The organism is Nocardia sp. CA-135398 (assembly GCF_050955845.1).
Classification (GTDB): Bacteria; Actinomycetota; Actinomycetes; order Mycobacteriales; family Mycobacteriaceae; genus Nocardia.
In genome coordinates this window covers 1,954,275-2,010,418 of sequence record NZ_CP192084.1, presented here as the reverse complement: position 1 = coordinate 2,010,418, position 56,144 = coordinate 1,954,275, and the positions used below count along the sequence as shown (strand labels likewise).

At 65.6% G+C, this 56,144-nt stretch carries 59 protein-coding genes and 1 other RNA gene (1 of these 60 only partly in view); 23 read left to right on the top strand and 37 right to left on the bottom strand.

Annotated features, from left to right (window positions below):
• The first annotated feature begins 188 nt into the window (after positions 1-188).
• A complete protein-coding gene (locus ACQP1T_RS09030) occupies positions 189-2,147 on the top strand; it encodes an MFS transporter (protein ID WP_433759485.1) in 1,959 nt (652 codons plus the stop codon).
• Between the two features lie 36 nt (positions 2,148-2,183).
• Here ACQP1T_RS09030 and ACQP1T_RS09025 read toward each other — a convergent pair whose 3' ends face one another.
• From ACQP1T_RS09025 to crcB (ACQP1T_RS09000), 6 genes are all read right to left on the bottom strand, one after another.
• Entirely contained in the window at positions 2,184-2,921 is a 738-nt protein-coding gene (locus ACQP1T_RS09025; protein ID WP_433759484.1) for a DsbA family protein, read from the bottom strand.
• Between the two features lie 129 nt (positions 2,922-3,050).
• Entirely contained in the window at positions 3,051-4,355 is a 1,305-nt protein-coding gene (locus ACQP1T_RS09020; RefSeq protein ID WP_433762107.1) for an MFS transporter, read from the bottom strand.
• Between the two features lie 229 nt (positions 4,356-4,584).
• Positions 4,585-6,225, bottom strand: coding sequence for a phosphoglucomutase (alpha-D-glucose-1,6-bisphosphate-dependent) (pgm, locus tag ACQP1T_RS09015; protein WP_433759483.1), 1,641 nt, complete (start codon positions 6,223-6,225; stop codon positions 4,585-4,587).
• Between the two features lie 47 nt (positions 6,226-6,272).
• Entirely contained in the window at positions 6,273-6,635 is a 363-nt protein-coding gene (gene crcB, locus ACQP1T_RS09010; RefSeq protein WP_433759482.1) for a fluoride efflux transporter CrcB, read from the bottom strand.
• Positions 6,632-7,006 (bottom strand): DUF190 domain-containing protein, encoded by a 375-nt coding sequence (locus ACQP1T_RS09005; RefSeq protein WP_433759481.1) that lies wholly within the window; start codon positions 7,004-7,006, stop codon positions 6,632-6,634. The genes crcB (ACQP1T_RS09010) and ACQP1T_RS09005 overlap by 4 nt, the downstream gene beginning before the upstream one ends.
• Positions 7,007-7,039: 33 nt before the next feature.
• Positions 7,040-7,498, bottom strand: a complete 459-nt coding sequence (crcB, locus tag ACQP1T_RS09000; RefSeq protein WP_433759480.1) for a fluoride efflux transporter CrcB — start codon at positions 7,496-7,498, stop codon at positions 7,040-7,042.
• Between the two features lie 227 nt (positions 7,499-7,725).
• On the opposite strand from crcB (ACQP1T_RS09000), the gene ACQP1T_RS08995 reads away from it, so the two are divergent.
• Complete coding sequence (locus ACQP1T_RS08995) at positions 7,726-8,943, top strand: lipase family protein (protein WP_433762105.1); 1,218 nt, start codon at positions 7,726-7,728, stop codon at positions 8,941-8,943.
• 398 nt (positions 8,944-9,341) lie between these two features.
• Here ACQP1T_RS08995 and ACQP1T_RS08990 read toward each other — a convergent pair whose 3' ends face one another.
• Entirely contained in the window at positions 9,342-10,841 is a 1,500-nt protein-coding gene (locus ACQP1T_RS08990) for an MFS transporter (RefSeq protein ID WP_433759479.1), read from the bottom strand.
• Positions 10,842-10,957: 116 nt separating this feature from the next.
• Here ACQP1T_RS08990 and ACQP1T_RS08985 point away from each other — a divergent pair, with 116 nt between their 5' ends.
• Positions 10,958-11,632 (top strand): TetR/AcrR family transcriptional regulator, encoded by a 675-nt coding sequence (locus tag ACQP1T_RS08985; RefSeq protein ID WP_433759478.1) that lies wholly within the window; start codon positions 10,958-10,960, stop codon positions 11,630-11,632.
• 56 nt (positions 11,633-11,688) lie between these two features.
• On the top strand, positions 11,689-12,984 hold the full coding sequence (locus tag ACQP1T_RS08980) for a D-arabinono-1,4-lactone oxidase (protein WP_433759477.1): 1,296 nt from the start codon (positions 11,689-11,691) through the stop codon (positions 12,982-12,984).
• Between the two features lie 426 nt (positions 12,985-13,410).
• Here the strand turns inward: ACQP1T_RS08980 and ACQP1T_RS08975 are convergent, their stop codons facing one another.
• Complete coding sequence (locus tag ACQP1T_RS08975) at positions 13,411-14,157, bottom strand: SIR2 family NAD-dependent protein deacylase (protein WP_433759476.1); 747 nt, start codon at positions 14,155-14,157, stop codon at positions 13,411-13,413.
• A gap of 139 nt (positions 14,158-14,296) precedes the next feature.
• On the opposite strand from ACQP1T_RS08975, the gene ACQP1T_RS08970 reads away from it, so the two are divergent.
• From ACQP1T_RS08970 to ACQP1T_RS08960, 3 genes are all read left to right on the top strand, one after another.
• A complete protein-coding gene (locus ACQP1T_RS08970; protein WP_433759475.1) occupies positions 14,297-15,202 on the top strand; it encodes an oxygenase MpaB family protein in 906 nt (301 codons plus the stop codon).
• Between the two features lie 308 nt (positions 15,203-15,510).
• Positions 15,511-15,924 (top strand): arsenate reductase ArsC, encoded by a 414-nt coding sequence (locus ACQP1T_RS08965; protein WP_433759474.1) that lies wholly within the window; start codon positions 15,511-15,513, stop codon positions 15,922-15,924.
• 48 nt (positions 15,925-15,972) lie between these two features.
• Positions 15,973-16,362 (top strand): VOC family protein, encoded by a 390-nt coding sequence (locus ACQP1T_RS08960; protein WP_433759473.1) that lies wholly within the window; start codon positions 15,973-15,975, stop codon positions 16,360-16,362.
• Between the two features lie 2 nt (positions 16,363-16,364).
• On the opposite strand, the gene ACQP1T_RS08955 is transcribed toward ACQP1T_RS08960, so the two are convergent.
• Positions 16,365-17,075 (bottom strand): helix-turn-helix domain-containing protein, encoded by a 711-nt coding sequence (locus ACQP1T_RS08955; protein WP_433759472.1) that lies wholly within the window; start codon positions 17,073-17,075, stop codon positions 16,365-16,367.
• 31 nt (positions 17,076-17,106) lie between these two features.
• Positions 17,107-17,991: an alpha/beta fold hydrolase gene (locus ACQP1T_RS08950; protein ID WP_433759471.1), complete on the bottom strand. Its 885-nt coding sequence runs from the start codon at positions 17,989-17,991 to the stop codon at positions 17,107-17,109.
• 90 nt (positions 17,992-18,081) lie between these two features.
• On the opposite strand from ACQP1T_RS08950, the gene ACQP1T_RS08945 reads away from it, so the two are divergent.
• Positions 18,082-18,726: a winged helix-turn-helix transcriptional regulator gene (locus tag ACQP1T_RS08945; RefSeq protein WP_433759470.1), complete on the top strand. Its 645-nt coding sequence runs from the start codon at positions 18,082-18,084 to the stop codon at positions 18,724-18,726.
• Between the two features lie 36 nt (positions 18,727-18,762).
• Here the strand turns inward: ACQP1T_RS08945 and ACQP1T_RS08940 are convergent, their stop codons facing one another.
• A complete protein-coding gene (locus tag ACQP1T_RS08940; RefSeq protein ID WP_433759469.1) occupies positions 18,763-19,245 on the bottom strand; it encodes a hypothetical protein in 483 nt (160 codons plus the stop codon).
• Between the two features lie 267 nt (positions 19,246-19,512).
• On the opposite strand from ACQP1T_RS08940, the gene ACQP1T_RS08935 reads away from it, so the two are divergent.
• Positions 19,513-20,445: a threonine/serine dehydratase gene (locus ACQP1T_RS08935; protein WP_433759468.1), complete on the top strand. Its 933-nt coding sequence runs from the start codon at positions 19,513-19,515 to the stop codon at positions 20,443-20,445.
• 39 nt (positions 20,446-20,484) lie between these two features.
• Positions 20,485-21,027: a thioredoxin family protein gene (locus ACQP1T_RS08930; RefSeq protein ID WP_433759467.1), complete on the top strand. Its 543-nt coding sequence runs from the start codon at positions 20,485-20,487 to the stop codon at positions 21,025-21,027.
• Here the strand turns inward: ACQP1T_RS08930 and ACQP1T_RS08925 are convergent.
• Together ACQP1T_RS08925 and ACQP1T_RS08920 are read right to left on the bottom strand one after the other, a co-directional pair.
• A complete protein-coding gene (locus ACQP1T_RS08925; RefSeq protein WP_174415132.1) occupies positions 21,024-21,314 on the bottom strand; it encodes a hypothetical protein in 291 nt (96 codons plus the stop codon). The genes ACQP1T_RS08930 and ACQP1T_RS08925 overlap by 4 nt on opposite strands.
• 113 nt (positions 21,315-21,427) lie before the next feature.
• Positions 21,428-22,588: an MFS transporter gene (locus ACQP1T_RS08920; RefSeq protein ID WP_433759466.1), complete on the bottom strand. Its 1,161-nt coding sequence runs from the start codon at positions 22,586-22,588 to the stop codon at positions 21,428-21,430.
• 81 nt (positions 22,589-22,669) lie between these two features.
• Here ACQP1T_RS08920 and ACQP1T_RS08915 point away from each other — a divergent pair, with 81 nt between their 5' ends.
• Together ACQP1T_RS08915 and ACQP1T_RS08910 are read left to right on the top strand one after the other, a co-directional pair.
• Entirely contained in the window at positions 22,670-23,113 is a 444-nt protein-coding gene (locus ACQP1T_RS08915; protein ID WP_433759465.1) for a MarR family winged helix-turn-helix transcriptional regulator, read from the top strand.
• A gap of 27 nt (positions 23,114-23,140) precedes the next feature.
• Positions 23,141-23,755 (top strand): TetR/AcrR family transcriptional regulator, encoded by a 615-nt coding sequence (locus tag ACQP1T_RS08910; protein WP_433759464.1) that lies wholly within the window; start codon positions 23,141-23,143, stop codon positions 23,753-23,755.
• A 3-nt stretch (positions 23,756-23,758) separates the two neighbouring features.
• On the opposite strand, the gene ACQP1T_RS08905 is transcribed toward ACQP1T_RS08910, so the two are convergent.
• From ACQP1T_RS08905 to ACQP1T_RS08895, 3 genes are all read right to left on the bottom strand, one after another.
• Positions 23,759-24,124 (bottom strand): META domain-containing protein, encoded by a 366-nt coding sequence (locus ACQP1T_RS08905; RefSeq protein ID WP_433759463.1) that lies wholly within the window; start codon positions 24,122-24,124, stop codon positions 23,759-23,761.
• Between the two features lie 95 nt (positions 24,125-24,219).
• Positions 24,220-24,933: a helix-turn-helix domain-containing protein gene (locus ACQP1T_RS08900; protein WP_433759462.1), complete on the bottom strand. Its 714-nt coding sequence runs from the start codon at positions 24,931-24,933 to the stop codon at positions 24,220-24,222.
• A gap of 95 nt (positions 24,934-25,028) precedes the next feature.
• The gene (locus ACQP1T_RS08895) at positions 25,029-25,937 is read right to left on the bottom strand and encodes an NADP-dependent oxidoreductase (protein ID WP_433759461.1); all 909 of its coding nucleotides are present in this window, start codon (positions 25,935-25,937) and stop codon (positions 25,029-25,031) included.
• A 451-nt stretch (positions 25,938-26,388) separates the two neighbouring features.
• Here ACQP1T_RS08895 and ACQP1T_RS08890 point away from each other — a divergent pair, with 451 nt between their 5' ends.
• The gene (locus tag ACQP1T_RS08890; protein WP_433759460.1) at positions 26,389-27,105 is read left to right on the top strand and encodes a ubiquinol-cytochrome c reductase iron-sulfur subunit; all 717 of its coding nucleotides are present in this window, start codon (positions 26,389-26,391) and stop codon (positions 27,103-27,105) included.
• On the opposite strand, the gene ACQP1T_RS08885 is transcribed toward ACQP1T_RS08890, so the two are convergent.
• The 3 genes from ACQP1T_RS08885 to ACQP1T_RS08875 all read right to left on the bottom strand — a co-directional run bounded on the left by ACQP1T_RS08885 (position 27,106) and on the right by ACQP1T_RS08875 (position 29,815).
• Complete coding sequence (locus ACQP1T_RS08885) at positions 27,106-28,014, bottom strand: EamA family transporter (protein ID WP_433759459.1); 909 nt, start codon at positions 28,012-28,014, stop codon at positions 27,106-27,108.
• A gap of 39 nt (positions 28,015-28,053) precedes the next feature.
• Positions 28,054-29,358, bottom strand: a complete 1,305-nt coding sequence (locus ACQP1T_RS08880; RefSeq protein WP_433759458.1) for a glycosyltransferase 87 family protein — start codon at positions 29,356-29,358, stop codon at positions 28,054-28,056.
• Between the two features lie 64 nt (positions 29,359-29,422).
• A complete protein-coding gene (locus tag ACQP1T_RS08875) occupies positions 29,423-29,815 on the bottom strand; it encodes an ankyrin repeat domain-containing protein (RefSeq protein ID WP_433759457.1) in 393 nt (130 codons plus the stop codon).
• Between the two features lie 111 nt (positions 29,816-29,926).
• Here ACQP1T_RS08875 and ACQP1T_RS08870 point away from each other — a divergent pair, with 111 nt between their 5' ends.
• Positions 29,927-30,124 carry a hypothetical protein gene (locus tag ACQP1T_RS08870; RefSeq protein ID WP_433759456.1) on the top strand — a complete coding sequence of 66 codons (198 nt, stop codon included), beginning with the start codon at positions 29,927-29,929 and terminating at the stop codon, positions 30,122-30,124.
• Positions 30,125-30,175: 51 nt separating this feature from the next.
• Positions 30,176-30,949 (top strand): AfsR/SARP family transcriptional regulator, encoded by a 774-nt coding sequence (locus tag ACQP1T_RS08865; RefSeq protein ID WP_433759455.1) that lies wholly within the window; start codon positions 30,176-30,178, stop codon positions 30,947-30,949.
• Between the two features lie 49 nt (positions 30,950-30,998).
• Here ACQP1T_RS08865 and ACQP1T_RS08860 read toward each other — a convergent pair whose 3' ends face one another.
• On the bottom strand, positions 30,999-31,862 hold the full coding sequence (locus tag ACQP1T_RS08860) for a helix-turn-helix transcriptional regulator (RefSeq protein WP_433759454.1): 864 nt from the start codon (positions 31,860-31,862) through the stop codon (positions 30,999-31,001).
• Between the two features lie 102 nt (positions 31,863-31,964).
• Between ACQP1T_RS08860 and ACQP1T_RS08855 the strand changes: the two genes are divergently transcribed.
• Positions 31,965-32,717, top strand: a complete 753-nt coding sequence (locus ACQP1T_RS08855) for an SDR family oxidoreductase (RefSeq protein ID WP_433759453.1) — start codon at positions 31,965-31,967, stop codon at positions 32,715-32,717.
• Positions 32,718-32,771: 54 nt separating this feature from the next.
• On the opposite strand, the gene ACQP1T_RS08850 is transcribed toward ACQP1T_RS08855, so the two are convergent.
• Both ACQP1T_RS08850 and ACQP1T_RS08845 read right to left on the bottom strand, forming a co-directional pair.
• Positions 32,772-33,671 carry a phosphotransferase family protein gene (locus ACQP1T_RS08850; protein WP_433759452.1) on the bottom strand — a complete coding sequence of 300 codons (900 nt, stop codon included), beginning with the start codon at positions 33,669-33,671 and terminating at the stop codon, positions 32,772-32,774.
• A gap of 551 nt (positions 33,672-34,222) precedes the next feature.
• Positions 34,223-34,579: a hypothetical protein gene (locus ACQP1T_RS08845; protein WP_433759451.1), complete on the bottom strand. Its 357-nt coding sequence runs from the start codon at positions 34,577-34,579 to the stop codon at positions 34,223-34,225.
• Between the two features lie 173 nt (positions 34,580-34,752).
• On the opposite strand from ACQP1T_RS08845, the gene ACQP1T_RS08840 reads away from it, so the two are divergent.
• Positions 34,753-35,868, top strand: coding sequence for a serine hydrolase domain-containing protein (locus ACQP1T_RS08840; RefSeq protein ID WP_433762103.1), 1,116 nt, complete (start codon positions 34,753-34,755; stop codon positions 35,866-35,868).
• A 3-nt stretch (positions 35,869-35,871) separates the two neighbouring features.
• On the opposite strand, the gene ACQP1T_RS08835 is transcribed toward ACQP1T_RS08840, so the two are convergent.
• Entirely contained in the window at positions 35,872-37,488 is a 1,617-nt protein-coding gene (locus ACQP1T_RS08835; RefSeq protein ID WP_433759450.1) for an FAD-dependent monooxygenase, read from the bottom strand.
• 19 nt (positions 37,489-37,507) lie between these two features.
• Positions 37,508-38,797 (bottom strand): serine hydrolase domain-containing protein, encoded by a 1,290-nt coding sequence (locus tag ACQP1T_RS08830; protein WP_433759449.1) that lies wholly within the window; start codon positions 38,795-38,797, stop codon positions 37,508-37,510.
• Between the two features lie 275 nt (positions 38,798-39,072).
• Here ACQP1T_RS08830 and ACQP1T_RS08825 point away from each other — a divergent pair, with 275 nt between their 5' ends.
• Complete coding sequence (locus ACQP1T_RS08825) at positions 39,073-39,510, top strand: hypothetical protein (protein WP_433759448.1); 438 nt, start codon at positions 39,073-39,075, stop codon at positions 39,508-39,510.
• Between the two features lie 43 nt (positions 39,511-39,553).
• Here ACQP1T_RS08825 and ssrA read toward each other — a convergent pair.
• From ssrA to ACQP1T_RS08770, 11 genes are all read right to left on the bottom strand, one after another.
• Positions 39,554-39,925, bottom strand: a transfer-messenger RNA (tmRNA) gene (gene ssrA, locus ACQP1T_RS08820).
• A gap of 223 nt (positions 39,926-40,148) precedes the next feature.
• On the bottom strand, positions 40,149-41,012 hold the full coding sequence (locus tag ACQP1T_RS08815; protein WP_433759447.1) for an EamA family transporter: 864 nt from the start codon (positions 41,010-41,012) through the stop codon (positions 40,149-40,151).
• Positions 41,009-41,482, bottom strand: coding sequence for an SsrA-binding protein SmpB (smpB, locus tag ACQP1T_RS08810; RefSeq protein ID WP_330249827.1), 474 nt, complete (start codon positions 41,480-41,482; stop codon positions 41,009-41,011). Before smpB ends, ACQP1T_RS08815 begins: the two co-directional genes overlap by 4 nt.
• Before the next feature lie 51 nt (positions 41,483-41,533).
• Positions 41,534-41,779 carry a hypothetical protein gene (locus ACQP1T_RS08805; protein WP_433759446.1) on the bottom strand — a complete coding sequence of 82 codons (246 nt, stop codon included), beginning with the start codon at positions 41,777-41,779 and terminating at the stop codon, positions 41,534-41,536.
• Between the two features lie 53 nt (positions 41,780-41,832).
• A complete protein-coding gene (locus tag ACQP1T_RS08800; RefSeq protein ID WP_433759445.1) occupies positions 41,833-42,900 on the bottom strand; it encodes a metallophosphoesterase in 1,068 nt (355 codons plus the stop codon).
• The gene (recQ, locus tag ACQP1T_RS08795; protein WP_433759444.1) at positions 42,897-44,783 is read right to left on the bottom strand and encodes a DNA helicase RecQ; all 1,887 of its coding nucleotides are present in this window, start codon (positions 44,781-44,783) and stop codon (positions 42,897-42,899) included. The genes ACQP1T_RS08800 and recQ overlap by 4 nt, the downstream gene beginning before the upstream one ends.
• 186 nt (positions 44,784-44,969) lie before the next feature.
• Positions 44,970-45,875 (bottom strand): permease-like cell division protein FtsX, encoded by a 906-nt coding sequence (gene ftsX, locus ACQP1T_RS08790; RefSeq protein ID WP_433759443.1) that lies wholly within the window; start codon positions 45,873-45,875, stop codon positions 44,970-44,972.
• Entirely contained in the window at positions 45,875-46,555 is a 681-nt protein-coding gene (gene ftsE, locus ACQP1T_RS08785; protein ID WP_433759442.1) for a cell division ATP-binding protein FtsE, read from the bottom strand. Before ftsE ends, ftsX begins: the two co-directional genes overlap by 1 nt.
• Before the next feature lie 202 nt (positions 46,556-46,757).
• On the bottom strand, positions 46,758-47,615 hold the full coding sequence (locus ACQP1T_RS08780; RefSeq protein WP_433759441.1) for a mechanosensitive ion channel family protein: 858 nt from the start codon (positions 47,613-47,615) through the stop codon (positions 46,758-46,760).
• Complete coding sequence (gene prfB, locus ACQP1T_RS08775; RefSeq protein ID WP_433759440.1) at positions 47,616-48,731, bottom strand: peptide chain release factor 2; 1,116 nt, start codon at positions 48,729-48,731, stop codon at positions 47,616-47,618.
• A 64-nt stretch (positions 48,732-48,795) separates the two neighbouring features.
• The gene (locus ACQP1T_RS08770; protein ID WP_433759439.1) at positions 48,796-49,653 is read right to left on the bottom strand and encodes a helix-turn-helix transcriptional regulator; all 858 of its coding nucleotides are present in this window, start codon (positions 49,651-49,653) and stop codon (positions 48,796-48,798) included.
• Between the two features lie 204 nt (positions 49,654-49,857).
• Here ACQP1T_RS08770 and ACQP1T_RS08765 point away from each other — a divergent pair, with 204 nt between their 5' ends.
• Together ACQP1T_RS08765 and hisN are read left to right on the top strand one after the other, a co-directional pair.
• A complete protein-coding gene (locus ACQP1T_RS08765; RefSeq protein ID WP_433759438.1) occupies positions 49,858-50,445 on the top strand; it encodes an NADPH-dependent FMN reductase in 588 nt (195 codons plus the stop codon).
• A 104-nt stretch (positions 50,446-50,549) separates the two neighbouring features.
• Positions 50,550-51,332, top strand: a complete 783-nt coding sequence (gene hisN / locus ACQP1T_RS08760; RefSeq protein WP_433759437.1) for a histidinol-phosphatase — start codon at positions 50,550-50,552, stop codon at positions 51,330-51,332.
• A gap of 28 nt (positions 51,333-51,360) precedes the next feature.
• On the opposite strand, the gene ACQP1T_RS08755 is transcribed toward hisN, so the two are convergent.
• The gene (locus tag ACQP1T_RS08755) at positions 51,361-52,326 is read right to left on the bottom strand and encodes an SMP-30/gluconolactonase/LRE family protein (protein ID WP_433759436.1); all 966 of its coding nucleotides are present in this window, start codon (positions 52,324-52,326) and stop codon (positions 51,361-51,363) included.
• Positions 52,327-52,601: 275 nt separating this feature from the next.
• Positions 52,602-52,805, bottom strand: a complete 204-nt coding sequence (locus ACQP1T_RS08750; protein ID WP_433759435.1) for a hypothetical protein — start codon at positions 52,803-52,805, stop codon at positions 52,602-52,604.
• A 129-nt stretch (positions 52,806-52,934) separates the two neighbouring features.
• On the opposite strand from ACQP1T_RS08750, the gene ACQP1T_RS08745 reads away from it, so the two are divergent.
• The 3 genes from ACQP1T_RS08745 to ACQP1T_RS08735 form a co-directional block, all read left to right on the top strand.
• A complete protein-coding gene (locus tag ACQP1T_RS08745) occupies positions 52,935-54,329 on the top strand; it encodes an acyl-CoA dehydrogenase family protein (protein WP_433759434.1) in 1,395 nt (464 codons plus the stop codon).
• A gap of 33 nt (positions 54,330-54,362) precedes the next feature.
• The gene (locus ACQP1T_RS08740; RefSeq protein ID WP_433759433.1) at positions 54,363-55,583 is read left to right on the top strand and encodes an acyl-CoA dehydrogenase family protein; all 1,221 of its coding nucleotides are present in this window, start codon (positions 54,363-54,365) and stop codon (positions 55,581-55,583) included.
• Between the two features lie 226 nt (positions 55,584-55,809).
• On the top strand, positions 55,810-56,144 hold the 5' portion of the coding sequence (locus ACQP1T_RS08735; RefSeq protein ID WP_433759432.1) for a hypothetical protein. The gene runs 292 nt beyond the window's last position; only the first 335 of its 627 coding nucleotides appear in the window; its start codon is at positions 55,810-55,812; its stop codon lies off the right edge, out of view.

The window sequence follows — 56,144 nt, the reverse complement described above, 5'->3', positions numbered from 1 at the left end:
GGCGTCAACCAATAGTCCCACTCATCGGTACCGTTTATTCCAATTGCGCAAATCGAGCGTTCTCATGGTCCGAAACACCTGCGGGCAGTGATCCATCTCACTACCCTGTGTCCACCCGGCAACTCGTCCTGATCCACACATGGGTCAGGTCCTTTACGAAATGCCGTGGCTAGAAAGGCATCTCGACCATGAGCTCGACCCAGACCGCAGATCCGCCGACCCTGCTCACGGGGCTGTGGCAACGCAAGCTACCGCACTATCCCGATACACCCGCCCGCTCCTGGTACCTGGCCGTCGTGGTCATCGCCTCGATCGCGCTCTACTACCAATTGTTCGTCACCGGAGCCGTGGGCAACGAACTCATCGGCTACTTCGACCTGTCCTTCGCCTACTTCGTCTGGATCTTCATCATCGGCGCCGCCTTCGGCGCGGTAGCCTCGGTGCTCGCGGGCGTGCTGGATCGATGGGGGCGGGCGAATATCGTCGCCTACGGCGTGGTGATCTGCTCGCTGCTGACCCTGTTCGCGGTGCCCGCGACGACCACCAAGGAGCAGTACCTGTTCGTGTACTGCCTGGTCAGCATTGTCGAGGGTGCGGTGCTGGTGGCCACACCTGCACTGATTCGCGACTTCTCCCCGCAGCTGGACCGGGCATCGGCAATGGGCTTCTGGACACTGGGACCGGTCATCGGCGCCCTGGTCACCACACAGATCTCCACCCATACGCTCGACGCGCATCCCGACTGGCAGTACCACTACCGGCTCTGCGGTGTAATCAGCCTCGTCATCGCGGTGGTCGCGGTGATCGGATTACGCGAGCTCAGTCCGCAACTGCGCGACCAGATCATGGTGACATTGCGCGACCGTGCGTTGATCGAGGCCCGCGCCCGCGGTCTGGACGTCAAGGAACTCGAGCAGGGTGTGTGGCGACAGATGTTGCGCCCCAACATCATCGGCTCGGCGTTGGCGATCAGCCTGTTCCTCGCCTTCTTCTACACCATCGTGTCGTTCCTGCCGGTGTATATGGCGACGAACTTCGGCTTCAGTCCGGCCAAGGCCAATGCGCTCGGCAACTGGTACTGGGCCGCCAATGCGGTCGCCCTGGTACTGGCCGGGATCGTGTCGGACAAACTCAAGGTGCGCAAGCCGTTCATGATTGTCGGCGCGCTCATCAGCATCGTCGGCATGTACCTGTTCATCGGCTATACCGATCAGCCCGATACCGATTACTACTCGTTCGCAATGGTTTTCGTGGTCATCGCGGTCGGCACCGGCATTGCCTACTCCACCTGGATGGCCAGCTTCACCGAAACGGTCGAGGCCCGTAATCCGGCCGCGACCGCGGTGGGTCTCGCGGTGTGGGGCGGCACGCTGCGCAGCGTCGTCACGGTGGTGCTGTTCGGATTGCTGATCGTGGTGAACGCGGCCGGTCCGCTGGTCAATTACGGACCGAGGCTGTCGGAGATCGCGCACAAATACGCCCAGCAACTCGCGACCATCCAAACGGTCGGCACGGAAACCCTTGCGGCACTGCAGCAGAACCCCAGTGATCAGGCCGCACAGGTCACCGCGCTGACCAAACTGACCGGCGCGTCACCCGCCGACATCCAGACCACCGTCGGTCTCAACACCCGCTACCCGCAGGAGTTGGCCACGCTGCAGGCCATCGATTCGGCGACACTGGCCACGCTGACCACGAATCCAGCCGATGCGAACGCGGGACTGGCGGCGGTCGGACAGGTCGCCAAGAAGTTCGGCATTCCGGTGGATCAGGCGATCGCACGTCTGCAAGCCGTTCAGCAGATTCCCGCCGCCGACCTGGCGGTGGCGGCGACCGTCGGGCCCAAACTGGCGCAGGCGACTACGCGGTTGCAATCTGTCGGCACCATCCCGGCCGATGATCAGGCCTATCTGGCCGCGCACGCCAAGGAAGTGCAGCAGGCGCAAGCCGATTCCCCCGAGCAATGGGAACGCTGGTGGTGGATTTGCCTGGCCGCGCAGGTCGTCTTCCTGCCGTTCGTCTTCCTGATGGCCGGACACTGGAGCCCGAAGAAGGCGGCCGCGGAGGCCAAGGCACACGACGAACTCGTCGAGCGCGAATTGGCCGAGATCGCGAAGGGTGAGCCGGAGCCGGAACCCGCCGGATAGGTGCGTCGTGCCGGGCGGTGCCGCCGCCCGGCACGATCACTTGGTCAGGTCGAGGACCCATTCGTGGTTGTTCACGTCGACCTTGGTCTTGCCGTCGAAGACGGCGGGCGTGGCGACCTCGCCATTGGCATCGGTCAGCGCGGCGCGTGCCATTTGGGCGTGGATCTTCGCCGCGTCGAGTTTCGCGCCGGAGCTGATGCACTGCACCGCCTCCAGCGCGGCGCCCGATTCTTTCGCGACATTCGCGAGATCGTCATTGCTGAGATCCGCACCGCCTTCCTTCGGCTGTTTCGAGGTGAACAGCAGCGCGTGGAATTTCGAATACACCGGACCCGAACCGGTATCTGCGACACACTCGTTCGCGGCGACCGCACGGGTCGAATAGTCCTTGCTCTTCGACTTCGGGTCGAGGAAGGTCACGAGGTGGTAGCGGACGGCGAGCTTGCCCGCATCCATCTGCTGCGCGATCTCCTGACCGTAGAGCCGTTCCAGCGCACCGCAGGACGGGCACAGCGGATCTTCGTACACATCGATGGTCTTCGCCGCGTCGGGGCGGCCGAGGAGAATGGTGCCGTTGTTCTGGTCCAGGACCGCATGCACGTCCGCGCTGTGCACCGAACCGTATCCGTCATTGCGGATCGTGGCGTCGTCACGCCCCCACCGGAACGCCAGGATCACGATCAACACGATGAGCGCGAGCGCCACCCCACCCAGCGCATATGTGGTCGCACTGGACATCGGCCGCGGCGTGTATTTCGATCCCGAATCGCTCACCCCGACCACTCTGCCCCAACCGAGCCCCACCCGGTGCACGGGGTGGGTTCTGGACTGTTGATCACCATGTATCCCTGCAGGCAAACGTCGACAGCGCCTCCAGGGATACATGGTGATCAGACGTCCAGATCAGTGTGAGGCGTAGTTGTTGCCTTGGGGGTCGGGGGTGTCGACGAGGCGGTCGGGGGCTTCGGGGCCGTAGGTGTAATCAGGTGGGGATTCCGGGACGGCTTCCACTTTCGATTTCGCAGGTCGTCGCTGTAGTGGTTCTGGGACGAGTGTCCAGATGGCGGCTGCGATGGCGAGTAGTGCGCCGGTCAGGGCGAGGGCGAGGCCGTAGGAGAAGTTTTGGGCCACGGCCCCTACCGCGACGGGGCCGATGACGGTGCCGAGGTCGGCGGCCATTTGGAACCCGGCCAGGACCGGGCCGCCGCGGGCATTCGGTCCGATGACATCCGCTACCGCCGCCTGTTGGGCGGGGGTGAACATGCCCGAGCCGAGTCCGGCCACGAATGAGGTCGCCAGCAGCCATGGCAGGTTCGATGCGAGACCGAGTCCGGCGGTACCGGCCGCACAGATCAGCGATCCGATGATCAGGAAGGGCTTGCGCCCGAAACGGTCCGAGAGTCTGCCGGATGCGAACAGCACCGCCACATTGCCCGCGGCGAACACCGTCAGGGTGACACCGGCCATGCCCGGTTTCTGATGCAGCACTTCGACAACCAGCAGGGGCACGAGTGCCATCCGCACGCCGAATACCGCCGCGCCATTGGCGAAATTGGACAGCAGGACCGCCCGATACTCCGACCGTGCCAATCCCTCCCGGAACGACATCAGGCGCAGCCCGCCGACCGGTTCCGGCGCCGCCAACGTCGAATGCCGCAAGTTCACGTAGACCACCGCGGTAGCGAGCAGCAGCGCCGCCGCGTAGATCAGGAACGGCGCCCGCAACCCGAGCCCGGCGAGCGCGCCGCCGACCAGCGGTCCGCTCACCGACCCGATCAGAAAACTCGTCGACCACAGTCCGGACACCCGCCCGCGCTGCGCGGGCGGCGACATCCGGATCACCAGCGCCAGCGACGACACCGTGAACATGGTCGACCCGACCCCGCCCGCCGACCGCAAAACCAGCAGCTGCCAATAACTCTGGGCAAACGCACTGGCCCCGGTCGACACCGCGACAATCAACAAACCCCCGAGATACACCGACCGCTCCCCCAGTCGCTGCACCAATCGCCCGCTGACCGGCGCGAACAGCAACCGCATCAACGCAAACGCACTGACAATCGCCGAAGCCGCGGCGACCCCGACCCCGAACCCCCGCGCAAATTGCGGCAAAACCGGCGCCACCAGACCGAACCCGACGGCGATAACAAACGAAGCCCCGACCAACACCCAGATCTCAACCGGCAACGCCCTGGACACCACCACCATCGCCCCAGCCCCGCCCTGGCCCGCCGCCTCCAACGCCTGCGCCGTTCCCACCGGCACCGCCGCCCCCAAAACACCTGCTGACTCAGCCGAAGCCCCGGAACCGAGCGATCCCGCCCCACTCGAAGCCGCTGGCGTCCCCGACGCCTTCGCCAACCCAACTGGCACTGCCGAATCCGCTGCCCCCGATGCCGCAGAGGCTCTCGAACCCAGCGACCCCTCAGTCGATCTATCACTCACCGGACAGCGCCTGCCCCACCACTTCTTCCGCGGCCGCTTGGACCTGGGTCAGGTGTTCGGGGCCCTGGAAGGACTCCGCGTAGATCTTGTACTTGTCTTCGGTGCCGGAGGGGCGGGCGGCGAACCAGGCGTTTTCGGTGGTGACCTTCAGGCCGCCGAGTGGGGCGCCGTTGCCGCGGGCGCGGGTGAGGACCGCGGTGATCGGCTCACCGGCGATCTCCTTTGTGGTGATCATGTCCGGTGTCAACTTCCCGAGCAGTGCTTTCTGTTCCGGGGTCGCGGCGGCGTCGATGCGGGCATAGGCCGGACTGCCGTAGCGCTTCTCGAGTTCGACATAGCGCGCGGACGGACTCTGGCCGGTGACGGCGGCGATCTCGGTGGCCAGCAGGGCGAGCAGGATGCCGTCCTTATCGGTGGTCCACACGGTGCCGTCCATCCGCAGGAACGATGCGCCCGCGCTTTCCTCACCGCCGAAAGCCAGACTGCCGCTGAACAATCCGGGCACAAAGAATTTGAAGCCGACCGGCACCTCGTACACATCGCGCCCGAGCACGCTGACCACCCGGTCGATCATCGACGAGCTCACCGCCGTCTTGCCGATCTTGGTGAGCGCATCCCAACCCATCCGATTCGCGACCAGATATTCGATGGCGACCGCGAGGAAGTGGTTCGGATTCATCAGTCCGCCATCGGGTGTGACGATGCCGTGCCGGTCCGCGTCGGCATCGTTGCCGGTGGAGATGTCGTAGTCGTCCTTGATCGCGATCAGCGAGGCCATCGCATAGCGCGAGGACGGATCCATCCGGATCTTGCCGTCGGAATCCAGCGTCATGAACCGCCAGGTCGGATCGACGAACGGATTGACGACCTCGAGTTCGAGGTCATAGCGCTGGCCGATCTCCTCCCAGTAGTCGACACTGGCCCCACCCATCGGATCGGCGCCGAGCCGGATCCCGGCACCGCGAATGGCGTCCAGGTTCAACACATTCGGCAGATCCGCGATGTAGTGGTCGAGGTAGTCGTAGCGTTCGACGCAGTTCTCCAGCGCATGCCGCAGCGTGGTCCGCCGCACCCCGGCCAGTCCGCTGCGCAACAGCTCGTTGGCGCGGTTGGCGATGGCGTCGGTGGCCTTGGTATCGGCCGGACCGCCGTGCGGCGGGTTGTATTTGAAGCCGCCGTCGCGCGGCGGATTGTGCGACGGCGTGACCACGATGCCATCGGCCTGATGCTTGGCCCCACCGCGGTTGTGCCGCAACACCGCATGACTCAGCGCGGGCGTCGGGGTGTAGCGATCGCGGGCGTCGATCATCGTCGTCACATCATTGGCGGCCAGCACCTCGAGCGCGGTGGTCCACGCGGGCTCGGACAAGGCGTGGGTATCGCGGGCCAGATAGACCGGACCGGTAATCCCGCGCGTGGCACGGTATTCCACGATCGACTGGGTGATGGCCAGGATATGCGCCTCGTTGAACGCGGTGTCCAGACTGGAGCCCCGATGCCCCGAGGTGCCGAAGGCCACCTGCTGCCCGGGCTCGGCCGGATCCGGGATGCGGCTGTAGTAGGCCGTCACCAGACGCGCGATGTCCTCCAGGTCGGTGGGGCGCGCGGGTCGCCCGGCTCGATCATGGGCCATGCTCGGGTCTCCCTTCCATGTCGGCTGCGCCCGGCTCGTCATCAAAATCATGTCCACAACCACTGGGTCGTGGCCGCGGCGAGGTACACCGCGGTCAAGCTGGTCACGACGCTGAGCACCACATTGCCCACCGCATAGGCGTAGGCGCCCTCGGCGGCGAGTCTGATCGTCTCGTAGCCGAAGGTGCTGAATGTGGTCAGCGCACCGCAGAAACCTGTTCCCGCGGCAGCCAACAACCAATTGTTCGTGCCGGCGCCGACCAGTCCACCCAGCAACGCCGAACCGACAATGTTAACGGTCAATGTGCCCAGCGGCAGCAGAGATTCGAATCGCGCGGCCACCGCACGGTCGATGAGGTATCGCGCAGGCGCGCCGACCATGCCACCGACCAGGACGAGCACCACCATCATCGGGCGACCCCCAGACTCGGCTGCCAGATCTCGACCTCGGACAATGCGACGTTCACCCTGACGAGCACCTCGGAATTCTGTTCGACGAAGGCGCGTAACCGCTCGGCCTGGTCGATGATCATCACCAGTACGGGTAGGTGTTCGGCCAGATCGAGGATCCGGCTGGTGTGGATGCGCGAGGACGAGCCGTAACCCTCCACGCCGCGCCACACGCTGGCGCCGGCCAGTCCGGTGTCGCGGGCGCGCCGCACGATCTCGTGGTACAGGGGCCCGTGCCGCCACTTGTCGTCCTCGTCGAGCAGCACCGTCAGCCGCGCCGCCGACTGCCACTGTCCCGCCGCCGGACCACTGCCCGTCGGTGAATCTTTCATCGCCTGACCCCCTTCCGTCGCGCTCTCCACTATTCAACTCGTCCGCCGTGCCGTACCAGTAGCCCACCGTGCCGAAAACATGCCGAGCACAACCGCCCCCAGGCCCGCCACCACTGTCCCCCCGAGATAGCCGAGCGCCTCGACCGCCGCACTCGATTCGAGCAGTCTACGAACCTCGAGGCTGTAGGTGGAAAAAGTGGTGAAGCCGCCGAGCACGCCGATACCGAGAAACGGGCGGAGCAGTCTGTGGGCTACCCACACCTCGGTGATCAGAACCATCAGAATTCCGATCGCAAAGCATCCCACCACATTGATCGTGAAGGTCGCCCAGGGGACCTGATGCGGTTGCGCGGGCCAGCACACGCCGATGCCGTAGCGCGCCAGCGCACCGAGGCCACCGCCGAGCGAGATCACCACCAGCACAGACGGCTCGACGGCAGGGGTGCGGGCCCGCTGACCCATGCGCTGACCTCCTGCCGAGCCGAATGTCACCGGCGCAATGCTACGGTCGGCTCGGTCGAGCCGAACATCCGGTACGACGGCACGCGCCATGAACGGTGCCGTTCGTCGACATGGCGACACCGAGAACGTACGAATGCCACGAAGGTTTGGCCGAAGTTCCCACCTACCCCTACGGACACAGGTCGGGAGCGATGATGGCGGCACGATCGGCGATACCCGAAACGCCTCGGAATGCGGCGAATAGCGGGCGCCAGCAACTGTTCGGCAGATCGATTCGCGGCATTTGGGGACCTTCGGTCCGGCGACTCGGCATCGCGGCATTGACGGTCGCGCTGGCCGGGCTCGGCTACGCACCGCCCGCCCTGGCGCAGGCGCTCTATCCGATTCCGGAGCCGGACGGTTTCTATTGGGCGCCACCGGATGTGGGCAATTTCCAGTCCGGTGATGTGATCCGCAGTCGGCCGGTGGCCGCGGCGGGCTTTCCTGGCGCGACAGCGTGGCAGTTGCTGTACCGGTCGACCGATTCGGCGGGCGGTCCCATCGCGGCCGTGACCACCCTGCTGGTACCCGCGGGCGGCGGACTCAACCGGCCGCTGGTCTCGTATCAGCCGTTCGTCAACTCGCTCGGCATGCAGTGCGCGCCATCGCACACCATCTTCAACGGCGCGATGCAGGAAGCGCCCGCGCTCAATCTGCTGCTGGCCCGCGGCTGGGCGGTCGCGATTCCCGACCATCTCGGACCGACCAGCGCCTATGGCGCGGCCCGGCTCGGCGGTCGGCTGACCCTGGACGGAGTTCGCGCGGTAAAGCGTTTCGCGCCAGCGGATCTCGCGGGTAGTCCGGTCGGCATGGCCGGATATTCGGGCGGCGGTATGGCGACCGGATTCGCTGCGGCAATGGCACCGGAGTATGCGCCGGAGCTGCCGATCGTCGGGGTCGCGCAGGGCGGCGTTCCGGTGAATATCGGCAAGCTGGCCCGTGATGTCGGCGTCCGGCCGAGCCCACTGTTCGGCCTGGGTTTCGCGGCCGCGGTCGGGCTGGAGCGTGAATATCCGGCCCAGCTGCCGATGGAGCGGATCCTCAATCCCGCGGGTTGGGCACTGCGCAACCAGGTCGCCAATGCCTGCGCCCCCGAAATCATTGCGGCGGGCGCGGATAAGAGCTTCGACGACGTCTTCAACGGTTCGATGTTCGACGCCGACCCCGACACGATCCGGATCCTGCACGAGAACAGCCTGGAGACCTATCCCGGCGTACCACGCGTTCCGGTGTACGCATGGAACGGCACAAACGACCCGGTGGACCCTTGGCTGGCCCGCGAGGTGATGGGCCGCTACTGCGCGGCGGGCACGCCGGTGCTGTTCGACCTGATCCCGGGAACCGACCACGGTTCGGCGATATTCGCCGGTACACCACGGGCATTCAGCTATCTGTCCGACCGGTTCGCGGGACTCCCTGCCCCGAGCAACTGCTGACACAACACCGCGCCCGCGTCGAGAACAACGCGAGCGCGGTGCATTCGGACAGACCGTGCGAGAACCCTCTCACCAGACACAACGGAGCGAGTCTTACGAGCGACCCGTTCGCGGCCCGTCTCGTGTCCGAGTCGTCGAAGCGCGTGTCGCAGGCTCGGGACTCGACCACCGGCATGCGTGCATCAAGTGCCCAACATCCCGCCATTGGCGGCCCCGGCGGAGCGAGTCTTACGAGCGACCGTTCGCGGCCCGTCTCGCGTCCGAGTCGTCGAAGCGCATGAGACGTAGTCGCGAGTCTCGACGGCACCGCTAGCGACTGCTTGCAGGTCGCTCGAAATGGTCGGACGCGAGACATCCGGGGGCCGCGAACACGCCGCGCCGCAGGCGCGGCCAACAACTCAGTGCACGATTACCGGTTCACCCTCTGAGGGAGCTGGAACCGTATTCGGCATCAGGAATCCGGTGATCACCGCACCGGCCACGAAAATCGCGGTGGCCCACCAGAAGCTGGTCGTGTAGCTCTCGATCTGGGCCTGTGCCACGGCCAGCGGACCCGGCGTATGCGACGACAGGTAGTCCGTCGCGGCCGAGGCGGCGATGGTGCTCAGCAGCGCTGTGCCGATCGAGCCGCCGACCTGCTGGCTGGTGTTGATCATCGCCGAGGCGACACCGGCATCCTCGTGGTGCACACCGGCCGTCGCGCCCTGGAAGGCGGTCGACATCGCGCCACCGAGACCGAGGCCCATCAGGACCAGGGCGGGCAGGATATTCGTGACATAGCTGCTGTCCAAGCTGATCTGGGTCAGCCATGCCATGCCGAGCGCGGCGACCAGGAAGCCACCGGCGACCACCATCTTCTGGCCGACCTTCGGCAGCAGCAGCGAGGGCACCGTGGTCGAGGAGGCGACCATGCCCGCCACCATCGGCAGGAACGCCAGACCGGTCTTGATCGGCGAGTAGCCCATGCTCAGCTGCATGTAGTAGGTCAGGAACAAGAAGATCGCGAACATTCCGATGCCCATGACGAACACCGTCAGGAACGAACCGCCGCGGGTCCGGTCCAGCACGATACGCAGCGGCAACAGCGGATTCGCGACCCGGGTCTCGATCGCCACGAACACCGCGAGCAGTGCCGCGCCACCAATCAGGAAACCGAGCGTGACCGGGTTACCCCAGCTGGTCGATTCGGCGTGCGAGAAACCGTAGACGATGCCGAACAGCGCGGCCGTCACCACGACAGTGCCGGGCATATCGAGCTTCGGCCGCTCGGTCACCACGTGCTTGGCCAGCAGCAGCACCGCGCCGATCAGCGCGACCGCGGCGAAACCGAGATTCACGAACATCACCCAGCGCCAAGAGGCCCATTCGGTGAGCATGCCGCCGAGCAGCAGACCGATGGCGCCACCGGCACCGGCGACCGCACCGAAGATGCCGAAGGCCTTGGCCCGTTCACCCGGTTCGGTGAAGGTGACCGTCAGCAGCGACAGCGCGGCGGGTGCGAGCAGCGCGCCGAACACACCCTGTCCGACCCGGGCCGCGACCAGCATTTCGAAGCTGGTGGCAGCGCCGCCGACCGCGGAGGCGCCGGCGAATCCGATCAGGCCGATAATGAAGGTGTTACGTCGGCCGAACAGGTCACTGAGTCGGCCACCGAGCAGCAATAGGCTGCCGAAGGCCAGGGCGTAGCCGGTGACGACCCACTGCCGATCGCCATCGCTGAAACCGAGGTCCTGTTGCGCTGCGGGCAGCGCGATATTCACAACGGTCGCGTCGAGCACAACCATGAGCTGAGCCACGCCGAGTACGGCGAGCACCCACCAGCGCAGGGCGTGTGAGCCGCGGCGGCCCGAGTCGGTTTTCTCGGGGGCGGGTGCCCCACGGTCCAACGTGGTAGTCATGTGTCCCCTTTGTCTCGAGGCTTGATCCGGAGGCTGTTCCTCCGCTTATCCAGTAAGCTAACACAATAACGGAGACAACTCCTCCACTTAATCCCGCTTATTGCTAGGATGTGCCTGTGAATCCCGCCACTACCGTGCCTCCACCTCGGCGTCTACGCGCCGACGCTGCACGCAATCAGCAGCGCATCGTCGAGGCAGCCCGCCAGCTCTTCGCCGATCACGGCTTGGAGATCACCCTCGATGACGTGGCCGAACGCGCCGGGGTCGGCGTCGGCACCGTCTACCGACGCTTCGCCAACAAGAAGGAACTGATCGCCGAGGTCTTCGAACAGAATGTCGGCGAGTTCGCCGTCGCCGCGGAGACCGCGGCCAAGCATCCCGACCCATGGCTGGGGCTTGTCCAGTTCTTCGAATACGCCTGCACCCATCTGGCTACCAATCGCGGCTTCAGCGAGGTCATGCTCGAACTCGAGGAGGATCTCGAGCGCTTCGCCCAGTTGCGCGATCGGATCAAGCCGACCGTCGCCGCGGTCATCGACCGCGCGCGCGAAGCCGGTGCACTGCAACCCGATATCGAGCCCACGGACTTCTTCGCGCTGATCCATATGGTCGACGCGCTCGCCGAGTTCTCCAAGCCGGTCAATCCGAATGCCTGGCAACGCTATATGGCCATCGCGCTCAACGGCGTTCGCAGCGATGAGACGCCGCGCCGCCCGCTACCAGCACCCCCCTTGACGGACGAGGAAGTCGAACAGGCCAAGTCGTTCGCCTGTGCGGGCCGCAGGCGTTAGCGCAAAAAGCCGGACACATCTAGCGCTCATCTGAGCCAGCCCTTACAGTTGGACGCATGACCAACTCGTGGGGGAACTGGGCCGGGGATCAGCAGTGCACGCCAGCCGCCATCGCCACCCCGCGCAATACCGAAGAATTGGCCGAGCTCATCGGCCGCGCCGCCACCACCGGCCAGACTGTACGCGTCGCCGGCGCGGGTCATTCGTTCACCGATGCCGTGCTGACCGACGGCATTCTGCTCGATCTCGCGAAGCTGAACCGCATCCTCGAGGTGGACCGGGAAACCGGCCGCGTTCGAGTCGAGGCGGGCATCACCCTCAATGCCGCGAGCAATGCGCTGCATCCGCTCGGCCTTGCCTTTCCCAATCTCGGCGATATCGACGTGCAGACCATCGCGGGCGCGACCGCCACCGCCACCCACGGCACCGGCGCGACGCTGCAAAACCTCTCGGCCGCACTGCAATCCATCGAATTGGTGCTCGCCGACGGCAGCCGGGTCGAGTTGAACGAGGAGTCCGATCCGGAGGGCTGGCGCGCGGCGCGGGTCAGCGTCGGGGCGCTCGGCGTGGTCAGCGCGGTCACCCTGCAGTTGGTGCCGTCGTTCGTGCTGGAGGGGGTCGAGCGCCCGGTGCCGGTCGAGGAGGTCCTCGCGGATCTGGACTCCTATGTCGACGGCAACCAGCATTTCGAGTTCTATATGTTCGGGCACAGCCCGCTGGCCATGACCAAGCGCAATAACCCGGTCGACCTGCCGGAACAGCCGCGCGGCAGGGCCGCCGACTGGTTCGCCGACATCCTGATGTCCAACTACGCCTTCGACGCACTGTGCCGACTCGGCAAGCGCCAGCCCCGGCTGGTGCCGTGGATCCATCGCGGCGCGGCGTACGCGGGTAGCTACCGCCGCCAGGTCGACCGCTCGTATCGAGTATTCGCCTCGCCCCGACTGATTCGCTTCACCGAGATGGAATACGCCATCCCGCGCGAACATTCCGTCGCCGCCATTCGCGAGATCAAGGAACTCGCGACGTGCTTCGATACGCCGATGCCGATCGAGGTGCGCTGGGTCGCCCCGGACGACGCATACCTGTCTCCCGCGAGTGGGCGCGACACCTGCTACATCGCCGTGCACCAGTACCGCGGCATGGACTTCGAGCCGTATTTCCGCGCCTGCGAAGCGATATTCGACAAATACAACGGCCGCCCGCACTGGGGTAAACGCCACTTCCAGACCGCCGAGACACTGCGGCCGCGCTACCCGGATTGGGATCATTTCACCGAGGTGCGCCGCCGCTTCGACCCCAAGGGCCGCTTCGCCAACGACTACGTCGAGCGGGTACTGGGCTGTGTCTGATTTGCCGCGCCTGCGGCGCGGCGTGTTCGCGGCCCCCTGGTGTCTCGCGTCCGAGCCGTCGAGACTCGCGACTACGTCGCATGCGCTTCGACGACTCGGACACGAGACGGGCCGCGAACGGTCGCTCGTAAGACTCGCTCCGTTGGGGTTGCTGATGGCGAGATGTTCGGCACTTGATGCACGCATGCCGGTGGTCGAGCCCGAGCCTGCAGCACGCGCTTCGACGAATCGGACACGAGACGGGCCGCGAACGGTCGCTCGTAAGACTCGCTCCGCCGAGGCCGCCCATGGCGAGATGTTCGGCACTTGATACACGCATGCCGGTGGTCGAGCCCGAGCCTGCGACACGCGCTTCGACGAATCGGACACGAGACAGGCCGCGAACGGGTCGCTCGTAAGACTCGCTCCATTGGCGGAGTGGCGCAGTCAACTCGCCAGTATCTCGGCGACCAGGCGTGGGAGGGCGGTGCCGATGGGTTCGCGGATGACCTCCGTGGCGATGCTGTCGTAAGGCGTCGGTTCGGCATTGACGATGACCAGATCCGCGCCGCTGTCGACCGCGATGGCGCACATCGATGCGGCGGGCTCGACCTGCAGCGACGAGCCCACGGCCAGGAAGATATCGCTGGCCTCGGCGGTCAGCGCGGCCTTGGTCATGGTTCGGCGATCCATCTGCTGGCCGAACATGATGGTCGCGGATTTCAGGATGCCGCCGCAGGCCGGACACGGCGGATCGGCCTCGCCCGCCGCCACGCGAGCCAGGGTGGCGGCCATGCTCGTCTGGTATTCGCAACCGACACAGACGACCTCGAACATATTGCCGTGGATTTCGATCACCCGACCGGGTGAGGATCCGGCGCGCTGGTGCAGCCGGTCGATGTTCTGGGTGATGATCGTGATGGTACGTCCGGCCCGCTCGAGATCGGCCAGTGCGGTGTGCGCGGCATTGGGTTGGGCCTGCCAGGCCGGATTGTCGCGGCGGGCCAGCCAGGAGCGTTGACGCAGCTCCGGATCGGCGAGGTAGGCGTCATAGGTCGACAACAGTTCGGCGATGGGGTCTTTCGTCCACACGCCGCGGGGGCCACGGAAGTCGGGAATGCCGGAATCGGTGGAGATGCCCGCACCGGTGAGCACCCCGATCCGCCCGTCCCGTTTGCGCCAGTCGGTCGTCACATCGATTCAGCCTAGGGGGACGCGTCAGCGGTTGCCCAGAGTTGATCGGCGCAGGGCGAGCGCTCGACAAGCCAAGTTCATGAGAGATTGTTACACTAAGTCTCTCAAGCTCTTGGATGGTTGATCAAAGGAGATCACAATGACCGCCGCCGCACTCGATGCCGATTCGCGGACCGCACCGGAGCGCAGCCCGTTCGCTCCGGGTACTCGAATGTGGGACGAGACCGGTTTGATCACCTTCTCCCTCACCGCCGGTTCGGCCTTCCTGCTGCAGACCATGGAGCCGACCATCGCCGCCGTGGTCGATGAACACTCGACCTTCCGCACCGACCCACTCGGACGCGCCGTGCGCAGCATCGGTTCGGTGATGATGTGGGTCTACGGCGGCGACGAGGCGATCGCCGAAGCCGATCGCCTGCGCAAGATGCACGCTTCGCTCAACACCACCACCCCCGACGGTGTCCGGCACAAGGCGCTGGCCTCCGGGCCGTGGGCCTGGGTGTTGCACACCGGCACCTTCGCCTTCACCGAGAACGCCGAATACTTCGCCCGCCGCCCGCTCACGTCGGCCGAGAAGGAGGCGTACTACCAGGAGACGGTGCAGCTCATGCGCAATTTCCTGGTGCCGCCCAAGGAGATTCCGGCGAACTACACCGAATTCGAGAGGTTCTTCACCGATATGGTGGAGAACCATCTGCAGGACACCGGTACCGCGCACGACTACCTGCGGGTGATCCGATCGATCGCGCCGCCCGCGCAATTGCCGCGCGCATTGCGTCCGGCCTGGAAGCGCATGGTCGCGCCGGTCGGTCGGCTGCAGTATTTCGTCACCGTCGGCACCACCCCCGAGGCGGCCAGGCGCAAGCTCGGACTGACATGGTCGGACTCCGATGAGCGCAAGCTGAAGGCATTGGGCTGGTTGATCGCACGCATGGTGCCGCTGCTGCCCGAACGGGTGCGCTACTTCCCGATCGCGTACGAGGCGCGGCGGCTCGAGCGCGATCGCGCACGGCTGCGCAAAGTGATCAATCTGCGTCCCATGTGACCCCTCGCGCGCGTGCACGGCCCGCGGTCGCCGCTCCGGCACCGCGGGCCGCGTGTTATCCAGGCGAAATGCCGAATTCCTGACCGACCGGTTTCTTCTCGGTCGATATCCCGCATGCGGCAACAACTCTCGAGCGACCTGCCTCGAGATGCCTTGGCGGACAAAGTCACCCCCTCGTCGCGAAACATATTCCGCCCGTCCTGGTATACGTATCACGCACCCCTACGACGCAGACCGGTGCAGCCGATGCCCGACAATCCCGACATTGCGCCCAGAACCACGCACCAGCCTGAAAGGTATTCCCGCACATGGCTCACAAGCCCAGCGTGCTGTTCGTCTGTGTCCACAATGCGGGCCGGTCGCAAATGGCCGCCGGATTCCTCGATGCGCTCGCCGGTGACCGCATCGACGTGCACTCCGCAGGGAGCGCGCCCGCCGAGACCATCAATCCGGCCGCCGTCGCGGTCATGGCCGAACTCGATATCGATATCTCGGCGCACGCGCCGAAGCTGCTGACCGTGGACGCGGTGGCCATGTCCGATGTCGTCGTCACCATGGGCTGCGGTGACGTGTGCCCGTTCTTCCCCGGAATCAGCTACCGCGATTGGATGCTGCCCGATCCGACCGGCGAGGACATCGCCATCGTGCGCTCGATCCGCGACCGGATCCGCATCCTGGTGGAAAACCTCATCGCGGAACTGATTCCGGCCACCGCCTGCTGAGTCCGATTTGTTCAAGACGCCTGCCGGAGTGCGGCATACGCTGCGGATATGACTCCACAACTCAATGTGATCGGCATTGTCGTCAGCGATATGGACGCCTCGCTCGCCTTCTACCGACGCCTGGGGCTCGAGTTCCCGGAGGCGGATGACGGGCATATGGAGGCCGCACTGCCCGGCGGTATGCGCCTGACACTGGATACCGAGGCCGTGATCGAGTCTTTCCACCACGGCTGGCAGCCTCCGAAGTCCGCGGGCCGACTCGGGCTGGCATTCCAGTGCGCGGACCCCGCCGAGGTCGACGCGGTCTACGGCGAACTCATCGATGCCGGATACCGCGGCGAGCTGAAACCATGGGATGCGTTCTGGGGCCAGCGCTACGCGACGATCCTGGACCCGGACGGCAATAGCGTCGATCTGTACGCCCCGCTGTCGGATTGAGCCTAGGAGCGGGTGAGCAACTCGCTCAACGGCATCCCGGCCAGTTCGCGCACATCGCGGGCGAGGTGGGCCTGATCGGCGAATCCGGTGCGAAATGCGGTATCCGCGAGCGGCACTCCGCTGCGGGCCAGCGCGAGCGCCCGCTGTAGCCGCAGGATTCGCGCCAATGTCTTGGGTCCGTAGCCGAAGGCGGCCAGCGAACGTCGATGCAGCACCCGGGCGCCGAGCCCCGCGGCCTCGGCCGTCGCCGCGACCGACCATCCGGCATCCAGCGCATCGACGATCCGCCGCAATACCGGGTCGGGCGGTTCGGTGTCGGAAGCCCGTCGCACTGCGATCGCCTCCAGTGCGTCGGTCCGATCCGCTGCCGCACCGACCTGTTCCGCGAGCCGCCGCGCCTCCGCCGCAGGCCACAGATCCGCCAATTCCACCCGTTTATCACGCAATTCGTGCGCGGGTACGCCGAGCAGCGCGGGCGCACTGCCCGGTGCGAATCGAATCCCGATCCATCGAGTTCCCGCCGCACCGTCGGCCGGGTAGGCCCGGGTATCCGGTCCGGCCACCAGCAACCTGCCGTTGTTCCACAGCAGATCCATACATCCATCCGGCAACACCGGTAGTGCCGCGGCCCCGGTGGAATTGGTATTCGTCCACACCACGGCACCAGGGAGCCGCGACGGCCGCTCCCGATATCCCGGCACTACCTCTGCCACGAATCCGAGGCTACCCGCGTCCCCTGGCGCCTCAGCCGAGGAAGGTCAGCAGCCGATCGGCCAGCCACCGTGGCTGCTCCTCCGGCACGAAGTGACCGCAATCCGGGATCCGTTCCAGGCGCATATCGTCGGCGTAATCGCGATAGCTGTCCGGCACGCCATCGGAGAGCGGGTCGCAGCGGCCGTTGAGGTGCAGGGTCGGCACCCGCAGGCGGATCATCCGGTAGTGCCGCGCGAAATGCGGCACCTCGTGCAACAGCACATTGCGATTGAAGTCGATGGTCGCCGCATATGCGCTCGGCGTGCGCATCCGGGACAGATAGACCTCGGTCTCCGCTTCGCTGAAGCTGCCCCTGTGCCGCCATGCGCGCAGACTCCGCCTTGTCAGCGCCGCCTGTAGCGCGGCCGAACGCCCGAGCGCGGCAAGCGCGTAGACGTGCCACGGCCTGGTGAATACCGCGGGACGCACCCCGTCGATGGTCCACGGATGCACACCGGCCAACGCGACGAACCGGTCGAACCGCTCCGGCCAGTTCAGACAGGCGCGATACCCGATGACCAATCCCCAATCGCGTCCGACCACCCGAGCCCGGTCCACACCCAACCGATCCAGCAACTCGACGAGATCACGCGCCAATCGCTCGAAGGTGTAGCCGCCACCGGATCCTTCGGACCAGCCGAGGCCACGTACATCCGGACAGATCACCCGATATTGCTGGGCGAGTGGCGCGATCACGTGCCGCCACTCCCACCAATGCTGTGGCCAGCCGTGCAGCAAGATCAGCGGTTCACCCCCGCCCGCCTCGGCGTAGTGGATGCGCAGGCCATCGATCTGGATGAAGTGGTGGCGCACGTCAGTCGGGATATCCGCGGAAAGCGCGGTGAGTTCGGCGGAATTCGTCAGCGATGTAGTCACGGGTCTCTCCTGAGTTCGACCAACCCTTGGCACGACGCTAACATAAGATTTAGAAGTAAGTACACCATGATTTCGAACTAGGGGATGGCCATGGCGCGGCGCACCTACAACCAGTACTGCGGACTTTCCCGCAGCCTCGATCTCGTCGGCGAACGCTGGACGCTGCTGATCATTCGCGAGCTCATGGCGGGCCCGAAGCGCTACACCGACCTCGCCGACGCACTCGACGGCATCGGCACCAGCCTGCTCGCCGCGCGCATAAAACAGCTCGACGACGACGGCCTGATCAGCCGGACCACCCTGCCGCCACCGGCCGCATCACAGGTGTACGAACTCACCCCGACCGGTCGGGAGCTCGCGGCATCGCTTGTCCCCCTTGCCATGTGGGGCATACGCCACCACTTCGACGAACCGCGACGCCCCGAGGAGAGCTTCCGCGCCGAATGGACACTGGTCTTCCTCGCGACGCTGATCGACCCGCCCACCGATATGCGGGCGACAATCCAGTTCCACATCGACGGTTCCGCTGGGGCCATCGTCATCGCCGACGGACAGGCCACCGTCCACCCCGGTGAACTCCACCAAGCCGACGCCACCGTCACCACCGACCTGCGCACTCTGGGTCGCCTCGGCACGCGCCAACTCGATCCGGCGGACGTGGTCGACCGCGTGCACGTCACGGGCGATACCGAACTCGCCTTGCGCCTACTGGGATTGGTCATCGATCGCCGGTGAGCTCCGCGTCTTCCCGCGCACCCGCGTCACAGCGATTCAGTGCGGGGTGATGCCGCGCGGGACAACCCGGATCAGGTGATCATCGCCCGGGGCGATTTTCGACTCCGGATCCTTGCATCCGACGGTGACCTCGGCGCCCGCGGGCGAGGAAAAGGTCCACAGCGTCATCCACTCTTTTCCGCCGATTGTTTCCTGTTTTTTAGTATTGGTGGAACGGAGATCTTCGTTGCGTCCGGTGCTGTCGGTTACCGCGCAGCGTAGGCTCGCGCTCGCCGCACCCCAGTCGACGGGCACCTTGATATCCATCACGGCATCGGCCGGAATCGGCACTTTCTTGGTCTCCCCCAACGGAATCCGCACGCCGTCGCCCGGCTCTTCGCTTTCGACCGGCGTGGCGCTCGCCGAACTCGTCTCCGCAGGTACGGACGAACTCGACGCGACCGTCGTTGACTTGTCATCGGAGCAGCCCGCCACGGCGACGGCAAGTGCGGCCGTCACCGTCATCCAGATCAGTTTCACAGGTCAACCTCTCTTCGACAGAGCATGACTACAACTTCCAGATTTACGCAGACTACATGGCGAGAAAATCGGCAATTTGTTCGCAAATAAGAGGACTCGACGGATATCGAAAATCACTGCATGCGCGGCAGACTCGCCTTGCGCGCCGCGGGCGCATTCGGGAATCGCATTGCGGCAGCCGCCGGTTTCCACGGCAGCCGCCTGGCGGTCGACGAACAATGAGCGCGGGGCAGGATGATCGGTGAGGGATCGAGGACAGGAGTGCGAATGGAGTTGAGCTACGGCGATGTGAAGGCCGCCGCCGATCGGATCACCGGGCACGTGCGGCCGGTCGCCATCGCACCCGGGGACGCGACCGGTGAGCTGTGGCTGGCATTGGAATTCATGCAGCACACCGGTTCGTTCAAGGCCCGCGGCGCCCGAAACTTCATCCAGGCGCACCAGGACGACGGAACGCTGCCGGACGCGGGCGTGACCATCGCATCCGGCGGAAACGCCGGACTCGCGTGTGCGTGGGCGGCCCGCGAACAGAACGTACGGGCGACGGTCTTCCTGCCGACCACCGCGCCGATCGTGAAGGTCGAGCGGCTGCGCGGCTACGGCGCTGATGTGCGCCTGGTCGGCACCGAATACGCCGACGCACTCGTCGCCTGTCGCGAATTCGCCGATACCAGTGGCGCTTTGCTATCGCACGCTTACGACAACCCGTACATAGCCGCCGGGGCGGGCACCCTCATGGTGGAGATTCATCATCTGCTCCCCCGGCTGGACACCGTTATCGTCGCGGTCGGTGGCGGCGGTCTGTTCGCCGGGGTCGCCACGGCCGCGGGCCACTTCGGCGTCCGGACGATCGCGGTGGAGCCGCAACGCTGCCGAGCACTGCACGACGCGATCCAGGCGGGCCGGATCGTCGACGCGCCGGTCGATTCGGTCGCCGCCGATTCCCTCGGCGCCCGCCGCGCCACCGAACTGGCACTGCACGCGGCGCAGAACTATGACGTGACCTCGGCGCTCGTCCCCGACGTCGACATCATCGCGGCCCGCCTGGCGCTGTGGCGGGACCGCCGCCTAGCCGTGGAACATGCCGCCGCAACGGCTCTCGCTGCGTTGACCACCAAGGCGTATCGCCCCGAGCCCGGTGAGCGAGTCTGCGTCGTATTGTGCGGCGCCAATACCGATCCAGCGGATCTGGCGCGGTAAACGCACTACGCTCGATATCGACTCGGATGGAGGCACCTCATGTCGGTCCAATCCCTGATGGTCCCGATCGGAACGCCCGCTCCGGACTTCAGCCTGCCCGACCTCGACGGTCACCTGCACGCCCGCGCCGACTACGCGGACGGGACCGGGCTACTGGTCATCTTCGCCTGTAACCACTGCCCGTATGTGCGTCACCTCGAGGCGAAGCTCGGCGAGGTACTCGGCACGCCGACCATCCCCACGGTCGCGATCTGCACCAACGATGCCGATGCCTACCCGGATGACGCGCCGGAACACCTACGGGCACAAGCCGATCGCGCAGGTTGGAAGTTCCCCTACCTGATCGACGAAACACAGCAGGTCGGTCGCGCCTTCCGGGCCGCATGCACGCCGGACTTCTTCCTCTACGACGAACGCCTGGAACTCGCCTACCGCGGCGCCTTCGACGAATCCACCCCGGGCAACGGTAAACCGGTGACCGGCAACGAATTACGCGCCGCGGTCGAGGCGGTACTCACCGGAGCACCCGTGCCCGAGCCGCACCGGCCGAGCATGGGTTGCTCCATCAAATGGCGTTCCTAGGTGCCGATCACGGCATTCATGATGGTGCCCGCGCTGGTCGCGACAACGCCGCCGATCATGGCTCCCGCCACCATCTTCGGCGACTGCAGGCCACCACCGGACCACTTCTCCCAGGCGAACCGTCCGCCCGCGTAGGTGATGGCGGTAATGCCCGCCAGCAGAATGAACCAGGTGAAATAGCGCACCATCTGCAGGATCTTGTCCGCGAGGGGCGGCGCCTCCGGTGTCGGGTTACCGAGTTGGGCCAGGACTGCTCCATACGTGTCATGTGCCGCGGCGAGAATCATGCTCACAGTCGTACCCCTCTTCTGATATCGGCGACGCTGGTAAGCGCCTAGCCAGATAATAGCGGCTCAGCTCGAGACAGATTGTGCAGCAATCGGATTCAACGACATACCGGTCAGCTGGATTCCAGCGCGGGCTTGCGATCGCGACGCAGCATGTACAGCGCCATCGCCACGGCCGAGACAGTGAGCGCGGCGGCTATCGGATAGATCGAACGCAGTCCCGGTCCGTCATCGATGGCCCAGCCGCCGATGCGGCCCGCGAATGCGGCGGCGAGTTGGAATCCGGAGGCATTGACCGCGACGGCCAGCGTGGGTGCCGCACCCGCGGCGGTCACGACTCGGGTCTGCATACCGGGAATGATCGCGAAGGCCAGCACGCCGAGCACGAAAACCACTGCCACCGTTATCAATTGAATTCCGGCGATTGCCCAGAGCAGCGCCAGCGCGCCAGCCAGGGCGACGAGCAGACCCGCCAGCGATGGCATCAGCGCCTTATCGGCCAACCGTCCCCCCAGATAATTGCCGAGCACCGCGCCAGCGCCGTACACCAGCAGCAGCACCGGCACCACACCTGGCGTGAAGCCGCTCACCTCGGTGAGCAGTGGGGTGAAGTACGTAAACACTGTCACCACACCGACATTGCCCAGCGCGGTGAGCACGATCGCCAATTGCACTCGGCGATCGGCGAATACGCGCAACTCCCCGCGCACCGATCCGCTCGACGGTGCGGGCATCGTGGGCAGGAAGCGCAGCACGAGCAGCAGCGCGACGGACGCGCACACCGCGACCGATACGAATGTCGCACGCCAGCCGAAAGATTGGCCGATGGCCGCGCCGATCGGGGTGCCGCCGACAATGCCCAGATTCATCCCGAGCGCCACCTGTGCCACCGCGGACGCTTCCCGGCCGGGTTCGGCAGTAGAGACGACGGTCGCGATGGCGACGGCGAAAAACGTTGCCACCACGAGTCCAGCGGCGAATCTGGCGAGCAGCACGGTCGAATAGTTCGGCGCGAGAGCCGAACCCAGATTCGCGACGACGGCCACCGCGACCAATCCGACCACCAGCGGTTTGCGCGGCAGCCGCGCCGTCGCCACGGTCACCACCGGCCCGCCGACGATCATGCCGAGCGCATAGGCGCTCACCAGCAGACCCGCGGCGGGCACCGACACCGCGAGACCACCGGCCACCTCGGGCAGGATTCCGGCGATTACGAATTCCCCGGTGGTCAGACTGAAGACCACCAGCATGAGCGCAAAGACAGCAGGACGCATACAGCCACTCCAGATAGTTACAACTCAAATGATTTGAACTAGAACTATCACAGTTCGAAGCATGGCGCTAGACTCGACGGAATGAAGGAGCAGGCGTCACCGAATCTCGCCGTCGATACCGAGATCGATCGGGATGTCTGCAAGCTGGTGCATCAGTTCACCCACCGCCTCGATGTGCACGTTCGCCGCGTCGCCGAGACATTGAACATGACGCCGTCGCAGGTCATCGCCCTGCGCGAGCTGTCGGATCCGATTACCGCGCGTGAGTTGGCCACCAGGATGTCGTGTGAGCCGTCGAATGCGACCTTCGTGCTGGACCGCCTCGAACAGCAGGATCTGGTTCGGCGACAACCACATCCGACCGATCGTCGCGCCAAGCAGATCGTGCTGACGGCGGCCGGGGAGCGGCGCCGCGCCGAGGCACTCGACCTGCTCGGCGCACAGTCGCCGCTGACCTCCCTGACCGCCGCCCAGCAGCAGACCCTGCGCGATCTGCTGCAAGCGATGGTCACACCCATTGCTTAACCATACGGTCGGACGTACTGTTTAGTCATGACCAGTGCCCGCACGACAGAGGACAAGCGCCTGCTGCGCGGTGCCCGGAGTCGCCAGCTCGTCTTGCGCCAAGCGGTCGACACCGCCTCCCTCGACGGTCTCGAGGGTTTGAGCTTCGGCAAGTTGGCCACCGATACCGGCCTCAGCAAGGCGGGTGTGCAGACCCTGTTCAAGACCAAGGAGACGCTGCAACTCGCGGCGCTCGATTTCGCCCGCGATATGTTCATCGATGCCGTCGTCCGGCCCGCCCGCGCGCAACCCCATGGGGTGCGACGACTTCGCGCCCTGATCGAACTCTGGATCGTCTACGCGCAGACACCACTGTTCGCGGGCGGCTGCTATCGGGTCGCGAATATGGCCGAGTTCGACAGCCGTCCCGGTCCGGTGCGCGATGCCCTGGTGCGCGATCAGCGGGACTGGATCGCGACCATCGCGGGCGAACTCCGACATGCCGTCGATGCGGGTGAAATCGCCGATCTGGATATCGATCTCGCCGCCTTCCAGATCGACGCTGTCCTCTGCGCCGCCAATACCGAACTGCGACTCGGCGAAGCCGATGCGGTGCCCAAGGTCCGCCGGGTCGTCGAAAGCTTTCTCATTCCGGCGGCCTAGGCATCAGGGGCAGTCGGCGGTCTGTTGCAGCTCGATCCTGATCCGCTCGTCACTGAGGATGAGGGTGCCGTCGCCGGTGGTGGACCAGGTGGGCGCGAGGAGCAGGAATTCGGTGAGCCAGGAGTCCTGGTCGGCGAATTCCGGCGGGTAGGACAGCACGGTGGCGAACGGGGATCGGGTTTTCAGGACGCCGCTGTCGGGATCCACCTCGAACATTACGGTGTTGGCGCCGGCGTGGGCGGACAGGCGGCGGGTTTCGTCGACGAACCACAGGGTGATCCAGGTGCCGCGGACCAAGAATCGTGGTCGGCCATTCTCGGTGACGGATGAGGAGACGTAGCGGTGGCCCCAGAGATCGGAGTCGTGCATCGGTGGATCGGCCCTTACTCACAGCGTTCGACAGCCCATCTATCCTGATTCCCGCTTCGAGCGTGTAAAACGGGCCGGTCCACTGAACGAACCGATCAGCGAAGATTCTTCTCGATTTCGCGTGCGGTATGTGCGACCAGACCGGGCAGATTCGGTGGAAACTGTTGGGACAGTGAGATACAGCCGATCGCGGCCGCATCGCACATGCCGGGTTGCCGGATTGCCGCTGCGGCACAACAGATCCCGGCGATCAGCTTGTGATGATCGACGGAAACCATTCCGGCATCGATGATTCCGGAGCACACGCGTTGCCATTCCGCGGCCGAATAGGTCGGTGGTGGGACGGTGTTGTCGGCGCGTCCCGCGAACAGCACCTGCGCCAGCGCGGTGCGATAGAGCAGTTCCGGATCCGCAGGGGTGTTGAGGAAGAACTCGGCCCCCTTGATACCCGAGACCATCCGAACCTCGCCCGCGTCCAGAATGCACACCGCGACAGTCGAATTCGTCAACGCGGACAATACCCGGGCCGGTCGTTGCGCGGCCCGGCGCAGGATCGGCGCGGCCTGCCAATGTCGCCCGAGCTCCGCCATCCGCTCGCCGACGAAATACCGCTGCTCCACCCGCTGTACGGCACCGAGCGCCACCAACTGTTCGGCCAGCCGATATGCGGTGGCCTTCGCCAATCCGGTAGTGCGAGCCAGCTGCGAGAGTCCACAGCCTTCCGGCGCCGCCGAAATGGCATCCAGGATCTGGAAACCGGCATCGAGCACACCGCGGCCCGTTCCGTCAGCCGATGGGCTACCGACCATCGCCCGTCCTCCTCCTTGCCGCGACTCCTATCGGCACACGGCAAGAAAAGATGGTACGCCGGTTGTCGTTCGCAACAAGGCGTTCCGGGGCGGAGTCAGCTCACGTTGAGGACGACCTTGCCTGGACCACGCCCCTTTTCGCTCTCCTCCTGTGCGGCCGACGCGCGCTCGAGCAGGAAGGTTCGCGCCGGGCCCGGCAGCCGGAACGCACCGCTGGCGACACGTTCGGCGACCTGCTGAAGGAGTTCGGTGGGCCGCTGGGCCCCGCTACCGGCGAGGAAGGTGATGCCGAGTTCGCGGGCCGCCGGATCGACGATCGTCACGATGCGATCGGTGCCGCCGCGCAATTCGATGGCGGCGGGCAGCACACCGTATCCGGCGGCGTCGAAGACCGCGTCGATGCCATTGGGTGCCAGTTCGCGCACGCGCTCGACCAATCCGGCGCCGTAGGTGGTCGGGATGGCGCCGAGTCCGCGCACAATATCCTGATTGGCCGCGGATGCGGTGCCGATTACGGTCGCGCCCTCCGCCGCGGCCAACTGCACCGCCATCGACCCGACCGAACCGGACGCGCCGTTGATCAACAGCGTTTCGCCCGGCTGAATTTTCAGTGCCGCCAATGACTTCTCCGCCGACGACACCGCGACCGGGAGCGATGCGGCATCCGGCCAGGACAATTCCTCGGGTTTCTTGGCGACGGCATTGCTGAGGGTGTATTCGGCGTATGCCGCCACCGCCCAGCCGAGTACCTCGTCGCCGACCGCAACGCCGGTGACATCGGGACCGACCGCATCGACCACACCCGCGATCTCACCGCCCGGATACTGCGGAAACACCGGTTCGCCGAAAGACAATGCGCCGGAACGGATCTTCCAATCCGCCGGATTCACCGCGGTGGTCCGCACCGCGACTCGGACCTGGCCCGGCCCCGGCTCCGGGATCGGGATGTCGACGATCTGCAGTACGTCCGGACCGCCGAATTCGTAGAACGCAATCGCCCGCATCGTCCCAGCCTACGGGTCGCACCGCGCGCTCGCGGGTAGCGCCGCCCGGTTTCTCAGGAGAGTCTCATCGAACACCTGGCTCTGGTCTCAGAACTGTTGAGTTCAATGGCCGGTGGCTGCCCCGTCCGGTCTCAGTCTCAGCCGGGCGGTAGGCAGCGCCAACCTCGACAAGAATCCGAAACGACCTCGAACCGAATCCGCGGCTACCTCGTAACACCTACAACAACGAGCCGACAATGCCGAGGTCACGATGAGCGTCGAAAACGTCAACCGTCGAACAATCGTCATCGGAGCAGGGGCCGCGGCAGTTGTCGCGGCCTGCTCGACGAGCGAAAACTCCTCGAGCCAGGCTACTTCCACCGCAGTGCCGAGGTCCTCGAGTTCGGTCGCGGCCGCACCGTCCGCCGAACCGCCGCCTCCCCCGACCGAAGTGCAGGCCGCTCCGGAGCCTGTGCCAGGTACTGCACTCACCCGCACCGCCGACGTACCGGTCGGTTCCGGGGTCCTACTCGGCGATACGGTCGTCACCCAGCCGAGTCCCGGTAATTACCAGGCCTTTTCGGTGATCTGCACACATCAGGGCTGTGCCCTCAACGAAATCGCGGGCCGCACCATCAATTGCCCTTGTCACGGCAGCAAATTCAATCTCGACGGCTCCGTCGCCACCGGCCCGGCCACCCGACCACTCGCCGCGCGCACTATCACGGTGCAGGGCGAATGGATCGTCGCGGGCGCCTTCGCACCGCTACCCGCCACGCGGCAAGAGGTCCAGGAGCAAACCGCACCGGCGCCGCGAGTCGAGGAGGGCGCACCGGAGAACGCCCTCGCCCGCGCCTCCGACGTACCGGTCGGCTCCGGCCTCATCCTCGGCGACACCGTGGTTACACAACCGAATCCCGGTAATTACCAGGGCTTCTCGGTGATCTGTACGCATCAGGGCTGCGCCCTCAACGAAATCGCGGGCGGCACCATCAACTGTCCTTGTCACGGCAGCAGATTCAATCTCGACGGCTCCGTCGCCACCGGCCCGGCCAACGAACCGCTGTCGCGCCGTGAGGTTTCCGTACAGGGCGACTGGATCGTCGCGGGCGCACCGGCGACACCTCCGGTGATCAAGCCGTGGTGGTGCGAAATCCCGGTCTTCGCGCCGGGAAGTGCCGGCTGCTGACTATTTCCGCCGCGCTGTGCGGGTTGCGCCGATGGAGGCCGCCACCACACAGATGACCCCCGCCCATTGCGCCGCATGCATGATCTGGCCGAGGACGATCAGTCCGGCGAGTGCGGCCGCCGCCGGTTCCAGGCTCATCAACACGCCGAAGACGCGCGGTTGAATGCGCCGCAGCGCTTCGAGTTCCACCGAATACGGCAGCACCGACGACAGCATCGCGACCGCGAAACCGGCGGCGAGAACCGAGGGCTGGAACAGCGTGGGGCCCGCGTCGACAATGCCGACCGGGACCATGAGCACACCGCCGAAGGCCATCGCGATGGCCAATCCCCCGCCGCCGCTGGTCCGGTCACCGAGTGCGGCGCTCAGCAAAATGTAGCTCGCCCACAGGGCTCCCGCGGCCAGCGCGAACAGCACTCCCGCCCAGCCGACATCGCCGCCCGACTTGGTCAGCAGCAGCACACCGCCACCGGCGAGCACCGCCCACACCGGATCGGTCCATCGCCGCGAGCCCGCCAGCGCGACGGTGAGCGGCCCCAGGAATTCAAGGGTGACCGCCATGCCGAGCGGAATCCGGTCGATGGCCTGATAGAAGCACAGATTCATGGCGGCGAGCACGATGCCGTAGCCGAGCACCACCGGTAGCGCCCGCCGCTCTATCCGCAGCGAGGACCGCCAGACGACCAACAGCACCACCCCGGCGAAGAACAGTCGCAGTGTGACCGCACCCGCGGCTCCGGTGGCAGTGAACAGCTGTTTGGCCAGCGCCGCGCCGACCTGCACGCTGACGATCCCGATCAGCACCAATGCCGTCGGCGGCACCCCGCCGAGCCCGCGCGCGTGCACCGCACGCAGTGGCGTCAGCGGCCACGCCGACTTCGGATTCCGTTCGATATCGATCGCGACCACGCGACACCTCCGTCCAAAAGCCCAGCATTCCAGAAACGGTCAGGCTGCCGGGCGCGGACCTGCCAGATCGACTAGATCGATGTCCTTCGGCGCGCAATCGCCTTCGCCCACTTGCGACTTGGCCCGCCTGCTGGCCACGAGGTACGCGACCACCAGCAATACGCTCAACCACACGTAGGTGTTTCCCCACAGGTGTTGCCAAGGCGTCCAAGCCAATTCGCGGCGATTATCGCCGGGCAGCCAGTTCTGCGGCCCGTAGACGAACGCCGCGGCGGTGAGGACGATCGCCACATACCAACCGATCGCCCGACCGCGCGGCAGCGTGGTCGCATAACAGATCATCGCGAACAGCGCGGGCGCGATCATCACCCAGTGGTGCGACCAGGAGATCGGCGATACCAGCAGCGTGAAGACGGCGTTGATCGACAGTGCGAGCGCGGGTACCTCGGCGGCCTGGCGCATGGCCGGGACCACCAGCACCAGCAGCGCCGCGCTCAGCAGTAGCCACAGCACGGTGAACAGCGGCTTCTCCACACCGAAGCGGGCCAGCACGGCCTGGATCGACTGGTTGGTATGGAAGGAGGAGCCGCTGAGTCCGGAGACATTGCCGAGTCCGCCGAACCAGTAGTTGACCGATTCCTTGGGCAGGATCGCGAAGCTGAACGCCGTCGCCACCGCACCGGTGATAGCGGCCGTGACCGCGGCGCGATAGTCCCGGCGCACCAGGAAGTAGAGCACGAACGCGGCCGGTGTCAGCTTGATCGCGGCGGCGACGCCGACCAGCATGCCGCGCCGCCACTTCGGCTTCACGGCGAGCGCGTCCGCGGCGACCAGCACCATCAGCAGCAGATTCACCTGGCCGAAGTCCAACGTCGAGCGGACCGGCTCCAACAGCATGGCCAGCGGGGTCGCGCAAGCGGTGGCGAGCAGCGCGAGCCCCAACGCGCCACGCTCGGGCCAGCGCCGCCGCGCGACCAGATACAGCGTGACGGCCAGCGCGAGCGTCGAGGAGATGAAGAAGGCGAAGGCCGCGGCGTCCCATGGCAGCAACGCGAACGGGCTCAGCACCAGCGCGGCGAACGGTGGATAGATGAACGGCAGACCGATGCCGATGGTGGTCTGCGGCAGCTGCCCGTACATATCCGCGCCGTCGCGCAGCGCCTCGATACCGAGCCGGTACACCTGTAGGTCGATGAATCCACCGGTGATCCGGTGGAAGGGCCACAGCGGCGCCAGCAGGCACCAGGTGGCGAACGCGACGAGCAGCACCGGCACCAGCCACACCGCGCGCCCGAATCGTCGGTTCACGGGCTCGGACCTATCTGGGGTGGTGACACTACTCATCCGCGGCGACTATACCGACCCGCACGAACGCAGCCGAATCGGCATTGTTGCGCATGGCGAACGGTCACGCTCCGAACAAGCTCAGCAGATCGTTCTTGCCGAACATGGCGGCCGCGGCCCGCGCGGACGGTGTCCCGGCATCCGGATCCGCACCGGCGGCGAGCAGGGCGCGCAGGATCTCGGTCTCGCCCTTGAAGACGGCACCGGCCAGCGGTGTCTGGCCCTTGTCATTGGCGCGATTCGGATCGGCCTCCCGCGCGAGCAGCACCTGCACCACGTCCTGATGACCGTGATAGGCGGCCAGCATGAGCAGCGTGTCGCCGTGGTCGTTGGTGAGGTTCACCGGGACACCGGCATCGAGGTACGCCGTGAGTCGCTCGGCATCGCCGTGCCGAGCTAGATCGAAGATCTTGGTGGCGAGTTCGATCAGGTCCGCGTCCGTCTCGTCATTGCCCATCTGCCAGTCCTACCACTCGAGGTGCGCCCGAGACGGCAGTTGTCACGGAATGATTCGGCCTGTCGCGGTCGATAACAGTTTCATAACTCGGCGATCGGGTACCTAGTGAACATGACAGTGACGCACAAGCGATTTCACCGGTCCGTCGGTGTCGATCGCGGAACTGCGCTGCTGGCCTCGGCAACCTGCCTGATTTTCGTGGCCGGCATCGCCACCATCACCCGTTCCTTCCCGACCAGCGCGGCCGCCGCCGGATGCATCGCGGCCGGACTGATTGTGACACTCGGCATCCTGCCGCACAGTCGTTAGCCGATCCACCAGAACTACGACTCCCCTACCTGATACGGCAGGCTTACTGCCGTGCGTGTACTGCTGCTCGGCCCCTTCGAGGTCCGCGATGACGAGGACCGACCGCTGCGGATCGCCGGGGTCAGGGTGCGCGCGGCTCGCCATGGAACCCGGCCGGGTCGTGCCCGTCGATGCGCTCGCCGACGCGACCTCGGACGCCCGCCGGACAACAGTGCGAATGCGTTGCAGGCCTTGGTGTCTCGGGTCCGGCGCGCGGTCGGCAGCGCGCGGGTCGAGGGACTCGCGGCGGGCTATCGGCTGGTCATCGATCCCGTCGAGGTGGATGTCGTCCGGTTCGAACGCCTGGCCGCGGTCGGTCGGGGATCGGATGATCTGGTCGCATTGCGCGAGGCCGAGGCCCTGTGGCGGGGTCCGGCGTTGACCGAATTGTCGGAGCTGCGGTTCGCGGCCGACGCGGCAGTGCGATTGGACGAGTTGCGGCTCGGCGCGGCCGAACACCGGCTCGGGCTGGAGGTCGCCGCGGGCAATGATGTCCTCGACGAGGTGCGCGTGCTGGCCGAGGCGCATCCGCTGACCGAGCGCATCCAGGGCCTACTGATCCGTGCGCTGTATGCGGCGGGTCGGCAGGCCGATGCACTGGCGGCCTTCTTCCGCAGTGCTCACACGATCGGCACCGAGGACCGGCGTGGTTATGACAATCTCGTGGCACCGGCGGACCGAGCCCGCGAAGCACTCGGTGCTGACGCCTTCACCACTGCCTTCGAGAGCACAGCGGGCCTGCGACCCACGGCCGCAATCGAATTCCTACTGTCACAGTCGATATGAACGCATGCGGTGACCGATGCACCGGCACCGCTACCGCTCGGCGAGCGTTTCAGTTATCGGAATCTGCTGGTACAGAAGCGGATTCGGGCACCTCACCCGCGACGATCATGCCCAACAGTGCGAGTGCGCGCTCATCAGCCGAACCCTGCTCGGCGTGATAGGCGATGAGTATCTGGCCGGGAGCGCCATTGACGGCGAAGGTTTCGTAGGACAGCGTGAGGTCGCCGACCAGCGGATTGCGAAAATGTTTGACGCCTGCCGTTTTCGCGCGCACGTCATGACGGGCCCACAGTCGCCGGAAATCCTCGCTCTTCAGCGTCAATTCGCCGACCAGCTCGGTCAGGCGCGGATCGTCGAGGTCGGTGCCCGCGGTGGCACGCAGACTGGCGACGGTATCGGCGGCAATGGTTGGCCAGTCCGCATAACATACGCGCGCCTGCGGGTCGAGAAAGATCGCCCGCACCATATTGACACCCGTGGCCGAACAGGAATTGACGGCGGTGGCCAGTGGGTTCGCGGCCAGCACATCCATATGTCGGCCGAGAACCAATGCGGGCGTATTCGGCCAGGAATCCATCAGGCGCAGCAGCCCGGGCGCGACCCGCTCGGGCCGTCGCGTCGCCCGCCTGCGCCGAACGGTCGGCCGCGCCAACTCGCGCAGGTGTGCGACCCCCTCCTCGTCCAACGCGAATACCCGGGCCAATGCCTCGACCACCTGCTCGGACGGATGCTTATCCCGCCCCTGCTCCAGCCGCACGTAGTAGTCCGCGCTCATGCCCGCGAGCATGGCGACTTCCTCGCGACGCAGCCCCGCCACCCGCCGCTGGCCGCCACCCGGAATCCCGAACTCCTCCGGACGCGCCAGTTCGCGGCGGGCGCGCAGGAAAACGCCCAATCGGTTCTCGGAGTCCATACAACCGAGGGTAGGACAACCTGCTCGGACCTGGGTGGCCCTGCGACTACCAGGAAGTCCGCAGCCTGGCGGGTGAGCGCGGCGGATACGAACGTAGTGCTCATGACAAACAACAACCTCGAAGGCCGCACCGCGGTAGTCACCGGCGCATCCAGTGGTATCGGAGCCGCCACCGCCCGACAGCTCGCACACAACGGCGCACGGGTCGCCCTACTCGGCCGCCGCAAGGATCGAATCGAAGAACTGGCCACCGAGATCGGCGGCCCGACCCTCGCGGTGGTCACCGATGTGGTCGACCAACAATCCGTGCGCGACGCCGCCGCGACAGTGCACGCGGCATTCGGACCCGTCGACCTGGTGGTCGCGAATGCGGGCGTCATGCTCGCCGCACCGTTCGAAGCGGCGGACACCGACGAATGGGATCAGATGGTTGGCACCAATATCAACGGACTGCTCTACACCGGAAGGGCGTTCATCGATGACCTGCTCGCCGCGGCACGCGACGGCCGCCGCGCGGATCTGGTGCATGTCGGCTCGATCGGCGGGCACACCGTCTTCCCGAACTACGGTGTCTACACCGCGACGAAGGCCGCGGTTGCCCATCTCACCCGCAATCTGCGCGCGGAATTCGGCCCGCGCGGTGTCCGGGTGAAGAATATCGAACCCGGTTTCGTCGAAACCGAACTCGGCGCGGGTATGCGCGATGAAGAACAGCGCGCCGGGCTCACCCAGTGGCGCAGCGCACTCGAAGTCCTGCGTTCGGACGATATCGCCGATGCGATCGCCTACGCCGTCGCCGCGCCACCGCGGGTCAATGTGGCCGAGCTCATCGTCGTGCCGACCCAGCAGGGCTGAACCCGATGCGGCGGACGTCCTTTCGGACGTTCGCCGCTGGGCGTCGCGAGCGCGTTATGACAGCGCCGTCCACCCGTCCCACACCCGCGGGCCGATATCGCCACGCACACAGGCCAGGCGAAGATCCGCCTGCGCCTGGTACTCCGAATTCGCGGCCGCCGCCTGCGCGGCCATGGTGGCCATCCGGAACTCCCGGATATCACGCAGCAGGTAGAAGCCGTCCCAGCGCAGCACGTCACTGCCGTACGCCCGGCAGTACTCGGCGTATTGCGCATCGGTGATCCAGCCGAATGACGCGCATTCGATCGCCGCATGCACCAGATCCCATTCCGGCGGCCCGAACGACACAAGCCCGGTATCGAGCAGGATCACGCTCTCGTCCTCGGCGACAACCACATTGCCGCTCCACGCGGCGCCATGGATGACACACCACGGCCGTCCGGTCGGCAGCGCGGCCCAGCGACCACGCAGTTCCGCCAAATGCCTACGCATCCAGGATCTGTCGTCGGCGGTCATGGTGTGCGCGGCATCGATGCGTTCATCGAGTCCGACGAAGGGCGCCACCTGTCCGATTTCCATCTCGGTCGGCGGCGCCAGCCGATGCAATCTCGTCAGCGCTGCGGCCACCTCGGCCGGTGTGCCCGCGCGGTGCCGCGGCAGCTCATGCCAGAAGGTCACCGCGCGGCCGTCCACCACCACCGGCTGCGGAATATCGGAAACCGGCTGCGCCGCAGGTATTTCGGCGGCCGCCAACCAGCGCGCGACATCGACCGCACGCTTGGCGGCGCCCTGCTGTCCGGGCGCACCGATCCGCGCAATCACACCGCCCGGCAACCGGTAGTCGATCTCGCCGGTCACTCGAAGTAGTTGGGCCTCTGCGGAATTCATGCCGACACCCGCGCAGGCGACCCGCAGAATCGACCACGTCCCATTGCTCAGCCGCGTCGCGGTCATATCCCCATGGTAACGGTTCGATCCGACGAATTGCATTGATTCACAACCAATCTGATGTATCGACTACTACCGCGCCGACCACGATGTCGCCCGCGAGTTCGCGGCGCGGTCTTGCCATGCCCGGCAACCAGGTTGTTCCGGGATCCACGCACAGGTGCCCGGGCCAGAGTCTTGGCGTGAGAGCCGAAGAATCTTGCAGCCGTGGCCATCACGTCCGTCGCGGACGCGATCGGCCTGGCAGAGCCCAAGTCGTCGCTGATCGACGAACTCGGCGCTGAGTCGATCGATCTGTTGGATAGGTGGTTTCGCATCGAGGAGCGAGGTGGTCAGCGAGGCGGAGCTGGCCCCTCTCGAGCCAGTACTGCCGCAACTCCACCGCGATTCATCGGCCAGCCCACCGCGAAATGATCAGGTGCACAGTCTCATAACCGTAGGCAATCTGATCGATCTGGTGCATTCGCTGGCGGCGCAGCACAGATTCGAGGCTACGCCGATGGAGGTGGGAAGAGAACACCGAATATGCACCAAAGAGCTTGCATCCCACAGCCCTCTCAGCCTGCGTCGCCCAGGGCGATCGTGAACGAGGCACTGCGCCCGCGTGCGTCGAGCCGCCCATCACCCCAGCTCGCACTGCCGTAGGCATCAACTTCGATGGCGTACTCGCCGTCGGCCAATTCGGCTGGCAGTTGCACCGATGCCGACGGCCGCCGGTCCACGAGATCCAGATATATCCGCTGCGGATCACCACCCAGCGGCACCAGGAAGATCCGCGCGTACTCGAACTTCTTCCGGGCCGCCGATGCGTTGGCGGCCGACCACGTGATGTCGAGCAACCGGCGGGCGGTATCGGTGAACTCGATGGCGACTCGCAATATCGCCTCGCCCCGCAAGCCCGTCTGGTACCGCACGGCTTCCTCCTCGTGTGCCCGCTACGTCGCATTATCTTCCGGACCTGATCGTCGGCGCGTAAATTCAGCTCACGCGGTTTCCAGCTGATTCATGCATATGAAGGGATCACCCAGATATGTGTGTTGCGAGTCGCCAGTGGATCCACAGCGCGGTTTCGGTCGCGTTCACCGTCATGATCGCGGTCGCTGCCGTCGCCTGCGGCTCGAATCCCAACCGCGGAGCGCCGGATTCGACTGTCCCGCGAACAGATAGCCCCGCAGCCGGGCGAATCGTGGACATCGTCCGCGGCAAAATGACCGAACTCGACCTCAGCGCTGCCGTATTCGGCGTATGGCGCGGCGATGAACAGCTCGCCCTCGGTGCTCTCGGCGGCTCCCCGCTCGGAGTTCCGGCGACACCCGATATGCGGCTGCGGGTGGGTCAGCCGATGGAGCCCATGCTCTCCACGGTGCTGCTCCAGCTGAACAAGGAAGGCGTTGCCCGGCTCGACGAACCGATTACCAAGTGGCTACCGGATTTTCCACGTGCCGACCAGATCACGCCGCGGATGCTCGCCAATGGCACCTCCGGCATCTCGGACTACGTGACCGATCCCGAGTTCCTGAAGGCCTTCTACGCGAATCCGATCAAGGGTTTCACCAGCCAGGAACTGCTCGACCTTGCCAATGCGCGCCCACCGCTTTTCCCGCCGGGCTCCAGCTTTGCCTACGCCCACAGTGATTTGGTGGTACTCGGCGGGGTGCTGGAGAAGGCCACCGGCAAGCCGCTCGGCGAGCTGATTCAGCAGCGCATCATAGACCCGCTCGGCATGAAGCAGAGCCGAGTGATGCTGACCCCGCAGATGATCGAGCCGAGCCTGCACGGCTACACCAATGAGCGTGGCGTCTTCGAGGACTCCACATTCTGGAATCCCACGGCCTTCCTGCACAGCGGCAATATGAACAGCACGGTTGCCGACGTCGCGCTCTGGGTGCGCGCCCTCGCCGAGGGGAAACTGCTGCCCACCGAAACATTCAAGGAGATGATGGCGCCCTCGACAGCAGGCCTCGGCCCACTCACCGAAGAAAAGTTCTTCGCCTACGGCACCGCCCATGTCGACGACTGGATATTCATGAATCCGGCATTCGGCGGGTACAACGGTGTGGTCTTCTACGACACGGTTACCAAGACCATGATCGTCCTGTACTGCACGCTCGGACCGAAGGCCGATGCCAACGTGGACAACGCTATTCCCATCGGCACCGAACTGGGCAAACTTCTCGTACCGGACCGGCCGCCGGCCATCTGAGACTCACCTGCGGAACGTCGATTTCAGGTAGTCGGTGACGTCGGCACTGCTCGCAGGACGCCGTGCGAATCCGAGATAGCCGTCCGGCCGGACGACAAATACCGAGCCCTGTCGCGCGCTATAGCTCTGCGCGAATTTTCCCGCGGTATCGCGGATGAGCGGCAGGATCGTCTCGGCGACATCGGCTCGCGGGGCGGCGATGAGATACGCATCGAGATGACCATGCGCCGCGACCTTCGCGGCATCGGCCAGTTGCTCCAACTCGCGAAGGTCGGTCGCGGTGCTGGTTTCGTCCGCGTAGATCAGGATCGTGTGCTCGACCCGGCCGAGCAACGCGAACAGTCGAATATCGAAGGCGACGGCATCGCGGGTGAGACCGGCGGCATCGGGTGCCCGGCTACCCGACCGCGGCAGCGGCTCATCGATGCTCTCGGCCACGATCGGACTGTCGCCGTAGTCGATCAACAACTGCGCTTCGCGTTGCAGCACATAATCCGGATCGGTCGAATCCGCGCCGATGCCTTCGCGGGCGCTGCGGACCGTCCGACCCACCACCTCCTCGCCGACGGGCCTGCGTTCGGCGTCGTAGCTGGCCAGCAGATCCGTGGCCGCATCGCCTTCGACGGCGAGCGCGAGCTTCCACGCGAGGTTGTGCGCATCCTGGATACCGGTGTTCATGCCCTGTGCGCCGGTCGGCGGATGAATGTGCGCGGCATCGCCCGCGACGAAAACCCTTCCGCGACTGTAGGAATCGACAATGCGGTGGCTGATCCGGAATACCGACGACCAACGAAGTTCGGACGCTTCGGTCGGCTCGGGACCGAGCCGGTCCAGCACCGCCTGCAGCTGCGACAGTTCGGGCTTGCGGCCGGATTCGAAGCCGTGCGCGATATTGTCGCCGCCGACCGACGCGCTCGCGAGTTCGTCCGGGACGAGCATCGAGATACGGTACCGGGACCTGCCGGGCAACGGGATACACACCAGCACACCGTCGGTGACGCCGTCGGTCTGGTGCATCGAACGGATGCTGTACCCACGGGGCAACGACCAGTCGAGTTCGACATCACCGAGCATGTACTGCTCGTCGAACGCGGCACCCTCGAACGTCAGGCCGAGCGTCTTACGGACCGTGCTGTGCGCACCGTCGCAGCCGACCAGATAGCGCGCCCGCACCGTCTCATCGGCGTCGGCGCGCGACAACACCGCCCGGACGTCTTCGTCACCTTGCTCGAATGTCGTGAGTCGCGTGCCGCGTTCGATCGTGGTACCCAGCGCGGTGAGGCGGTCCCGCAAGATCCGCTCCGTCTCGTACTGAGGTAGCCCGATGAATTCGAACGGTATGTCCGGCGGCAGCGCCAGCTCCATCCGGGCGACCTCAGCACCGTTGACGTAGAGGATCTGGCCGCGCAGCTGGATCGCCGCGTCCAGCATCTGCCGCAGGACGCCCATCCCCTCGAACACTTCGAGCGTGCGAGGTTGAATACCAACGGCTTTCGCGTACCGGGGCGGTTCCAGCAGTGGGTCGATGATCCGGCAGGCAATTCCCCTGCGACGCAACTCGATCGCGGTGGTCAGTCCGATCGGCCCGGCACCCGCGATGAGTACGGCGGTCTCATCCATCCGACATCACCTCGCGCTGTCATCGACCGGTCGTCGTTGGTTCGGCGGAACCGCTCGTCGGGCTCGTAGTCGCTTTGCCAGGCAGGGCATCGGCACCGTAGAAGGTCGGCAGCATGCCTTTGAGCAGCACCAGGGCCGACCCCTCACCCGACGGAACCGTCGCGAGGTTGGTGGCGATCACGATCGTGAGATCCGATTGCGGGTCGTAGCCCATGAAGGTCATGAATCCCGGCAGCTGACCGTCGTGTCCGATGAGGTGCGTACCGAATCGCACGATGCCGAGACCGTATCCGGCTTGGTCGGGGTTAGCCGGATCGATCGGCTGAATGCTGTCCAACCGAGTCTTCTGCATCTTCGCGTCGAGCAGGCGACCGCCGACGAGCGCCTGCACATACGTCGCCATATCGTCGGCCGTCGAGATCGCACCACCGGCGGTCCACGCCCAAGACACGTTGATATCTGTTTGGTTGCTCGGTTTCAGGGTGCCCGCGACGGCCTCGGCTTGTTGCGCGGGAGGAAGTGCGAATGTGTCGATGGTGGAAACGTTGGTGCCGAAGGCATAGCCCTGGGGATGCGGATCCGGAATCGAGGAGTCCGCGGGCGCAGGCAGTGATGTGTCCGCGAGGCCCAACGGTTCGAAGATGCGCTTCTGCAAACTCTGGGCGGCCGTCATATTCGTAAGTTTCTCGATGACCAGGCCGAGCAGGATGAAGTTGGTATTGCTGTACTCGAACTTTTCCCCTGGCTGAAAGTTCACCGGGTGCGCGAACGCGATGGCCAGCAATTCCTCCGGTGTCCACACCTTCTGCGGCTCGTTGTCGAGTGCGGCATTGAACTGCGGGTCGAAGGTGTAACTGTATAGCCCGCTTCGCATTTCGTTCAGCTGAGCGATCGTGATCCGATCACCGTTCGGCACGCCCGGCCAATACTTGTCGATGGGGTCGTCGAGCGAGAGCTTGCCATCCTGCGCCAACTGCAGGATCACCGTCGACGTCATCGTCTTGGTGTTGCTACCGATCCGAAAGTAGTCGTCGACCGTCATCGGCTCGCTCGTATCGATGCCTCGGGTACCGAATGCCGCGGCCCAATTGCCTTGCTTCGGGGATTTGACGACCACGACCGCGCCCGGAATGACATTGTCCTTCATCAGCGTGGTTATCACCGGCCGGATAGCGGCGGCATACGCGGGCTCGGCTCCACGGGTGGTCGATTGCGTGGAAGTTTCGGTGGAGTCCGTCGACGTCCCGCAGCCCGTGACGAGCAACAGACCGGCTGCAACACACGCGGCGATACCTGTCCTGTGTCCCATAACGCTCCGTTCGAGGTTTGCTGGAACGTGGCTATGTAGCGCGGTGCAACATTAACTCCGCGTGCTGCGGTTTCGGGCGGGAATGCCGAGCGCTGCTCATCGCCACCTCTGCTGGCAACGGCAACGAGTTCCACCCCGACGGTCCGCACCCGCGACGATGCTCCGACCTTCCGAAATTCTCGGCGCGGCCTGCGCTGATGTGATCCGCGTCTCAGGTACGGTGCGACCACCTACGCCGGGCCATGGGGGCTCGGTCGGCACAGCGAAAGGCGGGCATGATGGGCGGACTCTCGCGCGGCGCGGCCGGTGTGGCGCTGGCGGCGGCGTGTCTGACAGTACCGACAACCTTGGCACCCCAAGCGAACGCGGCGATCGCCCCCACCCTGTCGGTGGCGATGACCGGACCGGCACTCGGTGCGACCAGCGTCGCGGCGGTCGGCTGTGGACAGACAGCGCAGGCGAGGGTGCAACGCCCCGATGGCACCCCGATACAAAGCGGTGTCGTCGAATTCACCAGCCGCCTACCCGGCCTCGGCGGCAATATCGTCGGAACCGTACCGGTCTCCAACGGCACCGCAAGCATCCTCTGGATCCCGGATATCGCGGGCCAGCACATCGTCAGCGCCGTCTACTACGACGGCTTCCCCGACTACCAACCAGCAGCCGGATACACCACCGTCACCGCCGTAGACCTCGGCGGTGTCTGCATATAGATCCGAAACGACGAAGGCCCGGTCCGTGTGGACCGGGCCTTTCGAGTGGAGCTGCCGGGAATCGAACCCGGGTCCTCCGCCGCGTCTTCAGGGCTTCTCCGTGTGCAGTTCGCTAGGTCTCTACTTGGATCTCCGGGTCTCGCGAACAAGCTCGGATGACGATCCCAGTCGCTGTTCGATGTCCCGTCCGACTCCGCGACCGAGCCGGACGGTAATTCCCTCTAGCTGATGCCAGTACCCGGGTCGAGGGACGAACCCGGACTGACAGAGACGACCTGCTACTTAGGCAGCGAGGGCGTACTCGCGCTGATTGGAATCGGCGCTTAATTGGTTGCAACGACGCTTACGGTGGTCTCTTGCCTGCACCGACACGCTTCCCCTAAATCTACGTACGCAGTCGAAACCGTTCAGCCCCGTACGTCCCGACACCTTGTCGGGCTAGTTACTTTAACACTCGGTCATGCCGTATTCATTCCATTATCCATGCGGCGCGAATCACGCGGCCGACCTGCACAGACGGCGTCGCACCGAGGGCTGCACCCAGCCCTGTTACCCGAGTTGGGCAAGATCAACGGAAGCGGCATCGGCCCCGTCTTGATCTTGGTCAGGGCGCGCTTCGACGAGTGGACGGATGGTGATCAGGCCGCCGCGATCAACCCGACCGAAGCGAGCGCCAACACCATCCCGGCCTGCTGCTGTCGCCCGACCCGCTCGCCGAGCAGCACCATCGCCAGTAGCACGGTCGCGGCCGGGTACAGCGATCCGATCACGCTGACCAGCGAGAGCATCGAACCGTGGAAGGCGTACAGCAATGCGGCATTCGCGATGGTATCCAGCACCGCGATATATACCGCCAACCGCAGTGGTTCACCGCGCAGCGGCCGGAACTCCCCCGCTGATAGCGCGATCAGCCAGACCATCGGACTTGCCGCACCGCGTTGGGCCAGCAGCGGCCAGACCCCGGCGCTCGCGTGGGTTTCGTGCAGGAAGACGAAGGCGAGTCCGAAGGCCGCGCCCGAGCCGATGGTGAGCAGCGCCACCTTCCTGGTGAAGCGCAACTCGCGGCCGCCGGTGATCTCCTCGGTGACGTCATCGGGCGACTCCCGGCTCACCAGGTACACCGCGCCGAGCGCGAACACGATGCCAGCGATTGCGAGTGTGCCGGGGCGCTCGCCGATCAGCAGACCGACCAGCACCGGAATACCCGCGACCAACAGGGCCGTCAGCGGTGACACCACCGCCATCGGGCCGCTGGCCAGCGCGGCATAGAACCACCACACCGCGAACCCGCTCGCCACACCGGCCGCCAGTCCCCACAGCATTGATGCGGTGTCCGGGGTGCCACCGACCAGTGGTAGCAGCGCGAGGACGAACAGCGTCGATATCGGATAGGAGACGACCACGACGCGCAGGGCAGTCACCCGCCGCGACGCCACCCCACCGAAGAAATCACTGACGCCGTAGCCGACCGCGGCCACCAGCGCCAACAGAACAGCGGTCAACGCATACCTTTGATCCGCCGCCCCAGTTCCCTGGTGACCTCGCGCTCAGCGGTGCGCTTGGCCAGATCCTGTCGCTTGTCGTAGTCCTGCTTACCCTTGGCGAGCGCGAGCTCGACCTTGACCTTGCCGTCGGAGAAGTACATCGACAGCGGCACCAAAGTCTGGTTGCCCTCGCGCGATTTGCCGACCAGCCGCTCGATCTCGCGCTTGTGCAGCAATAGCTTGCGCACCCGGCGCGGCGAATGGTTGGTCCAGGTGCCGTGGCTGAACTCGGGAATGTGCAGACCTCGCAGCCACACCTCGCCGTTGTCGACGGTCGCGAAGGCGTCCACCAGCGAGGCCTTCCCCTCGCGCAGACTCTTGACCTCGGTACCGACCAGCGCGATCCCGGCCTCGTAGGTGTCCAGGATCGTGTAGTTGTGCCGCGCCCGGCGGTTGGTCGCGATGACCTTGCGCCCCGTCTCCTTCATAACGGTCAACTTTAAGGGACTCGGCAACCGGATTATTCCGCGCCTGTTGCGCTAGCCACCCGGACGGACCGCGAGATACAGCAGGAGTACCCCGATGAAGGCCGCGACCAGCAAGACCGTGGTCATGCGTGGCAGGCCGCGCGGGCGCGGCGGTAGCGGCGGGCGGTGGCGCAGCCACACGGATTCCACCACGGGGTCGTGGGTGCCGCGCCGATACGGCGGCGGATCGCCAGGGTCCGTGGACGGCGAGCCGCCCAGGTCGGGCCCGTCGTCGGTGGGGCCATCACCGGATGCCATAGCGTGCACGCTAGCCGCCGAACCGGTTCGACGCCGGACAATTTCATTGCGATTCAGGCAAATCGGCGCGCGAACGCCGAACTGGCACCTCCGCTTACGAGATCGACGGTGACCACCGTGAGGTCGACGGTGCTCGCGGTGAGCTCCATGACCATGAAGCCGAGCTCGTGATAGTTCTCGAAGAGAGCGGCGTTGCCGGAGCCGCCGGGATTCAACTTCGGTTCCGCCGCTACGGTTTTGGCGGCCGCGCCGGAGACGAGTTGGCGGGTGCCCTTCGATGCCGTGTTCGGCTCGAGCACCTGCAGCGAATGATCGTGTCCGGAGAGGATGTAGTGGCATTTGCCGACCACATGGTCTTCGAAGAACTGCTTGGCGTGGATACCGTTGAGCGGTGCCACGGACAGCCCCTCGTAGCGACCCGCGTCACCGTGCGGACCGTTGTTCAAGTAGGGCTGGTGGGTGCAGGCGATCTTCCATTGCGCGGGTGATTCGGCGATGGCGCGGTCGAGCCAGGCGCGCTGCTCGTTCATGAATTGACCGTCGACCGCCCAGTACGGATCGAAGATCGGCGGGATGTAGGCGGCGAGCGGATTGACATCCAGCACAAAGAATTCGACCACCGGCTGCTGCTCGGGTATCCGCACCGAGTAGTACCGGCTCGGCATCCACCAGCGCGGCGAATTCGCGTGATATTCGACCTCGCTGTTGCCGCGTAGCAGCCAGCCGCCGTCGCCGCCGAGGACCGAACTGTTGTCGTGATTGCCGAGCACCATGAGCCACGGGAAATCCAGTCCCGCATTGGGGTCTTCGAATTTTTCCGCGAACTGGATATCGGCGGCGCCGTTCGGACCGCTCTCGTAGATGTTGTCACCGAGGCCGAGGGCGAGCGAAAACGGTTGGCGGCGATGGTAATTCCGCATGGCATCGGCGACCGCCCATTGGGCGCGGGTGCCGGTGCCCGCATCGCCGGTGACGAGCACCCGCACATTGCGGTCGGTCGGGAAGTCGAATTTGATGACGCCACTCGCGACCGGAACCGCATCGGCGGGCGAAAGACCGACCAGCGACGCACCCGCCGCGGCAGTGGCCGCGCCAGCCAGGAACCCGCGCCGCCCGATCACGCGTTGCTCACTTCCGCGGCAAGTACGGCGAGTACTCCTTCGCCGTACTTGGCCAGTTTGTTCTCACCGACACCGCCGACCGTCCCGAGTTCGGCCAGGCTCGCGGGCTTGCGTGCGGCGATCTCCCGCAGCGTCGCGTCGTGGAAGACGACGTAGGCGGGTACGCCCTGCTCCTTGGCCGTCGCGGCCCGCCATTCACGCAGCTTCTCGAAGACCGGCACGTCCGGGGCGGCCAGATCGGCAGCCGGGGACTTGCCCTTGGCCGCCTTGGGTGTCCTGGCCGGTTTGACCGCACGCTCCGGTTCGCGGCGCAACAGTACTTCCCGGCCGCCGAACAGCACCTCGTTGCTGGCCTCGGTGAGGATGAGCACGCCGTAGTCGCCGTGCACGGCGAGCAGTCCCTGTGCGAGCAATTGCCTTATGACACCGCGCCATTCGACATCGCGCAGGTCGGTGCCGATGCCGAAGACCTTCAGCTCGTGGTGATCATGCTGCAACACCTTGGGATTCGATTTGCCGAGCAGGATATCGACGATATGGCCCGCCCCGAAGCTCTGTCCGCGTTCACGTTTCAGCCGCAGCACCGTCGAGAGCACCTTCTGGGCGGGCACCGTACCGTCCCAGGTTTCCGGCGCGGTCAGGCAGGTGTCGCAATTGCCGCACGACTGTCCCGTCTGTCCGAAGTAAGCCAGTAGCTGAGTTCGCCTGCAGGACACCGTTTCACACAGCGCGAGCATGGCGTCCAGATGCAGTTGCAGTTGCCTGCGGTGGGTGGCATCGCCGTCGGAGGAGTCGATCATCTTGCGCTGCTGCACCACATCGGCGAGTCCGTAGACCATCCACGCGGTCGACGGCAACCCGTCGCGGCCCGCCCGCCCGGTCTCCTGGTAGTAGCCCTCTACGGACTTGGGCAGATCGAGATGGGCGACGAAGCGCACATCGGGCTTATCGATGCCCATGCCGAAGGCGATAGTCGCGACCACGACGAGGCCGTCCTCGCGCAGGAACCGCGCCTGGTTGGCGGTGCGGGTACGCGAATCAAGGCCCGCGTGATACGGAACCGCCGCGACGCCGTTCTCGGTGAGGAAGGCCGCGGTCTTCTCGACGGAATTGCGCGACAGGCAGTAGACGATGCCAGCGTCTCCGGCGTGTTCGGTCTTGATGAAGTCCAGCAGCTGCCGATCCGGCCGGTTCTTGGGTTCGATCCGGTACTGGATATTGGGCCGGTCGAAGCTGGCGACGAAACGGCGGGCCGAGCCGAGGTCGAGGCGCTCGATGATCTCGTCGCGGGTCTTCGCCGTCGCGGTCGCGGTGAGCGCGATGCGCGGCACGTCCGGCCAGCGTTGGTGCAGCATCGACAGGGACAGATAGTCGGGTCGGAAGTCGTGGCCCCACTGCGATACGCAGTGCGCCTCGTCGATGGCGAACAGCGCCACCTTGCCGCGATCCAGTAGGGCGGCGGTCGACTCCAGGCGCAACCGCTCGGGTGCGAGATACAGCAGGTCCAACTCCCCCGCGACGAACTGCGCCTCGACCATGCGCCGCTCATCCGGGAATTGCGTCGAGTTCAGGAATCCGGCGCGCACGCCGAGCGCGCTGAGCGCGTCCACCTGATCCTGCATCAACGCGATCAGCGGTGACACCACCACACCGACACCCGGACGTACCAGTGCGGGCACCTGATAGCACAGCGATTTGCCGCCGCCGGTCGGCATGAGCACCAGCGCGTCCCCGCCGCCGACCACATGCTCGACGATCTCCCGCTGATCACCACGGAAGCTGTCGTAGCCGAAAACCCGGCGTAGAACCTCTTGTGCCGCACCGGATTCGGCGACCGGGGTGCCGTCGGTCGATACAGCCGCGAAAGCATCGGGGGATTCCACGCGGCCCATCCTACGAGCGCACTCGGACAACCGAACCCCTACATCGACCCGAACCCCAAGTGACCGGCCGACTTGTGCACATGTGCACAACCGATTTCGCTCGCGGCGCGGCGGAGTCGCCGCACACAGACCGACGGCCTCGCACAAGGTACACGGTGTGCGAGGCCGTCACTAGCTTTGCGGCAGTCAGTCCCGGACGTAGTAGCGCAGGGTGCCGTAGGCGGTGATGGCGGCGAAGACGATGCCGAGGGGGGCGATGGTGAGCGACACCAGTGCGATGTCCTCACCTGTGAGGTGCGGGAAGACGTTGCTGTTGAACAGCGCGCCAAGGCCTCGGTTCACTACCAACGGTTGCGCGAGGAACAACCCGACAACCGCCAGAACCGACCCGGCCAAGGCCGCGACTACCGCCTCCAACAGGAACGGCAGCTGCGTGTACCAGCGTGTCGCACCGACCATCCGCATGATGCCGACTTCCTCGCGTCGGCTGAACGCCGCGATCTGCACCATATTCGCGATCAACAGCAGAGCCGCCAATGCCTGCAATGCCGCCAAGGCGAATGCCGCATTCCGCAGGCCGTCGAATACCCCGACCAAGCGGTCCACGGTGTCCTTGTCGTTGAGGACGCTCTGGATCCCGTCCTTACCGTTGAACGTCTGGTAGATCCGCGGGTACTGATCGGCATCGGTCATCTTCACGCGCAAGGACGCGGGCAGGCGGGTGTCCTTGATCATGTCCAGCATTTCGGGCTGGTCCTTGAAGGTCACCTCGGTGGCTTCCTTCATCGCCTCGTCGCTGTTGACGAACTGGACCGAGACCACACCGTCGGTCTTCTTCAGATCCGACATCAATTGCTGACACGGATTCTGCGAACAGTCCCGATCGTTCGCCGAGACCAGGTCGGTGAGGTAGAGCCGGATCTCGACCCGGTCCATGAAGTAGTTCTGGGTCTTATCCGCGATCCGCAGCGCGAGCAGACCGCCGCCGAGCATGGTCAGCGATACCGCGGTGGTCAGGATCATCGCGATGGTCATGGTGACATTGCGACGCAGGCCGGTGAGGACCTCGTTGAGCAGGAATCCAGCGCGCATTACCGGCCCACCCCGTAGACGCCGATCGCGTCGTCGCGGATCAGGCGGCCCCGATCCAACTCCACCACTCGCTTACGCATCGCGTCGACGATGTGGTTGTCGTGGGTGGCCATCACCACGGTGGTGCCGATCCGGTTGATCCGCTCCAGCAGCAGCATGATGTCGCCGCTGGTATCGGGATCGAGGTTGCCGGTCGGCTCATCGGCGAGCAGGACCAGCGGACGGTTCACGAAGGCCCGCGCGATCGCGACACGCTGCTGCTCACCACCGGACAATTCGTGCGGAAGCCGATCGGCCTTACCGCCGAGCCCGACCATATCGAGCACCTCGGGCACGGTCCGGTCGATGAACTGGCGGCGCTTGCCGATCACTTCCAGCGCGAACGCCACGTTCTGGGCGACGGTCTTCTGCTGCAGCAACCGGAAGTCCTGGAAGACGCAACCCATGCGCTGACGCAACTTCGGCACCTTCCGCCCGGGCAGCCGGTCGACCCGGAAGTCGGCGACCCGGATCTCGCCCGCGGTCGGGGCCTCTTCCTTGAGCAGCAGTCGCATGAAGGTCGACTTGCCCGAACCGGACGGGCCGATGATGAAGACGAATTCACCCTTGCCCACATCGACGGTGATGTTGTCCAGCGCGGGTCGCGTCGAGGTCAGATACGACTTGGTCACGTTCCGCATAGCGATCACGGTTGGCCAGTGTAACCAGCAACCGTCGTGCAGCCACCAGCTACATCATGGTCAATGACCCGGCGTAGCCGTATTCATCACTACCGGAACGGTGTTGAGTTTTTCGGGCGATGTCACGATCGGTTGATCGGGCTTGACGAACAGGTACAACACGAACGTGGCGACCCATGATCCCATCAGGATCGCCGTGGATCTACGTGGTCTCACTGATTCCCTCCCGGCGCAATGCCGCGGCGACTCGCACCCGCAACTCGCGACCGACCTCGAACTGCTTACCCGGCAACGTTCGGGCAACCATTCGAATGTTCATCTGGTCCACTGTCAGATCTTCGACGCCCATCACACTGGGCTCGTCGAGCAGCAGCGGCTTCAATCTGCGGTCCTCGTACGCCTTTGTACCGACCTCGTGCAGGATCTCGTTGATCCTGGTGATATCGACGCTGGCCGCAACCGGAACGTCGATCGCGGCGCGCGCCCAATCCTTCGACAGATTCGTCACCTTGACGATCTGGCCGTTGGGCACGGTGATCACCTCACCATCGGCATTGCGCAGTGTGGTGATCCGCAGCGTGACGTCCTCGACCGTACCCTCGGCCTGCTCCGCGGATCCAGTGACAGCGATGCGAACCACATCACCAAACCCGTACTGCCGCTCGGTAATCAGGAAAAATCCGGCGAGGATGTCCTGCACGATCCGCTGTGCGCCGAAGCCGAGTGCGGCGCCGAGCACGGCCGCGGGCGCGACCAGACCGGTGACCGCGAAACCCATCCGGCGCAGCACTTCCATGCCGACCAGGACATAGACGACGGTCAACACCACCCAGGTGACCACCTGCGCCAGCGCATGCCGGTGTTTGGCCGCCTCGGAACGCACGAGCGCGTCGCTGCTGCGGAATCCGGCGTCGATCCTGCGGGTGATCCGATCACGGACAAAGGTGGCGAAACGGCTGAACAGCACCGCACCCAGGAGCAGCAGGACGATCTCTAGACCGGAGGACCGCAGCCAGGTGGTGAAGTCGGTGGACGTGGAGAAAGCCTGGGGTACGTCCAACTAGCTCGCCTGCTCTCGCATTCGCCAACGAATTCCGGATTCGATGAAACCATCGATATCGCCGTCGAGCACGGCAGTCGGATTGTTGACTTCGTAGTTGGTGCGCAGATCCTTCACCATCTGGTACGGATGCAGCACGTAGGAACGCATCTGGTTGCCCCAGGACGCGCCCTCGTTGGTCTTGAGCGCATCCATTTCGGCGCGCTCCTCCTGCCGCTTGCGTTCCAGCAGCTTGGCCTGCAGCACCCGCATGGCCGAAATCTTGTTCTGCAGCTGGGATTTCTCGTTCTGACAGGTCACCACGATGCCGGTCGGGATATGTGTGAGGCGCACCGCGGAGTCGGTGGTGTTGACGCTCTGGCCGCCGGGACCCGAGGAACGGTAGACGTCGACGCGGATCTCGCCCTCGGGAATTTCGATGTGGTCGGTGGTCTCGACCACAGGTAGCACCTCGACCTCGGCGAAGGAGGTCTGGCGGCGGCCCTGATTGTCGAACGGACTGATCCGGACCAGGCGGTGCGTGCCCATTTCCACCGAGAGGGTGCCGTAGGCATATGGCGACTTCACCGCGAAGGTGGCGCTCTTGATGCCCGCCTCTTCGGCGTAGGAGGTGTCGTAGACCTCGACGGAGTACTTGTGCCGGTCCGCCCAGCGGATGTACATGCGCATCAGCATTTCGGCCCAGTCGGCGGCGTCCACACCACCCGCACCCGAGCGGATATTGACCAGCGCCTCACGCTTGTCGTACTCGCCCGAGAGCAGCGTGCGGACCTCCATGGCCTCCATATCGCTGTGCAGCGTCGCCCGCTCGCCATCGGCGTCGGCGAGCGCGGCCACCCTGGCCTCGCCCTCCTCTTCCTCGGCCAATTCGTAGAGCACCGACAGATCGTCGAGGCGCTGGCGCAGTTCCTCGACCCGGCGCAACTCGCTCTGAGCGTGCGACAGCTCACTGGTGACCTGCTGCGCGTGCTCCTGGTTGTTCCACAGATCGGGATCGGCGGCCTGGTGCTCGAGCTCATCGATCCGTCGACGCAGCTCCTCGACATCGAGGACCGACTCGACGGTCTTGAGCGTGGCGTCGAGTTCGGCGAGGTCAGCGGAGACGTCAGGATGCACGATGCTCAAGCCTACTGGGCACGGTGAAGACGGTGAAACACGCGGTGGTGCGGGGGTGCCGTCCTCAGCCGGGGACGGCGCGCAGTCCGCCTGGGCGACGACCGGCCAGGGAGTCGATGGCGGCCGCGGTGGCGTCGTCGGCGGGGAGGTAGACGATGAGCTGCTGGTCGTCGTCGGCGGAGAGTTCGAGGGTTTCGTAGGTGAGACGGAGGTTGCCCGCCTCGGGATGGATGAGGCGGGAGATGCCGGTGGCGGCGGCCAGGCTGGGGACGGATTCGACGCGGCGGGTGAACTCGGCACCGGCGGCCACGGTGAGTTCGTCGGCCAGGGCGGCGATATGCGGATCGCTGCGGAACGGGCCCTGTTTCAGTGCGGCGACCAGTTCGTCGGCGATGTGGTCCCAGTCGGGATAGGCGGCGCGGGCGCGCGGGTCGGTGAAGGCGAACAAAGCGAGATTGGCCCGGTGTTCGTTGTCGAGCAGTCCGATCGGCGCCATCAGGCGCTGATATCCCTCGGTCCAGGTGAGCACCTCGCGCAGTCGGTTGACAACCAAGGCGGGCGCGGGTTCCAGGCGATCGAGGATTGCGCGGACCGCGGGACGCACCTCGCGCGGGGGTTGCGCACCGCCCATACAGCTGAATCCCGGATCGGCGCCCTTGGTGAGACGGTGCAGGTGGATGCGTTCGCTCGGCGTCAAGGCGAGGGCGTCGGCGAGTGCGGACAGCACCGGCGGCGAGGGTCGGCGGTCGCGTCCCTGCTCGAGGCGGGTGATGTACTCCACGCTGACGCCCGCGAGAGTTGCCAGTTCGGCGCGACGCAGGCCGGGGGTTCGGCGGCGCGGTCCGGTGGGCAGGCCGACTTCGGCCGGTGTCACCGCCTCGCGGCGGGTCCGTAGGAACAGGCCCAACTCGTTGTCGCTCACGACCTCGCCTCGCTGCCAGTCGGTTCCGTCGATGACGCACTGTGCTGATGGCTCACTCGCTGACACCCGCTCACACCTCGACGGTACAAGCGCGGTCGGTGCCGAGGGTGTCCCTGCCACTACCACTCTTCGCGCGGTCTTCCTGGTGGCGATGCCGGGCAGCAGATTGGGACTCGAACAATTTCCTGATCGAAGGAGAACACCATGTCCTTGAAGCTCGCGGTGATCATCGGCAGCGTCCGGGAAGGACGCTTCGCGCCGACCGTGGCCAACTGGTTCGTCGAGGAGGCCGCCCGGCACGGACGGTTCGAGATCGACCTGATCGATCTGGCCGAGGCCGATCTGCCATTGGCACTGCCCGCCGTTCCCCCGGCGATGCAGCCCGATCCGGAACGCCCGGCCGGGATGACCGATCTCAGCAGGCGGCTCGGTGAGGCGGACGCATTCGTCATCCTCACGCCGGATTACAACCGCAGCTATCCGGCCGCGCTGAAGGCCGCGATCGACTGGCACTTCACCCAATGGGACAGCAAGGCAATCGGTTTCGTCGGCTACAGCGGCGGAAGCGGCGGCCTGCTCGCCATCGAACACCTGCGCCAGGTCTTCAACGAACTCAATGCCCACACCGTCCGCAACTACGTCAGCTTCCCCCGCTACTACCTGCTCTTCGATGCCGAAGGCAAACTCCTCGACCCGACCGAACCCGCCGCAGCCGCGCAGGCCATGCTCGACCAACTGCACTGGTGGGCGAGTGCCCTCGCCACCGCCCGCTCCGTCCCGGCTGCCGCATAACTTGTGGCCACCTCGCACAAGGTATGACCTATGCGAGGTGAGCACTGCTTATGCGGCAGCGGGGACGCGTCCGAGGCGACAGTGGGGGGCGATAGGGTTCGGGGGTGGCTGATTACTCCTCCGATCTCGAACTTGCGCTGCGTTTGGCCGATGTGGCCGATGGGATTACCCGTACGCGGTTCGGGGCGTTGGATTTGCGGGTCGATTCGAAGCCGGATCTGACGCCGGTGTCGGATGCGGATCTGGCGGTGGAGAAGGCGATACGGCAGGTCCTCGGGCAGGAATGTCCCGGGGATTCGGTGCTCGGTGAGGAGTTCGGCGGTGACGTCGAGTTCACCGGTCGGCAGTGGGTGATCGATCCGATCGATGGCACCAAGAATTTCGTGCGGCGGGTGCCGATTTGGGCGACGCTGATCTCGCTGCTCGACGACGGCGTTCCGGTGGTCGGCGTGGTGAGTGCTCCCGCATTGGCGCGACGGTGGTGGGCGGCGGCTGGTTCCGGCGCCTGGGCCAGCGTCGATTCCGATGCGCCGAAACCTATTTCGGTCTCGGCGGTCGGTCACCTCGGCTCGGCCAGCCTCGCCTTCTCCAGCCTGTCGGGCTGGCGCGAACGCGGTCTGCGCGAGAAGTTCCTCGACCTCACCGACGCGGTGTGGCGAGTCCGCGGCTACGGCGACTTCTTCACCTACTGCCTGCTCGCCGAGGGTGCGGTCGATATCGCCACCGAACCCGAAGTCTCCCTGTGGGACCTGGCCGCCCTCGACATCCTCGTCCGCGAAGCAGGCGGCCGCTTCACCTCCCTCTCCGGCACCCCCGGCCCCCACAACGGCGATGCCATAGCCACCAACTCGCTGCTCCACGACGCTGTCCTCACCCGCTTGAACTGAAGTTCGAGGGTTCGGGCACAGGCCCTTTCTATCGTCTGGAATCGGCGGGGGTCAGGTCGATGCCCGCGGGTGGGCGTAGTCGACGCAAGGTTCCGTCCATGCTCGTGACGAACAGCGCCCAGCCGGCACCGTCGCGCGCGATTCGCACGGAGGTGGCGCCATCCGGTGGGTTGCGCATCGGGCCGGGTTTGATCAGGCCGGTGATGATGGTGCAGCCAGCGCCGGTGGCGGGGTCGATCTGATAGACCGCGCCTTGGATGTGGTCGGCGACGAACAACTGACCCGCGCGGGTCGCTTCCATATCGTCGAGCAGCGCGACCAGATCGGGAGCACCGGCGACGACCGTCGGGTTGCTGGGATCGTCGAGCGGGACACGGAAGACGCGCAGGGTCATATTGTCGGTGTAGATCGACTTCCCGTCGGGGGCGAGCGCCAACCCATTGGTCCAGGGCAGATCCGACCAGGTCTTGGTGTACTCCCCCGTCGATGGCCGATACCGCGAAATGCCGGTCGGTGGGCCATTGATGCCGATGGTGGCGAAAACGAGGTCGCCGTCCGGCAATTCGAGCAGGCCGTTCGGACCGTTCAGCTCGGTGAGCAGAATCGTCACCGCGCCGGTGTCTATGTCGTAGCGCCGCAGGGTTCCCGGCGCCTCCGCCAGACCGTCGCCGGTGACGAAGTACACGGACCGTCCGACGACCCGCACGCCTGCCGGGTGATCCAGGCCGGTGACCAGCTTCTCGAACTTGCCCGCGGCATCGATATGAGCCAGGTACCCGTCGAGGATTCCGGTGACATAGAAACCGCCGGACCCATCGGTATCGAGGTTCTCCAGATTGCCGACCCCGCTGACGATCGTCGAAACGTCCCACCCATCCGCGCACGATCCGGACGGCGTCTGCGCCCCAGCCGTCGCCGCGGACATGATGCCCGCCGTAATCGCCGCGGTCAGCAGCGTTGCCCTCAGTCGCCGACTCCGCGGCCGTCTTGCCATGCGGCACAACCTAACAGCCGCGCTTGAATGTCGCCCGGGGCGAACCGGCCGCCCCGGGCGACTCGACTCACGGAAGGAACAGCGTCCCGATCATGGTGAGGACCCCGGAGACGAACTGATCGACAATGCGAAGAACCATGACATCTCCTTAACTCGTACAGCGGGATTCAGCCCTCGACGGAAAGACACCGGCCGAGCACTGTGGGCGGCACCTATGTAGATAGGCGTCGATCGTTCTTCGTTGCCGTCCGGCTCGTGGATGGTTTCGAACGGGATCACCACCGCCAGCGCCGACCGCGATCGGAAAGTACCTGGTAGCGAATATCTTTCGTGAGACCGACGAGATCCAGCGCAAGCAGCAACACAAGCACCGTAAATATCCGCCGGAAAGTACAGCTCGTCATGGTGATGCCGTAGCGCCGGGCGAATGCGGTGAGTCGTGCGGCGACGGACAGCGGTCGTCCCACGACTTTGGGCACTTGTCCAGCCTGAGCCGGTTCGGCGGCGTATGCTGCACCTCGACGCACTTCTTACTCTGGAGTAAGATAGCCTTACTCAGGAGTAAGATAGCTGGGAAAAGACCTCACCCACCCACCCGAGAAAAACAGGTGATGATGAGCACTCGAGACAGCGCAACGAAGCGACGTCCAGACACGTCCGCGGTCGGCCTGAACCACCCCAAGCGGGACTGGATGGGCGCGGCAATGCGGGTGATGACGACCCTTACCGGGTCGGAGCTCGCCGAGAAGTACAACCTGCGCAAGCCGATCGAGCGGGTCACCTACGAAGGCACCAAGACCGGTTTTCGCACGCTCGGTGCCGCCACTCGCGCATTCGGCAAGGTCGCCGGCGGCGGTGCGCCGAAACGCCTGGCGGACAACGAGTCCAAGAACAAGGACTTCTTCGACCTGACCCCGAGCGACGAGCAGCAGATGATCGTCGAGACGGTGAAGGAATTCGCCGCCGAGATCCTGCGCCCGGCCGCCTACGAAGCCGACAATGCCGCCAAGGCCCCGCGCGACCTGCTCGAGCGCGCCGCCGAACTCGGCATCACCCTGATCAATGTGCCCGAGGAGCTGGAGGGCGCGGCCGCCGAGCGCGGCGCGGTCACCAACTCGCTGGTCGCCGAGGCGCTCGCGCACGGCGATATGGGTCTGGCCCTGCCGATTCTCGCGCCGAGCGGTGTCGCGGTCGCCCTGTCCCAGTGGGGCACCGACGCTCAGCAGCAGACCTACCTGCCCGCCTTCACCGGCGAGAATGTGCCGCAGGCCTCGGTGGTGATCAGCGAGCCGCGGGCGCTGTTCGACCCGTTCGCCCTGCAGACCAAGGCAACCCGCTCCCCGAGCGGTTACCGCCTCAACGGTGTGAAGAGCCTGGTCCCGGCCGCCGGTGATGCCGAGCTATTCATCGTGGCCGCCGAGCTCGACGGCCGCCCGGCCCTGTTCATCGTGCCGTCGGACAGCCAGGGTCTGGTCGTGGAGGCCGATCCGAGCATGGGTCTGCGCGCCGCCGGTCTCGGCCGTCTGCTGCTCAACGATGTCGCGGTCGGCACCGACGCGATCCTCGGTGACGGCGATGCCACCACCCGCGCCGAGGACTACGCCGACGCGGTGCGCCTGGCCAGGCTCGGCTGGGCCTCGCTGGCCATCGGTACCGGCCAGGCCGTACTCGACTACGTGATTCCGTATGTGAACGAGCGCGAGGCATTCGGCGAGCCGATCTCGCACCGCCAGGCGGTCGCGTTCATGGTCGCGAATATGGCGATCGAACTGGATGGCCTGCGCCTGGTGACGCTGCGGGGTGCGTCGCGCGCGGAGCAGGGCCTTTCCTACGGCCGCGAGGCGGCACTTGCCCGCAAGCTCGCCACCGACAAGGGCATGCAGATCGGCCTCGACGGTGTGCAGCTGCTCGGCGGCCACGGCTTCACCAAGGAACACCCGGTCGAGCGCTGGTACCGCGATCTGCGGGCCATCGGCGTCGCCGAAGGTGTCGTGCTCGTCTGACCGGCTGGGTCCTTACTTCCAGGAGACATCACCATGATCAATCTCGAACTCCCCAAGAAGCTGCGGGCCAGTGCCAACCAGGCCCATCAGGTCGCCCAGGAAATCTTCCGGCCGATCTCGCGCAAGTACGACCTCGCTGAGCACGACTACCCGGTCGAACTGGACACCATGGCCGCCATGGTCGAGGGTCTCGCCGACTCCGGCACCCAGAAGATCGGCGGTGCGGCCGGTGGCCGTTCCGACGGGGACGAGCACGCCACCGAGCTGCTCGGAAACACCAACGGCGGCAATATGTCCGCGCTGCTCAACGCGCTGGAGACCTCGTGGGGCGACGTCGGCCTGATGCTGTCGATCCCCTACCAGGGTCTGGGCAATGCGGCCATCGCGGCCGTCGCCACCGATGAGCAGCTGAAGCGCTTCGGCAAGGTGTGGGCCTCGATGGCCATCACCGAACCCTCCTTCGGCTCCGACTCGGCCGCCGTCACCACCACCGCTGTACTCGACGGCGACGAGTGGGTGCTCAACGGCGAGAAGATCTTTGTGACCGCGGGTCAGCGCTCCACCCACATCGTGGTGTGGGCTTCGGTGGACCGCAGCCTGGGCCGCGCGGCGATCAAGTCGTTCGTCGTGCCGCGCGACGCTCCCGGACTTTCGGTGGCCCGGCTCGAGCACAAGCTCGGCATCAAGGCCTCCGACACCGCCGTACTGCTGTTGCAGGACTGCCGGATTCCGAAGGACAACATCCTCGGCAGCCCGGAAGTCAACGTGGAGAAGGGGTTTGCCGGGGTCATGCAGACCTTCGACAACACCCGTCCCCTGGTCGCCGCGATGGCGGTCGGTGTCGCGCGGGCGGCGCTGGAGGAGTTGCGCGCCATCTTGAAGGACGCGGGCATCGAGCCGTCCTACGACATCCCGGCCAATAACCAGCCCGCGGCCGCCGCCGAATTCCTGCGGATGGAGGCCGATTACGAGGCCGCGTACCTGCTGTCGCTGCGCGCGGCGTGGATGGCGGACAATAAGAAGCCGAACTCGTTGGAGGCCTCGATGTCCAAGGCCAAGGCGGGCCGCACGGGCACCGACATCACCCTCAAGGCCGTGGAACTCGCGGGCACCATCGGCTACTCGCAGCGCACGCTGCTCGAAAAGTGGGGCCGTGACTCGAAAATCCTCGACATCTTCGAAGGCACCCAGCAGATCCAGCAGCTCATCGTCGCGCGCCGCATCCTCGGCAAGACCAGCGCCGAACTGAAGTGATGCCGAAATAGCAAGTGCTGCAAGGGAAACCGGTGCGCGTGATGCGCACCGGTTTCCTGTTTTCCGGGCCGTGGAGCACGGCTATGGCGCCGATGCGCCTCGGTCCCGCGATCGCGCTGGCGACACCCGCCGCAACCGGTGAAGTGACGCACGGTATCTTGGCGAGCTGAGATTCAGCGGACGAATTCCATCGAGCAGTACCAAGAACCGCAACAGGAGACTGGTTATGCACAAGCTGGGTTTGATACGTCGCTTCACCGCCGCGATCGCGGCAAGCACCGCATTCGTCGCCGTCTTCGCGGGTCATGCCGCGGCCGAGCCGGCGACGATCGATTGGACCGCGGCCACACAGCAATTGCGCCACGCCGCCAGCGGCAATCCCGCCGCCGAACAGGCCGTGGACCGGCTGCTGGCATCCGGGCAGGTCGCCACCAAGGTGGCATTGCCCGCACAGCCGTTCCAGATCCCGGCGCAATCCGATATCGGGCGCGGTGACGGGCCGGGCGTCTACGGGTCCGGCGTCGCCCTCGGTTATGACGGGTTCCGATTCGGATTCTTCGG

Excerpts from the sequence above, each read along its gene's own strand:
- ACQP1T_RS08930 (WP_433759467.1), top strand. The coding sequence starts at position 20,485 with ATGTCGGTCCAATCCCTGATGGTCCCGATCGGAACGCCCGCTCCGGAC.
- ACQP1T_RS08935 (WP_433759468.1), top strand. The coding sequence starts at position 19,513 with ATGGAGTTGAGCTACGGCGATGTGAAGGCCGCCGCCGATCGGATCACC.
- pgm (WP_433759483.1), bottom strand. The coding sequence starts at position 6,225 with ATGGCCCATGATCGAGCCGGGCGACCCGCGCGCCCCACCGACCTGGAG.
- ACQP1T_RS08915 (WP_433759465.1), top strand. The coding sequence starts at position 22,670 with ATGAAGGAGCAGGCGTCACCGAATCTCGCCGTCGATACCGAGATCGAT.
- ACQP1T_RS08965 (WP_433759474.1), top strand. The coding sequence starts at position 15,511 with ATGGCTCACAAGCCCAGCGTGCTGTTCGTCTGTGTCCACAATGCGGGC.
- ACQP1T_RS08945 (WP_433759470.1), top strand. The coding sequence starts at position 18,082 with ATGGCGCGGCGCACCTACAACCAGTACTGCGGACTTTCCCGCAGCCTC.
- ACQP1T_RS08970 (WP_433759475.1), top strand. The coding sequence starts at position 14,297 with ATGACCGCCGCCGCACTCGATGCCGATTCGCGGACCGCACCGGAGCGC.
- ACQP1T_RS08895 (WP_433759461.1), bottom strand. The coding sequence starts at position 25,937 with ATGCGGGCGATTGCGTTCTACGAATTCGGCGGTCCGGACGTACTGCAG.
- ftsX (WP_433759443.1), bottom strand. The coding sequence starts at position 45,875 with ATGCGCGCTGGATTCCTGCTCAACGAGGTCCTCACCGGCCTGCGTCGC.
- ACQP1T_RS09030 (WP_433759485.1), top strand. The coding sequence starts at position 189 with ATGAGCTCGACCCAGACCGCAGATCCGCCGACCCTGCTCACGGGGCTG.
- ACQP1T_RS08830 (WP_433759449.1), bottom strand. The coding sequence starts at position 38,797 with ATGGGACACAGGACAGGTATCGCCGCGTGTGTTGCAGCCGGTCTGTTG.
- ACQP1T_RS08910 (WP_433759464.1), top strand. The coding sequence starts at position 23,141 with ATGACCAGTGCCCGCACGACAGAGGACAAGCGCCTGCTGCGCGGTGCC.
- ACQP1T_RS08765 (WP_433759438.1), top strand. The coding sequence starts at position 49,858 with ATGTCCTTGAAGCTCGCGGTGATCATCGGCAGCGTCCGGGAAGGACGC.
- ACQP1T_RS08905 (WP_433759463.1), bottom strand. The coding sequence starts at position 24,124 with ATGCACGACTCCGATCTCTGGGGCCACCGCTACGTCTCCTCATCCGTC.
- ACQP1T_RS08755 (WP_433759436.1), bottom strand. The coding sequence starts at position 52,326 with ATGGCAAGACGGCCGCGGAGTCGGCGACTGAGGGCAACGCTGCTGACC.
- ACQP1T_RS08880 (WP_433759458.1), bottom strand. The coding sequence starts at position 29,358 with ATGAGTAGTGTCACCACCCCAGATAGGTCCGAGCCCGTGAACCGACGA.
- crcB (WP_433759482.1), bottom strand. The coding sequence starts at position 6,635 with ATGATGGTGGTGCTCGTCCTGGTCGGTGGCATGGTCGGCGCGCCTGCG.
- ACQP1T_RS08990 (WP_433759479.1), bottom strand. The coding sequence starts at position 10,841 with ATGACTACCACGTTGGACCGTGGGGCACCCGCCCCCGAGAAAACCGAC.
- ACQP1T_RS08980 (WP_433759477.1), top strand. The coding sequence starts at position 11,689 with ATGACCAACTCGTGGGGGAACTGGGCCGGGGATCAGCAGTGCACGCCA.
- ftsE (WP_433759442.1), bottom strand. The coding sequence starts at position 46,555 with ATGCGGAACGTGACCAAGTCGTATCTGACCTCGACGCGACCCGCGCTG.
- smpB (WP_330249827.1), bottom strand. The coding sequence starts at position 41,482 with ATGAAGGAGACGGGGCGCAAGGTCATCGCGACCAACCGCCGGGCGCGG.
- ACQP1T_RS09020 (WP_433762107.1), bottom strand. The coding sequence starts at position 4,355 with ATGGTGGTGGTGTCCAGGGCGTTGCCGGTTGAGATCTGGGTGTTGGTC.
- ACQP1T_RS08835 (WP_433759450.1), bottom strand. The coding sequence starts at position 37,488 with ATGGATGAGACCGCCGTACTCATCGCGGGTGCCGGGCCGATCGGACTG.
- ACQP1T_RS08840 (WP_433762103.1), top strand. The coding sequence starts at position 34,753 with ATGATCGCGGTCGCTGCCGTCGCCTGCGGCTCGAATCCCAACCGCGGA.
- ACQP1T_RS08860 (WP_433759454.1), bottom strand. The coding sequence starts at position 31,862 with ATGGACTCCGAGAACCGATTGGGCGTTTTCCTGCGCGCCCGCCGCGAA.
- ACQP1T_RS08875 (WP_433759457.1), bottom strand. The coding sequence starts at position 29,815 with ATGGGCAATGACGAGACGGACGCGGACCTGATCGAACTCGCCACCAAG.
- ACQP1T_RS08825 (WP_433759448.1), top strand. The coding sequence starts at position 39,073 with ATGATGGGCGGACTCTCGCGCGGCGCGGCCGGTGTGGCGCTGGCGGCG.
- ACQP1T_RS09005 (WP_433759481.1), bottom strand. The coding sequence starts at position 7,006 with ATGAAAGATTCACCGACGGGCAGTGGTCCGGCGGCGGGACAGTGGCAG.
- ACQP1T_RS08855 (WP_433759453.1), top strand. The coding sequence starts at position 31,965 with ATGACAAACAACAACCTCGAAGGCCGCACCGCGGTAGTCACCGGCGCA.
- ACQP1T_RS08925 (WP_174415132.1), bottom strand. The coding sequence starts at position 21,314 with ATGATTCTCGCCGCGGCACATGACACGTATGGAGCAGTCCTGGCCCAA.
- ACQP1T_RS08740 (WP_433759433.1), top strand. The coding sequence starts at position 54,363 with ATGATCAATCTCGAACTCCCCAAGAAGCTGCGGGCCAGTGCCAACCAG.
- ACQP1T_RS08900 (WP_433759462.1), bottom strand. The coding sequence starts at position 24,933 with ATGGTCGGTAGCCCATCGGCTGACGGAACGGGCCGCGGTGTGCTCGAT.
- ACQP1T_RS08805 (WP_433759446.1), bottom strand. The coding sequence starts at position 41,779 with ATGGCATCCGGTGATGGCCCCACCGACGACGGGCCCGACCTGGGCGGC.
- ACQP1T_RS08920 (WP_433759466.1), bottom strand. The coding sequence starts at position 22,588 with ATGCGTCCTGCTGTCTTTGCGCTCATGCTGGTGGTCTTCAGTCTGACC.
- ACQP1T_RS08960 (WP_433759473.1), top strand. The coding sequence starts at position 15,973 with ATGACTCCACAACTCAATGTGATCGGCATTGTCGTCAGCGATATGGAC.
- ACQP1T_RS08870 (WP_433759456.1), top strand. The coding sequence starts at position 29,927 with ATGACAGTGACGCACAAGCGATTTCACCGGTCCGTCGGTGTCGATCGC.
- ACQP1T_RS08850 (WP_433759452.1), bottom strand. The coding sequence starts at position 33,671 with ATGACCGCGACGCGGCTGAGCAATGGGACGTGGTCGATTCTGCGGGTC.